The following is a 57,671-nucleotide window of genomic DNA, read 5'->3' on the forward strand; positions in this document are numbered from 1 at the left end:
TACCGCCTGGCTTCCGTGTCGAGGTGCTGACCGACGCGATGCCGGCCGCACGTGAAATGGCGCTTTCTCCGGCCGGAATTCTTTATGTTGGAAGCCGCGCCGGCAAAGTCTACGCAATGCCATGGCAAACGCCGAATGCGCCCATCCGTGTGGTGGCGTCCGGGCTGCAACTCCCTGTTGGCGTGGCATGGCGTGACGGCAACCTGTATGTGTCTGCGGTTTCGCGTGTGGTACGGCTCGATGGCATCGACAAGCAACTCAGCAATCCACCCGAGCCAGTGGTTATCAACGACAAGCTGCCGACGGAAGCCCATCACGGTTGGAAATTCATCGCATTCGGGCCGGATGGAAAACTGTATGTGCCCGTTGGCGCACCCTGCAACATCTGCCGCCCAGATGAAAACCGGTACGCCAACATCATGCGCATGAACGCCGACGGCAGCGGCCTGGAACTGGTGGCGCGCGGCATTCGCAACACGGTCGGCTTCGACTGGCACCCGACCACGCACGAATTGTGGTTCACCGACAACGGCCGTGACCTGATGGGTGACGACGTGCCCGACGACGAGTTGAACCGCATCACCAAACCCACCCCGCACTTCGGCTACCCGTTCTGCCACGCGGGCAACATTCCCGACCCGGAATTCGGCGCCGGACACCCGTGCAGCAACTACGTGCCGCCTGTGGCCAAGCTCGGAGCGCATGTGGCGGCGTTGGGCATGCGGTTCTATTCAGGGGGCAGCTTTCCGGCGGAGTACCGGAACAACATCTTCATTGCCGAGCACGGCTCTTGGAACCGATCGTCAAAGGTGGGCTACCGTGTCATGCGCGTCGCACTGGACGCTGCCGGCAATGTGACGAAGCAGGAACCGTTCGCGCACGGCTGGCTGCAGGGCGAACAGGCGTGGGGACGCCCCGCCGATGTGCTCGTGGCGCCCGATGGCAGCTTGCTGGTGTCCGACGACTTGGCCGGCGCTGTGTATCGCATCCGCTACACGGGGAAATGACCTCGGCGTCGCCCCTCGCCATGGCAAAGCGTGCACGAAACATCTCGTTACACGGGTAACGTTCGGACAGTGGATGCCTACTGAGTGAAGCCTTACATTGACAAGCATGAACACGCGCAGCCGATCTCTGTTGCACACATCAGAAGCACGCGGCGCGTGGCGCTTTCGAATCCTTGCCCGACAGGAGATAGCCATGCCGATTCGCGCATTGCTTCGCCCCTTGGCGGCAGGCGTTCTGATCGTCGCCTCTGCGGGCGCTGTGGCTGCCAACGCATCGGCGCGTCAAGCCGCCGTCGCCTTTGCAAAATCCGCCCTGCCCGTCTGGACGCAAACGGCACAGACAGCGCCGCAGACGCGTCCGCTGGTGGCGCAATTCTTTGCCGACACGCGTAGCGAGCAGGCGGCCCGCATCCGCGCCCAAATGGAGCGCATGGAAGCGCGTGCCCGTGCGGATGACCGCCTTAATGGTCGCGTTCAACCTCGGGACGGCGGCGGCCGCGGTGACTGGCAACAGCAGGAGCGCATGCGCCAGGAACGAGGCAACGGCGACCAAGGCAACTGGCGCGGTTCGCGCCGGGGCTGAGGCGCACACGCCGCCGCATTTCACATCCCGGAACTTGCCGGGGCACACCTGAGTCGTATTGGATGCTGCGTGCACACGTTTGGCGCCCACGCAGCATCACACCAATCACAACGACAACAGGTGCTCCAATGGCATTCCTCCTCCACCGCCATGTGCGGCTTATCCTTGGTCTCGTCTGGACCACGGCCTTTATGCTGATGCTCGCTCACCTGCTCTACGGTGAAGTCGGTTCGCGCCATCAGGCACCTCAGCTACAGCAGGACTCGACGGTTTCGACGAGCGTGCCGTCGCTCCGTCCGATTCCGATTTAGTGATCCTGCCTCTCCTGCCGCAAGCGCTCCGCAGCGTTGCGCGCATCCGGCCGAACTGACGGCCTCTTCTTTCAGTTACTGATACGTCTTTAGGACGCGCTTCCGGCGTCGTCATCTGGCTGCGCCGCGGTTGATGTTGGGCGTAGAATGCGCGGCGCTGTGTCTTGCCGTGTGTTCATCGCCCGCTATGTCTACGACCGCTCTCCAGAAAAAATCCAAGCTGTTGACCGTGCTGCTCGCCTTCCTGTTCGGGAGCGTGGGCGCACATCGCTTCTACCTCAAGGGCGGACGCGACTTCTGGGCGTGGTCGCAAGTGCTTGCCATGGTGCTCGGCGTGGTTGGCGTGGCGCTGCTGTGGTCGACGCAGCGTGCGAGCGTCCCAGGCTGGGTCTGCGCGATGATCGGTGGATCTTCAGTGCTGGCGGGCTATCTGTCTGCGCTGGTCTACGGCCTGCGCCCCGACGAAAAATGGGATGCGCAGTTCAATGCCGACGGCACGCCCACGCATTCGGGCTGGCCTGTCGTCCTGCTGAGCATTCTCACGCTGATGATTGGCACCGGCCTGCTGATGGCCGGCCTCGCCATTACTTTCCAGACGTATTTCGAAACGCAGGTGCAGGCAGCGAAAGAACTGTCGCAGTAGTCAAAACAAGCTGCCCTGGCGCTCATCGACCGGCTTTCGCGGCTTGACGGCGCGCGCCGGAGGTTTGAACTGCGAGGTATCAAGCACCAGTTCGTTGTAGCGGTGGTAACTGAAGCCGAGCCTGTCGGCGCTCTTGTAGAAACGCTGCCGCAATAAGTCCGCCCAAATGCCGGTTCCGCGCATGCGCGTGGCGAAATCCGCCTTGTAATCCTGCCCGCCGTGCAGGTCGCGGATGCGATTCATCACGCGTTGCGCGCGGTCGGGGAAATGCGCCATCAGCCAGTCCTGAAACACCGTGTTCAGCTCGTTTGGCAAGCGCAGCACGATATAGCTCGCGTACGTGGCGCCCGCTTCGCGCGCGGCTTCCAGAATCTGCTCCATGTGGTCGTCCGTGATGAAGGGAATCATCGGCGCGACGCTGACTCCCACCGGAATGCCCGCCTCGGCCAGCGTACGAATCGTGCGCAGGCGGCGCGATGGCGTGGCGGCACGGGGCTCCAGCTTGCGCGCCAGATCGGCGTCGAGCGTGGTGATTGTGACGGCGGCGACGACAAGATTCTTCGCCGCCATCGGGGCAAGCAGATCGACGTCGCGCTCGATCAATGTCGACTTGGTGATGAGCCCGACGGGGTGATCGCAATCGTGCAGCACCTGCAGCACATCGCGCGTGATGCGCAGCTCGCGCTCAATTGGCTGATACGCATCGGTGTTCACGCCCAGCGCAATTGCCTCGCAACGGTAGCTGGGCTTGGCCAGCGTTTCACGCAGCACCTCGGCAGCATTGGTCTTGGCGAACAGCTTGGTCTCGAAGTCCAGCCCGGGCGACAACTCCAGATACGCATGCGTTGGCCGCGCAAAGCAATACACGCAACCATGCTCACAGCCGCGATACGGGTTCAGCGACACCCCAAACGGAATATCCGGCGACTGGTTATGGCTCAGGATCGAGCGCGCACGTTCGATGGAGACGGAGGTCTCGATGCGCGGCGGTGCGTCATCCGGAACGAGATGCCCGACGAGCGGTTGCCAGCCGTCGTCGACGCGCGCGCGTTCATCGCGTTCGAAGCGGCCTTGCAGATTGGAGGTGGCGCCGCGTCCCTTGCGGGGGACGTGGCGATGGGACATATCGGACACAGCAGAAAGAATGGATGCGGGGGCTGGGTGATCCTATCGCATCCGCCACCACTCCGCTGCGGGTGACGCTGGCTACACCTCGGGATCGAGCCTCACTTCCCAGAGCGATTTGCCGTCGAGGTCGTGCAGCGACACGTACATCGTGCGCGTGGCCGGGTCGATCTTGGCGCGGCCGTAATACTGCTGCAGCGCCGCGGGCGACTGGTTCTGCGGATTGTCCTTTGGAATGCTGACGTAGCGCACGTCCGGTCCAAACGTCTGGTCCACTTCATTCGGTCCGAACGTGCCCGCGTTGATCGGCCCACCGACGAACTCCCAGAACGGTTTGAACTCCGTGAACCTCGCGCGCGACGGATGGTAGTACGTAGCCTGCGCGTAGTGCACGTCAGCCGTCACCCACACCACGTTTTGGATGTTCTCCTGCTTGATGAAGCGCAGGATGTCGGCCAATTCAAGCTCGCGGCCCGACGGTGCACCATCGTCCGCATTTGCCCACGCTTCGTAGGTGCCCTTGGGCACATCGGGGTTCAGATCGGGCACCACCAGCGAGATCGGCATGTCGCTGGCAATCACCTTCCACGTCGCCTTTGACTGCTTGAGCGATTGCTTGAGCCATGCTGCTTGCGCCGGGCCGAGGAAGGCCGAATCGGCATCCAGCCTGGTCTGGCGGTTTGGCGAATTGCGCCCGCGGTAGCTACGCTCGTCCAGCATGAACACGTCGAGCAGCGGCCCGTATTGGAACGCGCGATAGATTTGCTCGGGGTCGATTGGGTTGAATCGGAACGGGTTGTACTCGAACATCGCCTGCTTCGCGCGGGCCGCCAATACCGACGCGCTGCGCTCCTGATAGCGCTTCTCTTCCGGGCCGATCTGCTGGCCGGGATACCAATTGTTGCGCACCTCGTGGTCGTCCCACTGCACGAGGAACGGCACTTCAGCAGAGAACGCGCGCTTGTTCTTGTCGAGCTGGTTGTAGGCGAAGGCGCCGCGGTAATCGTCGAGCGTTTGTGCAACGTGCGACTTCGCCTCGGTGACGAGGTTGGTCCACATCGAGCCGTCGGGCAGCTTCACCTCGGCCTGGATCGGGCCGTCGGCGTAGATCTGATCGCCGGAGTGGATGAAGAAGTCGGGCGATTCGCGACGCATCGCTTCGTACAGCCGGTAACCGCCGAAGCGCTCGTTGATGCCCCAGCCCTGGCCGGCTTCATCGCCAGAGAAGACGAAGCAGATCGGGCGATTGGCCGACACAGGTGCCGTACGAAACCGACCAGTGACGGGCTCGCTGAAGGCTTTGTCGTGCACGAGATCCCGGAAGCGGACGCGGTAGAACAGGTCAGCGCCAGCGGGCAGCCCATTGAGGTCAACGCGGGCTGTCAGGCCGCTGCTGTCGAGGGCCGCCGGCCCCACACGGCGCACGACATTCTTGAACGCGGCATCCGTGGAATATTCGACGATCATGCGTGCCGGACGATCGGAGCGGCTCCAGACGATGGCGCTTTCGGCCGTGACATCACCGCTCATCACACCGCCAGGCAGTTGCGGGCGCAGGCGTTCGGACGTCACTGCGGCCGGCGCGACGCCCTGGGCCAGCACGTCGCCAATACGCGAGCCGAGCAGCGCCGTGCCGCTGACGGAAACGAGGCCCTTGATAAGCGTGCGGCGGGTCGGTTTGAAGATCGGCTGGTCGGACATGCGGGCTCCGGTGTCGGTGATGAAGGTGCCGGCCAGCCTAAGGCGCTTCCGTGACAACGCTACGTCACCCGCCCTCTTCCGTCACATCGATGGCGAGCGTCTCCTTGATCTCCTCCATCACGATGTAACTCTTGGACTGCACCGCGCCGGGCAACTGCAGCAGGATGTCGCCCAGCAAGCGGCGATATTCGCTCATCTCGCGAATGCGCGCCTTGATGAGGTAATCGAAATCGCCCGACACCAGATGACACTCCAGCACCTCGGGAATGCGCAGCACCTCACGCCGGAACTGCTCGAACATGTTGCCCGACTTGCTGCCCAGGCTAATCTCCACAAACACCAGCAGCGACGCGCCCAGCATGGCCGGGTTGAGCCGCGCGTAATAGCCCAGGATGAAGCGTTCTCGCTCCAGCCGTTTGACACGCTCGATGCACGGCGTGATGGTCAGGCCGACCGCCTCGGAGAGCTCCTTCATCGACAACCGTCCGTCCTTTTGCAGCAGGTCGAGGATGCGCCGGTCAAGCTTATCGAGGGCCCGGACGGGCTTGCGCTGGGTTCGCATGGTGGAAAACGCCTGAAAATCGAAGTTGTTACTGTTTCGAGCAAATATACAGAAACATCTACTGGAGTTGTGCGAATACGATAGCGGCATCTATCGCAAATGCATCTCCGGGGAGTATCACCATGCGCGTGCTCGTTCTTGGCAGCGGCGTGATTGGCGTGACCAGCGCTTATTACCTGGCCCGCGCGGGCCATGAAGTCACCGTCGTCGACCGGGAAGCCGGTCCGGCGCTGGAGACGAGCTTTGCCAATGCTGGCCAGATCTCGCCGGGCTACGCGTCGCCGTGGGCCGCCCCGGGCGTGCCGCTCAAAGCCATCAAGTGGATGTTCCAGCAGCACGCGCCGCTCTCCATCCGCCCCGACGGCACGCTCTTCCAACTCAAATGGATGTGGCAGATGCTGCGCAACTGCGACGCCGCCAGCTATGCGCAAAACAAGGAGCGCATGGTCCGCCTGGCCGAATACAGCCGAGACTGCATCCGCGACCTGCGCGCCGACACCGGCATCGCCTACGAAGGCCGCCAGCAAGGCACGCTGCAAATCTTCCGCACCCAGCAACAGCTCGACGGCGCCGCGAACGACATCGCCGTGCTCGAGCGTGCTGGTGTGCCCTACGAACTGCTTTCGCGCGACGACCTCGTGCGCAGTGAACCAGGCCTGGCCTCGACCCGCCACAAGCTGGCCGGTGGCTTGCGCCTACCCAATGACGAAACGGGCGATTGCCAACTCTTCACCACGCGCCTCGCCGCGATGGCGGAAAAGCTCGGCGTGCGCTTCCGTTTCAACAGCACGATCAACAGCCTCATCTTCAAGAATGACGCCGTACGCGGCGCGCTGGTCGACGGCCAGCCGATCGACGCCGATCTCGTGGTCGTGGCACTGGGCAGCTACAGCACGCCGTTCCTGAAGAATCTGGTGAACGTGCCGGTCTACCCGCTCAAGGGTTTCTCGATCACCGTACCGATGACCGACGCGGCGAAGAGCCCTGCGTCCACCATCCTGGACGAGACCTACAAAGTGGCCGTGACGCGCTTTGACGACCGCATCCGCGTGGGCGGCATGGCGCAGATCGTCGGCTATGACAAGCGCCTGGACCCGGGCAAGCGCAAGACGCTGGAGTTCGTGGTCAACGACCTGTTCCCGGGTGCCGGGGATGTGTCGCGTGCCTCGTTCTGGACGGGCCTGCGCCCGATGACGCCGGACGGCACGCCCATCGTCGGCCAGACGCCCGTGCGCGGCCTGTGGCTCAACACTGGGCACGGCACGCTGGGTTGGACCATGGCATGCGGCTCGGGCAAGCTGCTGTCGGATCTGGTGTCCGGCCGCTCGCCTGCCATCCGCTCAGATGACCTGTCGGTGTATCGCTACCTGGGTGGGGCGCCGATGCCGGCAACCCAGCCTGCGCTGGCCTGATCGCCTACGCTGCACGCAATAAAAAGGGAGGCTTCGGCCTCCCTTTTTTTCCCGCTGATGCCGCTTAGAACTGCACTTCCGGCACCGCGCCGATCGTCTCGCCACCCGTCAGCACGCTCTGCGCAATACCAGGTGCCTGCGTGAGCAGCACGTCAGCGAACACGCGCGCCGTGGCGATCTTCGCGCCGTAGAAGTTCGGGTCTTCGCTCTCGCGGTCGAGGGCCACCAGCAGCGCACGCGCCATCTGCCAACCCGACAGCACGATGCCGCAGAGACGCAGATACGGCACGCTGCCCGCGAACACGGCGTTCGGCTGCGCCTTGGTCTGTGCGACCACAAAGCGCACCACCGATTCCAGTGCCTCGCGACCTGCTGCCAGACGCGCCCGCATCGCGTCGCAATGCGCACCGCCCTTCGCCGCCAAGGCCGCTTCCACCTTGGCGATTTCCGCGCAGATGCCCAACGCCACCGCGCCACCGTCACGCACGGTCTTGCGGCCGATCAGGTCGTTGGCCTGGATGGCCGTGGTGCCTTCGTAGATCGGCAGGATGCGCGCATCGCGATAGAACTGCGCGGCGCCCGTCTCTTCGATAAAGCCCATACCGCCGTGCACCTGCACGCCCAGGCTCGTCACATCGATCGACATCTCGGTGCTCCAGCCCTTCACGATGGGCACCAGGAATTCGTACAGCGCTGCGTTCTGCTTGCGTGCAGCGTCGTCGGCAGCGTGATGGCCGGCATCGCACGCGGCAGCAGCCACATAGGCCAGCGCACGCGCGCCTTCCGTCATGGCGCGCATCGTCAGCAGCATGCGCTTGACGTCCGGGTGGTGAATGATGGGCACGGCCTTGGCAGCAGAGCCATCCACGGGGCGGCTCTGGACACGCTCGCGCGCATAGGCCACGGCCTTTTGGTACGCCCGCTCCGACACGCCAATGCCCTGCATGCCCACCGCATAACGCGCCGCGTTCATCATGATGAACATGTATTCCAGGCCGCGATTTTCTTCGCCGACCAAGGTGCCGATCGCGCCGCCATTGTCGCCAAATTGCAGCACGGCCGTCGGGCTCGCCTTGATGCCGAGCTTGTGTTCGATCGACACGCAATGCGCATCGTTGCGCGCGCCCAGCGAGCCGTCTTCATTGACCATGAACTTCGGCACCACAAACAGCGAGATGCCCTTCACGCCTTCCGGCGCACCCGGCGTACGCGCCAGCACAAGGTGGACGATGTTCTCGGCCATATCGTGCTCGCCCCAGGTGATGAAGATCTTCGTGCCGAAAATCTTGAACGTACCGTCGCCTACCGGCTCGGCGCGCGTGCGTACGAGTGCCAGGTCGGAGCCAGCCTGCGGCTCAGTCAGGTTCATCGTGCCCGTCCATTCGCCCGAGATGAGCTTGGGAACAAAAAGCTGTTTCTGCTCTTCGGTGCCAGCCGTCAGCAACGCCTCGATGGCGCCATCCGTGAGCAACGGGCACAGCGCGAACGACAGGTTCGCCGCGTTCAGCATTTCGATGCACGCCGTGGCGATCAGCTTCGGCAGGCCCTGGCCGCCGTATTCCACCGGATGCTGCACGCCCTGCCAGCCGCCTTGGCCGAACTGCGCGAACGCCTCCTTGAAACCCGCGGTGGCCGTGACGACGCCGTCCTTCCAGCTGCTCGGGTTACGGTCGCCTTCCACATTCAGCGGCGCAACGACTTCACCGGTAAAGCGCGCGCTTTCTTCCAGCACGGCCTGTGCCGTGTCGGCGGTGGCGTCTTCAAAGCCGGGCAGCTTGGCGACGTTGTCCAGGCCGGCCAGCTCGTTCATCACGAACAGCATGTCCTTGACTGGGGCTTGATAGGTCATGTCTCTCTCCAACTCTTGTTAAGCGCGATCAGGACAGTGCCGCATCGAGTGCGTGACGCACTCTCCTGATGGCGCTCGCGTACAAAAAAAGCCGTTTCCAAACAGGTCGGAAACGGCTTTGCGTCGGGCATTGCTGCGCGCCTCTCTTGATGCGCGCAGCGCGTTGCAATCAGCCCAGTGCGGTCACCAGCTCCGGCACGACGGCGTTCAGATCGCCCACGAGGCCGTAGTCCGCCACCTGGAAGATCGGCGCTTCCGGATCCTTGTTGATCGCAACGATCACCTTGGAATCCTTCATGCCTGCCAAGTGCTGGATCGCGCCCGAGATACCGACGGCGATATACAGCTGCGGCGCGACGATCTTGCCGGTCTGGCCAACCTGGTAGTCGTTGGGCACAAAGCCGGCGTCCACTGCCGCGCGCGAGGCGCCCAGCGCTGCGCCCAGCTTGTCGGCCAGCGGCGTCAGCACCTTGGTGTAGTTCTCGCCCGAGCCTACGCCACGGCCGCCCGACACGATGATCTTCGCGGCGGTCAATTCCGGGCGGTCGCTCTTCGTCACTTCGCGCGAGACGAATTGCGAGATGCCGGCGTCAGCCACGGCGGTCAGGTTTTCGGTAGCAGCGGAGCCACCGGTGGCAGCGGCCGGGTCGAATGCCGTGCCGCGCACGGTGATTACCTTCACCTTGTCGGCCGATTGCACGGTGGCAATCGCGTTGCCGGCGTAGATCGGGCGCTCGAAGGTGTCCGGGCCGTCGACCTTGGTGATGTCGGACAATTGGGCCACGTCCAGCTTGGCGGCCACGCGCGGCAGGATGTTCTTGCCGTAGGCGGTGGCGGGCGCCAGGATGTGGCTGTAGTTACCGGCAACGGCCAGGGCCTGCTCGGCGACGTTCTCGGCCAGGCCATCGGCAAACTGAGGGGCGTCGGCCACCAGCACCTTGGTCACGCCGGCGATCTGCGCGGCGGCTTGTGCAGCGGCGCCACAGCCAGCGCCGGCCACCAGCACGTGGACGTCACCGCCGCATTGGGCGGCGGCCGTCACGGTGTTCAGTGTCGCGGCCTTGATGGATTGGTTGTCGTGTTCAGCAATAACGAGTGCGGTCATCTTGATCTGCCTGTTCGGTGTGCTTGAAGTTGCGTGCAGTAGCGGTTGACCGCCTTACAGCACCTTGGCTTCCGTCTTGAGCTTGGACACCAGCGTGGCCACATCGGGCACCATCACACCGGCGCTGCGCTTGGCGGGCTCGACCACCTTCAGCGTCTTCAGGCGCGGTGCAACGTCCACGCCCAGATCTTCCGGCTTGACCGTGTCGAGCTGCTTCTTCTTCGCCTTCATGATGTTCGGCAGCGTCACGTAGCGCGGCTCGTTCAGGCGCAGGTCGGTAGTGACCACGGCCGGCAGCTTGACCGACAGGGTTTCCAGGCCGCCGTCCACTTCACGCGTGACCGAGGCTTTGCCGTCAGCAATCTGCACCTTCGAAGCGAACGTGGCTTGCGGCAGCCCTGCCAGTGCAGCCAGCATCTGGCCGGTCTGGTTGGCGTCGTCGTCAATCGCCTGCTTGCCGAGGATGATCAGCTGCGGCTGTTCCTTGTCGACGAGTGCCTTGAGCAGCTTGGCCACTGCAAGCGGCTGCAGCTCTTCAGAGGTTTCGACCAGAATGCCGCGATCGGCGCCGATGGCCATGGCGGTGCGCAGGGTTTCCTGGCACTGCGTCACGCCGCACGAGACGGCGATCACTTCGGTAGCGACGCCCGCTTCCTTCAGGCGAACCGCCTCTTCCACGGCGATCTCGTCGAACGGGTTCATGCTCATCTTGACGTTGGCCAGATCGACACCGCTGCCGTCCGTCTTCACGCGAACCTTCACGTTGTAATCGATCACGCGCTTGACTGCGACCAGGACTTTCATGCGCTCACTCCACTAATTGATAAGACGATTTTGCAAAACGCCGGCCATTATAAGGGGGGCTGGTCGCTCGCGTAATTTTTCCGAACGGTCGTGCTATTTTAACCGCGAAAATTTGCCGGACGCCAGTCAAACGTCCGGCAATCTGTTCGGTAGAACCCTCTACCGGGTCACCGAGAAATCATAAAGTGATTACCAAGCCACAATCACCGCATCTTTGTACTTCGTCTTGACGAAAGACTTCACGGCGTCGGAATGATACGCCTTCACCAGCTTGGCGACCCAGGGTTGGTCCTTGTCGGCGGCGCGGATGGCGATCACGTTGGCATACGGGCCTTTCGGGCTTTCGATGGCGATGCCGTCCTTGGTCGGGTCCAGGTTGGCCTTCTCGGCATAGTTGCCATTGATGGCGGCGGCATCCAGGTCATCCAGCGAGCGCGGCAGTTGCGCGGCATCCAACTCGACGAACTTCAGCTTCTTGGGGTTCTCTGCCACGTCGCGCGGCGAGGCCTTGAAACCGGCGTTCGGCTTGAGCTTGATCACGCCTTGCGATTGCAGCAGCAGAAGCGCGCGGCCGCCATTGGTGGGATCGTTCGGCAGGCCGAAGCGCGCACCGTCCTTCAATTCCTTCAGCGACTTGATCTTCTTCGAGTAGATCCCCATCGGGAAGGTGATGGTCTGGCCGACGCTCACAAACTTGTAGCCGCGCGTGGCAATCTGGTCGTCCAGATACGGCTGGTGTTGATAGCTGTTGGCGTCCAGATCGCCGGCAGCGAGGGCCGCATTCGGCTGGATGTAATCGTTGAACTCGACGATCTGGAGCTTCAGGCCGTCCTTCTCGGCGACCTTCTTCACTTCTTCCATGATCTCGGCGTGCGGGCCGGCGGTCACGCCGATCTTGATCGGCTTGCTCTGCGCCAGGGCGCTGCCTGCGACCAACGCCAGTGCGGCACCAAGGCTCGCGGACCATTGAAGCAGTTGACGGCGATTCATTGTGTTTCCTCGTTTTGTCTGTCGATTGGGTGATTAACGGTGGCTCAGGCGGCGCACGAGCCAATCGCCCGTCGATTGCACCGCCTGCACAAAGACGATCAGGATGACGACCACCGCCAGCATGATGTCCGATTCGTAGCGCTGATAGCCGTAGCGAATGCCCAGATCGCCCAGGCCGCCGCCGCCGATGGTACCGGCCATGGCCGAGTAGCCTACAAGACTGACGAAGGTGATTGTCAGGCCGGCGAGGATGCCCGGCATCGCCTCTGGCAACAGCACCTTGTAGACGAGTTGGCCCGTCGTCGCCCCCATCGATTGAGCTGCCTCGATCAGGCCGCGGTCCACTTCGCGCAACGCGGTCTCGACCAGGCGGGCGACAAAGGGAATCGCCGCGATCGTCAGCGGCACGATGGCCGCGGCGGTGCCGATGGAGGAGCCCGCCAGCAGGCGCGTGAACGGAATCACCGCGACCAGCAGGATGATGAACGGCACGGAGCGCACGGCATTGACGACAAGGCCCGCCACGCGGTTGAACACCGGCGCCGACAGCACGCCGCCCGAAGTCGTCAGATACAGCAGTACGCCCAGCGGCACGCCAAACAGCGCACCAATGCCGCCGGACACGCCAACCATGGCGAGCGTTTCCCAGAAGGCCGGCAGGAACAGATCGGTCAGGTCAGACCACATGGTTGATCTCCTCGACCACCACGCCTTGCTCGCGCAGGAAGTTCATCGCGTTGTTGATGTCGGCGGTCTCCCCCGATGCCAGGATCGCCAGCGAACCAAAGGCCTGGCCCTGGATCTCGTCGATATGGCCGTGCAGGATGTTGAAGTCGAGCCCGTAGTTGCGGATCGCCTGCGCCAGCACCGGCTGATCCACACCCGCACCCGTGAAGGCTAGGCGGAACAGATGGTCCCGCCCGCCCTGCTCGCGCGCAACGAGCCGGCTTTCCACGCGGGCCAGTACCGAGGGCGGCAGTTCCTGCGAGATCACCTCGCCGATGAGCGCGCGCGTTACGTCATGCGCGGGCTTCAGGAACACGTCAATCACACGGCCCAGTTCCACCACCCGGCCGGCGTCGAGCACCGCCACACGGTCGCACACCTGCTTGATAACTTCCATCTGGTGCGTGATCAGCACGATGGTCAGGCCCAGTTCGCGGTTGATCTTGCGCAGCAGGTCAAGAATCGAGCGCGTCGTCTCCGGGTCCAGCGCGGAGGTCGCCTCGTCGGAGAGCAGCACATCTGGCTGGCTGGCCAGCGCGCGGGCGATGCCAACGCGCTGCTTCTGGCCACCGGAAATCTGCGCGGGGTAGCGGTCCTTGTGCGCAGACAGGCCCACCAGTTCCAGCAGCGGCAACACGATCTCGCGTATGCGTTCACGCGACGTGCCGGCCAACTCCAGCGGCAGCGCCACGTTGTCATATACGGTGCGCGAAGACAGCAAGTTGAAGTGCTGGAAGATCATGCCGATCTTGCGGCGCGCTTGCCGCAGGCCGTCGGCATTGAGTGCGGTGAGCTCCTGCCCTGCCACGGTAACGGTGCCGGAGGTCGGCCGATTCAGCAGATTGATGACGCGGACCAGCGTGCTCTTGCCCGCGCCGCTGCGGCCGATGATGCCGAAGATTTCTCCCCGGTCGATGGTGAGGTCCACGTCGCGCAGCGCGTGGACGTCATGGCCGCCCGCTCCCCGAAAGTGCTGCGATATCCCCTTGAGTTCGATCATGCGTACAGACAAAAACGGCAACCGCCCAGTGCCTAGGCCGTTGCCGTCTCTTTTTTGTTGGAATAAGACGCTAGTGTAAGGCAGACCCTACATGCGAGGAACGATTCTTTAACGATGTCTTTATTACTTTTTTGAATGTCATTGACGATTCGTCACCGTCCATCGCTTAAAGCTCGGCCAGCGCCTTAACGTGCGCCACCACACTGCGCCCGAGCGCGCTGAGGTTGTAGCCGCCCTCCAGACAACTGACGATCCGGCCCTTGGCGTGTGCGCGCGCCACCTGCATGAGCTGCTGCGTGATCCACGCGTAGTCCGCCTCGACCAGGCCCATCTGGCCCAGATCGTCTTCGCGGTGCGCATCGAAACCGGCGGAGATGAACAGCATTTCGGGCTGGAACGCATCTAAGCGAGGCACCCAAATGGTTTCCACCACTTCGCGCACGGTCAAACCGTTCGTATAGGCCGGCAGCGGGATGTTCACCATGTTGGCCGCTACCGCTTCGGTGCCGGAATACGGATAGAACGGGTGCTGGAAGATGCTGCACATCAGCACGCGCGGCTCGTTGATGAACGCCGCCTCGGTGCCGTTGCCGTGGTGCACGTCAAAGTCGACGATCGCCACGCGCTGCAAGCCGTGATGGTCCAGCGCATGACGCGCGGCCACGGCCACATTGTTGAAGAAGCAGAAGCCCATTGCGCGGCCCGGCTCCGCATGATGGCCAGGTGGGCGCACGCTGCAGAAGGCGTTCTCCAGCTCGCCGGCGATGACCTTGTCGGTGGCGTCCACCGCAGCCCCCGCCGCCAACACTGCAGCCATGTATGTGTGCGGGTTCATCGAGGTGTCGGGATCGATCGGCATATAACCGGCAATCGGCACGCTGGCCACCAGCTCGCGCACGTATTCAGCGCGATGGACGCGACATAGCTGCGCCTCGGTGGCGGGCGGCGCCTCGCAGGGAACGAGCAGGTCGTCGATGCGGCTGGCGATGAGCTGGTCTTCGATCGCGCGCAGGCGGTCCGGGCATTCGGGATGGTGCGGTCCCATCTCGTGCCGGAGGAATTCGGGATGCGTGTAGAGGCCGGTCGCCATGTTGTTGTGATCCGGTGTGCTTCAGTGTCTCCAGCCGCTACGTTAGCACGGCTGTGCGACAACGCCGCACGCCCCGGGCGATCCAACAGACGCATCCGCTACAATGCCCCGATCCCGTATGAAGCCTGCCCATGAGCCAATCGCCTTCTTCCCGTCGTCCCGTATTGCGCGCCCTGGTGGCTGGCGCAGCGCTTTCCGCGCTCTCTTTCCCGGCGCTCTCGCTGGCTGCCAAGAAAGCTGCCAAGTCGCCCAAGCGCCGCGTTGCGGTGCATGAAGAAGAGATCGACCCCGATCGTTATCGCAACAATCCGCAAACGCAGGCCTTCATCGGCATGCTGGTCGCGCAGTACAACTTTGACCGGACATCGCTCGATACGCTGTTTGCCGGAACGGCCTATTCCGCTACGGTGGCGCGCCTGATCCTGCCTCCGGCCACGCCCGCGCGTCGCAGCTGGACGGCCTATCGCGGACGCTTCATCGAGCCGATCCGCATTGGCGCCGGCGTACGCTTCTGGCAGCAATACGGCGACACACTGCGCCGTGCCGAGAACGAATTTGGCGTGCCGGCCGACGTGATCGTGGGCATCCTGGGCGTCGAGACCATCTACGGCCGAGACATGGGCAACTTCCGCGTGATGGACGCGTTGTCCACGCTGGCCTTCGACTACCCCGATACGCCCAACCGCGAAGACCGCAGCACGATGTTCCGCAACCAACTCAAGGACTTCTTGCTCTGGTGCCGCGACACGGGCACGGACACCTTCTCGGTCCTCGGCTCGTATGCGGGCGCAGTCGGCATTCCGCAATTCATGCCAACCAGCATCCGCGAATACGCCATCGATTACGACCGCGATGGTCATATCGACCTGCGCAACAGCGCGGCGGATGCCATCGGCAGCGTCGCACGCTTCCTGCAGATGCACGGCTGGGAACCGAACCGCCCTGTGATGTGGAACATTGCCCGTGATGCGGACAGCCAAGGCATCGCAGCAGCGGCAGCGGACGGCCAGCCGTATCCCGGCATGACGCTGTCGAGGCTCACGCGCGCTGGTCTGGCGCTGGCTCCGGGCGTCGATGCCACACGCGAGCAGGAAACCGAGGTGCTGATGATCGACCTGCCCACGCCGGGTCAGCCGACCGAGTACCGCGTCGGCCTGCGCAACTTCTACGTGCTCACGCGCTACAACCGCAGCTTCTTCTACGCAGCTGCGGTGTACGAGTTGGGCCAAGCCGTGCGGCAGGCGATGCAGGGTTGATCCACCGTCCACGCAAACAAAAAGCGCAGCTCCGGCTGCGCTTTTTTCTTGGCGATGCGGCGTGCCGTCAGGCGGGGAAAACGCCCGTCGACAAGTAACGGTCGCCTCGATCGCACACCACGAACACGATCGTCGCGTTTTCGACTTCCTCGGCCACACGCAGTGCCACGCACAACGCACCCGCCGCAGATATCCCGCAGAAGATACCTTCTTCGCGAGCCATGCGACGCGCCATGTGCTCGGCGTCGGACTGACTCACCGGCTCGGTGCGATCGATGTACTTCGGATCGTAGATCTTCGGCATGTACGCCTCGGGCCACTTGCGGATGCCCGGAATGCGCGAGCCTTCTTCCGGCTGTGCGCCCACGATCTGGATGTCGGCGTTCTTCTCTTTCAGGAAGCGCGAGACACCGGTAATCGTGCCCGTCGTCCCCATCGCCGAGACGAAATGCGTGATGCGGCCCTCGGTGTCGCGCCACAGTTCGGGGCCGGTGGTTTCGTAGTGCGAAAGCGGGTTGTCCGGATTGGCAAACTGATCGAGGATGACGCCCTTACCTTCCTTCTCCATCGCGTCGGCCAGGTCACGTGCGTATTCCATGCCGCCTTTGACGGGGGTGAGGATGATCTCCGCGCCGTAAGCGGCCATGCTTTGGCGGCGTTCCACCGACAGGTCTTCCGGCATGATCAGCACCATCTTGTAGCCACGCACGGCGGCGGCCATGGCCAGGGCAATGCCCGTGTTGCCCGACGTGGATTCGATCAGCGTGTCACCCGGCTTGATGCGGCCACGCGCTTCGGCGTGCTTGATCATGGACAGCGCAGGGCGATCCTTGACCGAGCCGGCTGGGTTATTGCCCTCGAGTTTGCCGAGGATGACATTGCCGCGGCGCGCGTTGCCTTCGCCGGGAATGCGCTGGAGCTGAACCAAGGGCGTGTTGCCGATGGTGTCTTCGATGGTGAGATAGGCCATGATGCGTGGGGGACGGGAATCAAGGCATTGTAATGCAGCCCAAATCCCTTGCCCCACACATGGCAAAACGCCCCGCTCGGGGCGGGGCGTTGGCGGCAGGTGACCGCAGACTTACTTCTTCTTTGCGTCCTTGCTGTCCTTCTTGGCTGCGGCCGGCGCCGCTGCCGCTGCCGGAGCGCCGAACGTCAGACCTTCGTTCTCCAGCTTGACGAGCGTCTTGTCGCCAATGCCGGACACGCGAGCCTTGAAGTCGGCGGCGTCTTTGTACGGACCGTTCTTGGTGCGCTCTTCAATGATCGACTTGGAACGCTTGGGACCAATGCCGGACAGCGTCTCAAGCGCAGCATGATCTGCAGTATTCACATCTACCGCGGCCCACGAGACCGACAGCATCGACAGCGACATCAACGCGGTAGCCAACAGCTTCTTCAACATGTGCTTCTCCTTGGTATTGGGAGGAAAAAAAACCGCCACATGAGGTGGCGGTTTCGACACATCTTAAAGAGCGTCCTGGCGATTCCGCAGCGAACGGACAAAAAGTCACACGCCGTCTGATTCTTGGCAGAACTGATCGATCAGGCCGGCTGCTTCAACAGCCACTGACAGTAACGCTCCACGCCTTCCTGGACCGTCAGGAACGGCGCCGTGTAACCCGCCGCGCGCAGGCGCGACTGGTCCGCCTGCGTGAAGCACTGATACTTGCCACGCAATGCGTCGGGGAATTTCACGTATTCGATCAGGCCTTCCTGTGCCAGCTCTTCGGTCGAAAGCGCCGGCTTGCCTTCCGCTGCGCGCAACGTGTTCACGACCGTCGTGGCGATATCGTTGAACGGCTGCGCGCGGCCCGTGCCGAGGTTGAAGATGCCCGACTTGTCCGGATTGTCGAAGAAAAACAGGTTGACCTTCACCACATCTTCCACCGACACGAAATCGCGCATTTGGCCACCTTGCGGGTAGCCGTTGTACTCGCCGAACAACTTGACCGTCCCTTCTGCGCGGAACTGGTTGAAGTTGTGGAACGCCACAGAAGCCATGCGACCCTTGTGCTGCTCACGCGGCCCGTAGACGTTGAAGTAGCGGAAGCCGACGATCTGCGACAGCGCGGTTGGCATGACACGCCGCACGATCTGGTCGAACAGCAGCTTGGAATAGCCGTACACGTTGAGCGGCCGCTCGAACTCGGGCGCTTCGCGGAACGTTTCCGACGCGCCGTATGTGGCTGCCGACGAGGCATAGAGAAACTGCACCCCTTGGTCCAGGCACGCACGCATCACCGCCAGCGAGTAGCGGTAATTGTTGTCCATCATGTAGCGGCCGTCGGTCTCCATGGTGTCGGAGCAGGCGCCTTCATGGAAGATCGCGCGGACTTTGCCGAACTCGCCGCGCGCAAAACGCTCAACAAAATCGGTCTTGTCCAGGTAGTCGCTGATCTGGCAGTCGACGATGTTTTTGAACTTGTCGGCCCGTGTGAGGTTGTCGACGGCGATGATGTCGGTCTCGCCGCGCTCGTTCAGACCTTTGACGATGTTGGCGCCGATAAAGCCGGCCGCGCCGGTGACGATGATGGTCATGATCCGTTGATCAGGTGATCAGTTGAAGAGTTCTGCGTGGGTGACGACCGCCGTGCCCAGCTTGCCGACCACGATGCCGCCTGCGCGATTCGCGTACTGCACGGCTTCCTTGATGTTGGCGCCCGCCCCCAGCAGCGTGGCCAGCGTGGCGATCACGGTATCGCCGGCGCCGGAGACGTCGAACACTTCGCGCGCCTGCGCCGACACGTGCAGCACCTCGTGCTCGGTATAAAGCGTCATGCCTTCTTCCGAGCGCGTGAGTAGCAGCGCCTCGAGTTGCAGATCGCGACGCAGGTTCTGTGCGCGGATGGTCAGGTCCTGCTCCGATTTCCACGAACCCACCACCTGGCGCATTTCAGCCCTGTTGGGCGTGATCATGGTTGCACCCTTGTAGCGCGAATAGTCATCGCCCTTCGGGTCGACAAGCACGCGCCGGCCCGCCCGGCGCGAGGTCTCGATCATCTTGCCGACGTGCGTGAGTCCGCCTTTGCCGTAGTCCGACAGCACCACCACGTCGTGCTGCGGCACCAGCGTACCGAAACGATCGAGCACTGACATCAGCACTTCGTGCGTGGGCGCGTTTTCAAAATCAACGCGAATCAATTGTTGCTGACGTGCCAGCACGCGCAGCTTGATCGTCGTGTTGACTGCCGGATCACGATGCAGGTGACCCGTAACATGGCTCTCGCCGAGCAGCGTTTCAATGCTGCGACCCGGCTCGTCGTCGCCAATCACACCAAGCATGGCTGCCTGCGCGCCGAGTGCCGCCACGTTGCGCGCCACGTTGGCGGCCCCACCAAGACGCTCATCCTGGCGCTTGATCTGCACGACCGGTACCGGCGCTTCCGGCGAAATCCGATCGACATCCCCAAACCAGTAGCGGTCGAGCATCATGTCGCCGACCACGAGAATGCGGGCGGCGTGGATCTGTTCGGAAGCAAGCGTGGTCATGGGTCTAAGCGTCGGCAGCGGCCGGAGGGTCTCTGTGATTACGATTGGGTGGAGCGCCCGATGGCCTGGTATTCAAAGCCTGCGTCGCGCATGGCTTGCGGCTCGAACAGGTTGCGGCCATCGAACACCATCGGTGTCTTCAGCAGGGCCTTCACGGCGTTGAAGTCCGGGCTGCGGAACGCCTTCCACTCGGTCACGATGACCAGCGCGTCGGCATTCTTGAGCGCGTCCATCTGACCGGCACAGAAGGTCACACGTTCCAGTTGTTCGGCAGAAAGATCGAGTGCCAACGCGTGGCGGGCTTCTTCCATCGCAACCGGGTCATACACTTGCACGCGAGCGCCACGCGCCAACAGCGCTGCAATCAGGATGCGGCTCGGTGCTTCGCGCATGTCGTCGGTGTTCGGCTTGAACGCCAGACCCCAGATGGCGAAGGCGCGGCCGGTAAGGTCGACGCCCATGCGGTCTTCGATCTTGTCGACCAGCACTTCCTTCTGCTTGTCGTTGACCGCTTCAACGGCTTCCAGCACGTGCAGCGTTTGACCGTACTCCTGCGCCGTGCGCACGAGCGCCTGCACATCCTTCGGGAAGCACGACCCGCCGTAGCCAGTGCCGGCGTAGAGGAAGCTATAGCCGATACGCGGGTCTGAGCCGATGCCCAGGCGAACGAGTTCGATATCCGCGCCCACCTTGTCGGCCAGATTGGCCATCTCGTTCATGAACGAGATGCGCGTGGCCAGCATTGAATTGGCGGCGTACTTGGTGAACTCGGCGGAGCGCACGTCCATGTAGAACGTGCGTTCATGGTTGCGGTTGAACGGCGCGTAGAGGGTGCGCATGATGGCCTTGGCGCGTAGGCCGTCGTTATCGCCATACGTGCCGAGCACGATGCGGTCCGGGCGCATGAAATCGTCCACCGCTGCGCCTTCTTTCAGGAACTCCGGGTTCGACACCACCGAGAAGCCGACGTCCGACTTGCCGCGCGTTGCCAGCACTTCGTCAACCGCGGCACGCACCTTGTCGCCCGTTCCCACCGGCACCGTCGATTTGTCGACGATCACCTTGAAGCTCGTCATGTGCTGGGCGATGTTGCGGGCGGCCGCCAGCACGTATTTCAGGTCAGCCGAACCGTCTTCATCGGGGGGCGTGCCCACGGCGATGAACTGCACGTCGCCGTGCGCCACGCTGGCAGCCACGTCGGTCGAGAACTGAATGCGGCCGGCCGCGCGGTTTCGCTCGATCAGCTCTTTCAGCCCCGGTTCGTAGATCGGCACGCCGCCGGCATTGAGCAGGTCGATCTTCTTCTGGTCGACATCGAGGCAAAACACATCGTTGCCCAGCTCCGCCAGACACGCGCCGGTGACCAGACCGACATAACCGCTACCGATGATGGTGATTTTCATACAAACACTTGAAGATTAAAAAAGCGCCAGCGCGGCCGCTACAAACGCGCCGCGCCGGACTGAATTACATGCTGGCGCCACCGCTGCCGCCGAGCGTCTCGGTACGGCGCGGAGCATACGTTTCCCAGCGGTTGCAGCCGGGGCATTGCCAATAAAACAGACGCGCGCGGAAACCGCACTCCTGGCAGGTATAGCGCGCCAGATTGCGCGTACGACTTTGCAGCAAATCGCGAATGGCGCCGAGATCCTGCGCGCGCTGGATGTCAGCATTGCCGCCCGCTTCAACCGGATCCGCTAGTGCACTCTCGGCAACGTCGGCCGTCGCGGGTGCCTCATGGCCAACCGCCTCGGACGCGCGCGTCGCCTCGGCTTCCACCAGCCGCGTCAACGCCATCAACGAGGGCTGACGACGGATCTGGTCGCGCATCAGCGCCACGGCATCGTCGATACCGTGTACGTCCAATTCGTATTTGTAGACCGTATCGAGCAGTTCGGGGCCCAGGCGTGCGTCCATCTTGGAGCGCAGCCAAGCGAGTCCCTCGGCGGCGCGGCCAAGCTGCGTGTACGCCTTCATCAGGCGTTCGGCCACCAGCGGCAAGAACGCTGTGTTTTGCTGTTCGATGCTGCGCCAACGCTTGATGGCACCTTCCACATCGCCCTGCCCTTGCGCCACATCGCCCAACTGCAAGGTGGCACGCACGTTCGTGGGATTTTCCTGCAGTGCACGTTCCAGCCATTCGACGGCAGTCGGCACGTCCTTGCGCTGCAGCGCTTCCTGCGCGACCTCGCAGCAGAACTGCGCAATCTGTACGGCGTAATCCTTGCCTTGCAGCTTTTGCAATTCGCGCGCTGCGTCAATGGCCTTGCGCCACTCCTTTTCGATTTCGTATAACTCAAGCAGCACGCGCTTAGCCGGCTCGGCGAATGTGCCTTCCATCAGCATGCGCAGAGATTCCTCTGCGCGATCCAGCAGGCCCGCTCGCAGAAAATCCTGCCCCAGTTCAAACAACGCGTGATCGCGTTCATTGGGCGGAAGATCCGGACGGTTGACGAGGTTCTGGTGAACGCGGATGGCGCGTTCGGTTTCGCCGCGCCGGCGGAACAGACTACCGAGCGCAAAGTGCAGCTCAGTGGTCTCCGGGTCGAGACGCGCAACTTCAATGAAAGCGTCGATGGCCTTGTCCGGCTGCTCGTTGAGCAGGAAATTCAGCCCCTTGAAATACGAGCGCGGCAGCGACGATTGTTCGGTGCGCAGCTGGCGGGCATCGAGCCGAGCGGCCACCCAGCCCAAGCCAAACACCAGGGGGATGGCCAACAGCCACCAGAGATCAAAATCCATGCGTCAGACCTTGGGGCCGGGAACGTGATACGGAGAATCGGCAACAACGGGCGTCGTCGGCGCCTCGGTCACCTCTTCGGCCTTCTTCATGCGACCGATCTGGCGACGCAGGCGGCTTGCCGCAAAGCGATGCCGCATCACACGCGGTGCCATCGCCAGCATGGCCAGCAAGATGCCAGCGACAAAGAACGCCAAGGCGATCAGGATCAACGGTGCATGCCAGACCACGCCAAACGGCAGCGCGAGCGAGACTTCCGCCGTGTTGTGCAGTGCCAGCACGAAAAGCAGCACAAACAACAGGATACGGATGACCCAGACGAGAAATTTCATGCGGATTCGGAAACGGGCGGCGGTGCAGCAGCCGGATGCGGCACGATTGCCGTGTTGTGCCGCATTGTAGCGGATTCATATGGCGGCCAGCGACGCCGCGCTGGGCGGGAGACAAGCATTGCCAGAATAAAAAACGCCCCGGCAAGCGGGGCGTTCCTGAAACTACCAGGTGCTACTTGGGCTCAGCGCGACATAGCCAACGGCACCGCCGTGTCTACCGGAAATCCGGCAGCCTGACGGGTGCTATCAGTCTTTCGCGCAGCCTTTACAGCCGCGAGCGACACGGCAGGCTCGCCCTCCGAAGGGGGGTCGCCTTGACGCTCTAGGCTGCGGTCAACCCGTTCGCGCAACTCCTTGCCCGCCTTGAAGTGCGGCACCCGCTTCTCGGGCACCAGCACCTTCTCGCCAGATTTGGGATTGCGACCGACACGCGGCGGACGCCGATTCAGACCAAAACTCCCGAATCCGCGGATCTCGATGCGGTGGCCGTCCGCCAAGGCGTCGGACATCGCATCCAGGATCGTCTTGACCGCGATGTCGGCATCCCGCAGCAGCAGCTGCGGGAAGCGGGCGGCCAGCTTTTCCACGAGTTCGGACTTGGTCATGGGCATCTTGCGCGCGTCCTTGTCGTTCTTTAGGGTCGACCCGGTTGATGCTTACTGATTGGTTTCGTTCAGCTTGGCCTTCAGCAGCGCGCCGAGGTTCGTGGTACCAGCTGCGCCGGTATCCGCCGAGAACTTCTGCATCGCTTCCTGTTGGTCGGCGCTGTCCTTCGCCTTGATGGAAACGTTGATGTTGCGCGACTTGCGATCGATGTTGACGATCATCGCGGTCATCGTTTCGCCTTCCTTCAGCACGTTGCGGGCGTCTTCAACACGGTCGCTCGAGATTTCCGAGGCGCGCAGGTAGCCTTCCACGTCGTCAGCCAGCTGCACCACGGCGCCCTTCGGATCAACGGCCTTGATCGTGACCTGCACGATCGAACCCTTGTCGTTGGTCGAGATGAAGTTGTTGAACGGGTCGCCCGACAGTTGCTTGATACCCAGCGAGATGCGTTCCTTGTCGACGTCGATGGCCAGAACCACGGCTTCGACTTCGTCGCCCTTCTTGTACTTGCGAACGGCTTCTTCGCCAGTCTCTTGCCACGACAGGTCCGACAGGTGCACCAAGCCATCGATGCCGCCCGGCAGACCGATGAACACGCCGAAGTCGGTGATCGACTTGATCTGGCCAGCCAGCTTGTCGCCCTTCTTCTGGTTGCGCGCGAAATCGTCCCACGGGTTGGCCTTGCACTGCTTCATGCCCAGGCTGATACGACGCTTGTCTTCGTCGATATCCAGAACCATGACTTCCACTTCGTCGCCCAGTTGGACAACCTTCGACGGAGCCACGTTCTTGTTGGTCCAGTCCATTTCCGACACGTGGACCAGGCCTTCGATACCAGCTTCGATCTCGACGAACGCGCCGTAGTCGGTCAGGTTGGTCACCTTGCCGAACAGGCGGGTGCCTTGCGGGTAGCGGCGCGAGATGCCGACCCACGGATCTTCGCCCAGCTGCTTGACGCCCAGCGAGACGCGGTTCTTCTCTTGGTCGAACTTGAGGATCTTGGCAGTGATTTCCTGGCCAACCGACAGCACTTCGCTCGGGTGACGCACACGACGCCATGCCAGGTCGGTGATGTGCAGCAGACCGTCGATGCCACCCAGATCCACGAACGCGCCGTAGTCGGTGATGTTCTTGACGATACCGTTGACGATCGCACCTTCCTTGAGCGTCTCCATCAGCTTCTGACGCTCTTCGCCCAGCGTGGCTTCAACCACGGCACGGCGCGACAGCACAACGTTGTTGCGCTTGCGGTCCAGCTTGATGACCTTGAATTCGAGGGTCTTGCCTTCGTACGGCGTGGTGTCCTTGATCGGACGCACGTCGACGAGCGAACCCGGCAGGAATGCACGAATACCGTTGACCATAACGGTCAGACCGCCCTTGACCTTGCCGGTCACGGTACCGGAGATGATCTCGCCGGATTCCAATGCCTTCTCAAGGTTCAGCCACGAAGCCAGACGCTTGGCCTTGTCGCGCGACAGAATGGTGTCGCCGTAGCCGTTTTCCAGCGCGTCGATTGCGACCGAAACGTAGTCGCCAACTTGCACTTCCAACTCGCCCTGATCGTTCAGGAATTCTTCGACCGGAACAAAAGCTTCAGACTTCAGGCCCGCGTTCACAACGACGAAGTTGTGGTCGATACGCACAACTTCCGCAGAGATCACTTCGCCAGCCTTCATATTGGACTTGGCGATCGACTCTTCGAACAGGGCGGCAAAAGATTCGTTAGTTTGGGACATAAAAAATAGGCATCCGCAGAACATGCCTCGCATTGCTTTCGCACAAAACGGGCGAAGACACGCATGCGGGGTTATGAGTTAAACAACCGCCGGCAGCGACATGCCACCGGCACCGATCGAACCAGTTCAGCCGGATCAGTTTGCCTTGTCAGCGCCCTGCACCTGCCGGTACCAGTCCAGTACCTGCGCGACCACTTCATCGACCGTCATGTCGGACGAATCCAGTTGCCGCGCATCCTGCGCCGGACGCAGCGGCGCGACACTGCGGGTGCGATCCCGCAAATCACGCGCCTCCAAGTCCTGCGAAAGACTTTCAACTGTAGCAGAAAAACCCTTTGCAATCAATTGTTTATAACGCCGCTCAGCGCGTGCCTGCACGCTTGCCGTCAGGAACACTTTGAGCACCGCTTCAGGAAAAACCACCGTGCCCATATCGCGGCCGTCGGCCACGAGACCGGGTGCTTCCAGGAACGCGCGCTGGCGTGCGTGCAACGCCTCCCGTACCGCCCCATGCACGGCAATAGCCGAAGCCTGATTGCCAACGGACTCATGCCGCAGCGCCAAGCTCACATCCTCACCCTTGAGCCAGATGTGATCTGCCTTGAAGCGCACATCGAGTTCTCGCCCGATGCGCACGAGGCTCTCAACGTCGTGGTCGTCGATGTTCTCTCGCATGCTGGCAAGCGCCACCAATCGGTACAGCGAGCCGCTATCCAGCAGGTGAAAACCAAGGAGATCCGCGATCTGGTGAGCGACCGTGCCCTTGCCAGATGCGGTCGGTCCGTCGATGGTAATGACCGGGTACGACATGGAAGCAGCAGTCTCGGGCATGATGAAATGCAGGCGGTTAATTGCGATTCAAGCGGTGATGCCACCGAACGCAGTGAAATATTCCGGGAACGTCTTGGCGACGCAACGCGGGTCGTTGATACGCACGGGCACTGGACCGAATGCCGCCAGCGAAAACGCCATCGCCATGCGGTGGTCATCATAGGTGTCGATGCCACCGGCCGGCGGGGTCCATTGCGATGGAGGGGTCACGCGAATGTAGTCGGGGCCTTCCTCCACCTCGGCGCCAAGCTTGCGCAGTTCGGTGGCCATGGCGCTCAGCCGGTCGGTTTCCTTGACGCGCCAGCTGGCGATGTTGGTCAGTGTGGTCGTGCCGTCGGCAAACAGTGCAGCCACCGCCAGCGTCATTGCCGCATCCGGAATGTGATTGCAATCCAACTCAACGGCGTTGAGCTTGCCGTCGTCGCGCTCGACGCCGCGCACCTCGATCCAGTTGCCGCCCGCCATGACGTTGGCGCCCATGCGGTTGAGCGCGTCGGCAAAGCGGACATCGCCCTGGATGCTGGACATGCCGACACCCTCCACGCGCACCGGCCCGCCGCCAAGCGCGCCTGCGGCCAGGAAGTACGAGGCAGACGATGCATCGCCCTCCACAAAGATCTCACCCGGCGCCTTGTACGCCACGCCGGTCGGTACGGTAAACGACGCCCAGCCATCGCGCGCGACGTGCACGCCGAAGCGCGCCATCAAGTTCAGCGTGATCTCGATGTAGGGCTTGGAAATCAACTCGCCAACCACTTCGATGGTGACATTGCCGGCAGACTCGACCAGCGGGAGTGCCATCAGCAATGCCGTCAGGAACTGGCTCGACACATCGCCGCGCACGCGGATCGGTGCATCGATCTTGACCGCCGCGGCATGGATCGCCAGCGGCGGATAGCCCTCATTGCCCGTGTAATCGATGCACGCGCCAACTTGGCGCAGCCCGTCAATCAAGTCTCCAATCGGCCGCTCGTGCATGCGCGGCACGCCGTGCAAGGTGTACTCGCCGCCTTGCAGCGCCAGCGCGGCCGTCAGCGGGCGGATGGCTGTGCCGGCGTTGCCCATGAACAGATCGGCCGATTTGTTCGTAAAGCGGCCGCCCGTGCCGGCGACACGGTATGCGTTGTCGCCAAGACCTTCGATCGAGACGCCCAGCTTATCGAGAGCCGCGAGCATGACGCGCGTGTCGTCGGAGTCGAGCAGGTCGCGCACCACAGTCTCGCCTTGGGCGAGCGCGGCCAGCAACAGCACACGATTGGAGATGCTCTTCGAGCCAGGCAGCTTGATGGTGCCGCGCGCCGTCTTCAGCGGACCAACGTCGAGATGTTCCATGAATCCATTCAGTTCAAAACAAACGTTATTCGGATTGCGGGCCGGTGGCATTAGCCGCTGCCACGCGTTGCGGCCACGCCAAACGTGCTTCGCTGGCACGGCGGAACATGCGCTCGAGCGCGGCGCCGTCACGCTCAGCGATCATCGTCTTCAGGCGTCCGATCACAGCCTCGTAGGTCGTAAGCTCACGCAGCAGTGCCTCGCGATTTGACAGACAGATGTCACGCCACATCTCGGGCGACGATGCAGCAATGCGGGTGAAATCGCGAAAGCCGCCGCCGGCGAAATCAAGCTTGAGCGCCCCGTCTTCGGCATTGATGATCTGCGCGACCAGCGCATATGACAGCACGTGCGGCAGGTGGCTGACGGCGGCGAACACGGCGTCGTGCTGCACGGCCGACATGATGTGGCAATACGCGCCCGCGGCTTCCCACATCGCCTGCACACGGGCAACATCGCTGCGCCGGTTTTCCTGCAGGGGGCAAAGCACGGTCTTTTTGCCGACATATAGATCGGCCAGCGCAGCCTCCACGCCGTTCAGCTCACGGCCGGCAATCGGGTGGGCCGGAACGAACTGGCTGACCTGATCGCCCAACGCCGTCTTGGCGGCCATGATGACGTCTGACTTGGTGCTGCCGGCATCCGTCACGATGGTGTCCGGACCCAGATGCGGCTGCATGGCGAGCAGCAACGGCAACGTCTGTGCGACGGGCGCGCATAGCACGACCATGTCGGCGCCGCGCACGGCCTCTTCCATCGGCAGGGCTTCGTCGATCACGCCCAGACGGATCGCCGCCTCAAGCGACGCGGCCGATCGCCCGACGCCCACGACATGCCCGACCACACCCGCACGACGCAAGCCCAGCGCCAGCGAACCGCCGATCAGACCGACGCCGACAATCACCAACCGGGAACTGGAAAAAGAAGAGGCCACAACACCGCCCTGCCAGAAAAAAGCAAAGCGGCATTGTAGCCCGATGTGCGCGACGCCCGATGCCTGATACAGGGCGCTACGACGGTCGCTGCAGAAGTTAAGCGGCGGCTTTTTCCTGCGCCAGGGCCGCCTCAAGTGCACCGATGAACGTGGCGTTCTCTTCCGGCAAGCCGATACTGATGCGCAGCCATTGCGGCAAGCCGTAGTTGCCGACCGGACGCACGATCACACCTTGCTTGAGCAATGTAACGTTCACGCGCGCACCGGCGCCCGTGTCATCGCCCACGCGCACCAGGACGAAATTGCCCGAAGACGGCACGTACTTCAGGCCCAGCCGATCAAACGCGTCCGTCAACTGCACGTAACCGGCAGCGTTCAGTTCAGCTGATCGACCCAGGAATTCCGCATCGTTGAGCGCTGCTACCGCTGCCGCCTGGGCCAAGCTGTTGACGTTGAACGGCTGGCGGATGCGGTTGAGCAGATCGGTCAACTGCGGCTGCGCAATGCCGTAGCCCACACGCAGGCCAGCCAGCCCGTACGCCTTGGAGAATGTGCGCGACACCAGCAGGTTCGGGTATTGGCGCACCCAGGCGGTGGAGTCGTACTGCTGCTCCGGTTTGAGGAACTCGTTGTATGCCTCGTCCAGCACGACGACGACCGTCGGCGGCACCTTGGCCAGGAACGCCGCGATCTCGCCGGACGACAGGAATGTGCCAGTCGGGTTGTTCGGGTTGGCGATGTAGATCAGACGCGTGTCCGGGGTAATCGCCGCGGCCATCGCATCGAGGTCATGGCCGTAATCCAGGGCCGGCACCTCGATGGCGCGCGCACCCACCTCCTGCGCCGCGAGTGCGTACACGGCAAAGGAGTGCTGCGCATACATCACGGCCTGCCCCGGCGACACGAGCGCACGTGCCGCCAGTTCGAGGATGTCATTGCTGCCATTGCCGAGCGTGATCCATGTTTCCGGCACGCCAAATTTGGCATGCAGCGCCGCTTTCAGGCTGAAACCATTGGCATCTGGATAGCGCGCCAGTTCGTCAATGGCCGCGGCCATCGCGTTCTTGGCTGACTGCGGCATGCCCAGCGGATTTTCGTTGGACGCCAGCTTGACGATGCGCGCGGCATCCAGACCGAACTCGCGTGCCACTTCGGAAATCGGCTTGCCGGCCACATAAGGCGCGATGGCGCGGACGTACTCGGGGCCGAACTGCAAAGACATGGGGTGCTCCTCTGTTATCGACGCTCTGCCCGTGCAGAGCGCCTTGAATCCCTCAATGTGCCGAGGGATAGGACCCCAACACTTTGAAATACGCCGCGTCGTGACGCAGCTTTTCCAGCGCACGCGCGACCTGCGGGTCTCGCTGATGGCCCTCCACATCGACGTAGAAGTAGTATTCCCACGCACCGCTGCGCGCCGGGCGCGACTCGAAGCGGCACATCGACACGCCGTTCTCTGCCAACGGCGCCAGCAACTTGTAGACAGCACCAGCCTCGTTCGGGACCGACAGGATCAACGACGTCTGATCGCGTCCGCTCGGCTCCGTTTCGTAGTTGCCGATCACGACAAAGCGCGTGCGGTTGTGCGGATCGTCTTCCACATTGGCACGCACCACGTGCAGGCCGTAGCGGTTGGCCGCCTGCACGCTTGCCAGCGCAGCGATGGTTTCGTCCTCGCCTGCCATGCGCGCTGCCTCGGCGTTGCTCGACACAGCCTCGCGCGGCAGATTCGGATAGTTCGTGTTCAGCCACCGTTGGCACTGCGCCAGCGCCTGCGCATGCGCGCGCACCACCTTCACCTGCGACATGTCGCCCGTCTTGTGCAGCAAGTTATGGTGCACGCGCAGCGCGATCTCGCCGCTGATCTTCAGCGACGTCTGCAAGAACAGATCGAGCGTGCGCGACACCACGCCCTCCGTCGAATTTTCCACCGGCACCACGCCACAATCGACCGTGCCGGACTCCGCCGCACGAAACACCTCGTCGATGCTCGGGCACGGCATCGGCTGGATCTCGTGGCCGAAATGCGCGATCACCGCCTGCTCCGAGAACGTGCCCGCCGGGCCGAGGTAGCCGATGCGCAGGGCCTGTTCCAGACCGCGGCAGGCGGACATCACCTCGCGCCAGATGGCGGCGATACTCTCGTCGTGCAGGGGCCCTTGGTTGCCGGACTGCATCTTGCGGATGACCTGCAACTCGCGGTCCGGCCGGAACGCCGGTGACGAATAGCGCTTCTTCACCTCGCCCACTTCCTGCGCTACCTTGGCGCGGCCGGAGAGCAGCGTAAGCAGCTGGTTGTCAATTGCGTCGATCTGCGTGCGCAACGGCGCAAGCTCCGCCGCCAATGCGGCATCCTTGTTTTGCTTCGTATCGTCTGACTGACTGGTCATTGTAGGAATCTGGTTCGGCAACGGATTGCAAATTGCCGCGCGAAGCGGGCGCTTCGCGCAATGTTCTGCCGTGATTGAGTATCAGCCTTACGCAGACACTCTTTCAAACTCACGCATGAAGTCGACCAGCGCCTCTACGCCTTCCAGCGGCATCGCGTTGTATATGCTTGCCCGCATGCCGCCCACGGACTTGTGGCCCTTGAGCTGCACCAACCCGCGCTCGCGCGCTTGCGTGAGGAACGCCTCGTTGCGGGATTCGTCGTTGAGGAAGAACGGCACGTTCATACGCGACCGGCACGTCGGATGAATTTCGTTGCGGTAGAAGCTGCTGGCGTCGATAAAGTCGTACAGCATCTTCGACTTGATGATGTTGCGCGTCTCCAGCGCCTCGACCCCGCCCTGGCGCTTGATCCACTGGAACACGAGCCCCGCGATGTAGATGGCGTAAGTGGGCGGCGTGTTGTACATCGAGCCGTTCTCAGCCACGAGGCGCCAATTGAATGCCGACGGGCACAGCGGGTGCGCGTGGCCCAGGAGGTCCTTGCGGACGATGGCAATCGTCAGGCCGGCGGGGCCGATGTTTTTCTGCGCGCCACCGTACAGGACCTGATAACCGTTCCAGTCGATCGGCCGAGAGAGGATGTGGCTCGACACGTCGGACACCACCACACGCCCGTGCGCCTGACCGATGTCAGGCGTCTCCTGATACTCGACACCGACAATGGTTTCGTTCGTGCACAGGTGCACGTAGGCGGCATCCGACGACAGCTTCCAGCTCGAGACATCCGGAATCTTGTGGAAGCGCTCGGCCTCGCTGGTGGCAGCGATGTTCACCTCGCCGTACTTGCGCGCTTCCTGTTGCGACTTGACTGACCACGTGCCGGTAACGACGTAGTCAGCCTTCGGTGCATCCGCCGACAGCCGACGCATGAGGTTCAACGGCACGATCGCGTTTTCGGCGATGGCGCCGCCTTGCAGGAAGAGGATTTCGTAGTTGTCTGGCACCGTCAGCAATTGCCGCAAATCGCCAAACGCGGCTGCCAGGATGCTTTCGAATTCGCGGCCGCGATGGCTCATTTCCATCACACTCATGCCGCTGCCGTGCCAGGAGACCATCTCCTCCTTCGCCTGTTCCAGCACCTCGAGCGGCAACACCGCCGGACCTGCCGAAAAGTTGTACACGCGCGTTTGGCTGGCTTGAAGGGCTCGATCCGCTTGGTTCATAGGGCGAAGGGCAAAAGAAAAATGGCTGTCTGGGCGCAAACCCAAACAGCCATTATCTACCAACTAGCAGCGCGCCGGGGATTGCGCCCCCCGATCGTCCGCCTATGCCGGTTAATTACTTCGCGGCAGCGGCAACTTCCTTGTCAGCCATGTCGCGCATCTTCTTGCCGACTTGCGGACCGTACTTCTGCATCACGTTGCCCCACACTTCCTGCATCGCCTTACCTTGGTTGGCCATGAACTTCTGGCCGCTCGGCGTCTTCAGGAACGTGGTCAGGTCCTTGATTTCCTGGGTCGAATAGTACTTGCCCAGGGAGTCATAGTGGGCTTGCAGAGCGTCCTTGCGGAACGCTTCCGTGTCAAAGTCCTTGCCGGCGCCGTCGGTCATGCGCTGCACAGCGCCGTTCTTCTTCAGCTTGTCGACAGCGGCTTGCTTCTGCTTGTCGTTCAGAGTCTTGTTCTCGACCAGTGCTTGCTCCAGCACCAGCGGGGCTTCCTGCTTAGCGCCGTTGGCCAACACTTCACCTTGACCCTTGATAGCTGCATCGACGTTCATCGTCGTCAGCAGGTCCTTGATGGCAGCCGTCTTGTCAGCGTCGCCAGCCTGCGCGAACGCAAACAGCGGAGCGAAACCGGCCACCACAATCAGATGTTTGAGTTTGAGACTCTTGTGCATTGTTGCTCCCTTGAGATAAGCGTTGCGTTTAGGCCGGGCGTGTGATGCAAAAGTTCCAAGCCCTTGCCGCGCACAGGTCCGGCATCATGACAGAACTGCGCCTAACGGCAAGCAAAAGATGTTTCTAATTATGTCTCGCTGCTGTCATCCGCCTGTGCATCGGCAGCCGGGGCGGCATCCTCCGCATCGCTCCCTTCGAGACCTCCTTCTGCACCTTCAGCATCGGACTCCATCACACGTTGGAGCCCAGACAGCTTGTTACCCTCGCCCACCGAGATGAGGGTGACACCCTGCGTGGCGCGACCCATTTCACGAATCTCGTCCACACGCGTGCGGATCAGCACGCCGCCCGTCGTGATCAGCATGATCTCGTCTTCAGGCGCCACCAGCGCCGCGGCCACCACCTTGCCGTTACGCTCAGAAGTCTGGATGGCGATCATGCCCTTCGTGCCGCGGCCATGTCGGGTGTATTCCGAGATCGGCGTGCGCTTCCCATAGCCGTTCTCGGTAGCGGTCAGCACGCTGCCGGCGCCCGACTGGGCACCTTCGCCTTCGGTTTCCGCCGGCGCAACCAGCATGGCAATCACTTGCTGGCTTTCCTCCAGGTTCATACCGCGAACGCCACGCGCCTGACGACCCATCGGGCGCACGTCGTTTTCATCGAAGCGCACCGCCTTGCCGGCGTCGGAGAACAGCATCACATCATGCTGGCCATCGGTGATGTCCGCACCAATCAGGAAATCGCCCTCGTCCAGGTCCACCGCAATGATGCCGGCCTTGCGCGGGTTCGAGAATTCCGTCAACGCCGTCTTCTTGACCGTCCCCTTGGAGGTAGCCATGAACACAAAGTGCTGCTCGTCGAACTGCTTCACGGGCAGAATCACGTTGATCTTCTCGCCCGGCGACAGCGGGAACATATTGACGATCGGGCGACCGCGCGAGTTACGGCTGCCTTGCGGCACTTCCCAAACCTTCAACCAGTAAAGGCGACCGCGATTGGAGAAGCAGAGGATGTAATCGTGGGTATTGGCAACAAACAGCGTGTCGATCCAGTCGTCTTCCTTCGTCGCGGCAGCCTGCTTGCCACGCCCGCCACGCTTTTGCGCACGATATTCGGAAATCGGCTGACTCTTCATATAGCCGCTATGGGACAGCGTCACCACCAGATCTTGCGGCGTAATGAGGTCTTCTGTATCCAATTCGGTCGCATTGTGCTCGATCTGCGAGCGACGCTCATCACCGAATTCCGCGCGGATGGCGGTAAGTTCCTCGACGATGATGGCGGTAATGCGCTCAGGACGTGCCAGGATATCCAGCAAGTCGGCGATCTGCGCCATCACCTCACGGTATTCCTGAACGATCTTGTCCTGTTCCAGCCCGGTGAGGCGCTGCAGGCGCATCTGCAGGATTTCTTGCGCCTGCGTGTCCGACAGCTTGTACAGCCCATCGCCTTGCATACCGAATGCAGGCAGTAAACCTTCTGGCCGATACGCGGCACCGCCGCCGGAGGTTTCGCTCTCTGCGCGAACAAGCATGTCGCGCACGAGGCCCGAATCCCAACTGCGGTTCATCAGCTCACCTTTCGCAACCGGCGGGGTCGGAGCGGCCTTGATGATTGCGATGAACTCATCGATGTTGGCAAGCGCAACAGCCAGACCTTCGAGGATGTGGCCACGCTCTCGCGCCTTACGCAGATCAAACACGGTGCGGCGCGTTACCACCTCGCGGCGGTGCAGCAGGAAGCACTCCAGCATCTGGCGCAGGTTCAGCAGACGCGGCTGGCCGTCGACCAGCGCCACCATGTTCATACCGAACGTGTCCTGCAGCTGCGTATTCTTATAGAGGTTGTTGAGAACAACCTCCGGCACTTCGCCACGCTTGAGCTCGATCACCACGCGCATGCCGGACTTGTCCGACTCGTCGCGAATGTCAGAAATGCCTTCGATGCGCTTTTCGGTGACCAGCTCGGCGATACGCTCGAGCAGCGTGCGCTTGTTAACTTGATACGGCAGCTCGTCGACGATGATCGCTTGGCGCTGGCCCCGATCAATATCCTCGAAATGCGTCTTGGCGCGCATCACGACGCGGCCGCGGCCGGTGCGATAGCCTTCACGTACACCCGAAATGCCGTAGATGATGCCGGCCGTCGGGAAGTCCGGCGCCGGGATCAGTTCGATCAGCTCGTCAACCGTCGCTTCGGGGTTGCGCAACAAATGCAGGCAGCCATCAACCACTTCATTCAGGTTGTGCGGCGGAATGTTCGTCGCCATACCCACCGCAATCCCAGACGAACCGTTGATCAGCAAGTTGGGAATGCGAGCCGGCAAAACGGAAGGTTCAGTTTCGGAACCGTCGTAGTTCGGCTCGAAATTGACCGTTTCCTTGTCGAGGTCGGCCAGCAGTTCGTGAGCGATCTTCGACAAGCGGATTTCGGTGTAACGCATCGCCGCGGCGTTATCGCCGTCGACCGAGCCAAAGTTGCCTTGGCCGTCGACCAGCATGTAGCGCAGAGAGAAGTTCTGCGCCATCCGCACGATGGTGTCGTATACAGCAGTGTCGCCGTGGGGGTGATACTTACCAATCACATCCCCGACGATACGGGCGGACTTCTTATAGGGGCGATTCCAGTCGTTGTTCAGCTCGTGCATCGAGTACAACGCACGACGATGCACCGGCTTGAGACCATCCCGCACATCTGGAAGGGCGCGGCCCACGATCACGCTCATCGCGTAAGCGAGGTACGAGCTGCGCATTTCTTCTTCGAGCGATACCGGGAGTGTCTCTTTGGCGAATTGATCCATTGGGCGAACGGTGAGAGGTCCCCTAGTGAGCACAGTGGTGCCCACTGCAGGACGCTGCGGTTGCGCGAATAACAGAACATTTTACCATGCCGCAAGCCCCCTCCCCTCATACGCGCGAGCGACGCATCGTCAACCCCGGGCACGTTCCGTGCGAGCGAGGGCAAAACCGGGGAGCCAGTCCCCATAAGGGTTTGCGAGCCATTTCCTGCCTTGTTGCGTACACACCACAAGGCCGTGGCGCCCCGTTCGAATCGCTTATATTTGCTTTTTAGGAGTGCGTGCTTGTGGCACAATCCCCCAGCGAAGAGGCAGACATTGTTCGAAGTGGAGCCTTCACCACACCGAGAATGTTATACTCCGAAGAATGTATGACTTGTTTTCGTCCCATCTGCTCGCAGTCTTCTGCGGTGATCTCATCCTGAGAGGAGAAATATGAAAAAATTTGCCAAGCTCGCGTTCGCTGCAGCTGCGGTAGCCATGGCTGCGTCCGCTTACGCTCAGTCGGTGCCCTACGAAAAGAAGGCCGTCAACGACAACTGGGGTAACGGCACGAGCGAGTGGGTCTGGAAGAACGGCACGAACGAACTGTGCTGGCGCAATGGCTTCTGGACGCCGGCAACCGCCAACGCTCAGTGCGACGGCGCTCTGGCTCCGGCTGCTGCTCCGACGGCCACCCCGGCTGCTCCGGCTGCTCCGGTTGTGTCGAGCGAAAAGGTTACGTTCGCTGCTGACACCCTGTTCGATTTCGACAAGGCTGTGCTGAAGCCGGAAGGCAAGGCTAAGCTGGACGACCTGGTCTCGAAGCTGAACGGCATCAACCTGGAAGTCGTGATCGCCGTTGGCCACACCGACTCGTTCGGTTCGGACAAGTACAACGACCGTCTGTCGGTCCGTCGTGCTGAAGCCGTCAAGGGCTACCTGGTCAGCAAGGGCATCGAAGCCAACCGTGTTTACACGGAAGGCAAGGGCAAGCGCCAGCTGAAGGTTGATCCGAAGTCGTGCAAGGGCGCTCGCAAGGCGCAAATCGCCTGCCAGCAACCGAACCGCCGCGTGGACGTCGAAGTGGTCGGCACCCGCAAGGCTCAGTAATTCGGTTCACACCGGGAAAAAGCCCAGCGAAAGCTGGGCTTTTTTTCGCCTATACATCGGCAGATGCCCCCTGGTCTGCTGCGGAAATAGGCAATAAAAAAGCGATGACGCCAAATGCGCCATCGCTTTTTCTATTTGGGGCACCGATGCCCCTTCCTCATGACCGCCCTTCTTATTGATAGGAAGGTGTCGCCTGGTCGTTAGCAACCATGGCGCGATCACCAACGCGCAGATTGTTCGGGTTTCGCTGCGTGACGGTCGCGACGCGGCCATCATCCAGGCGCACGGTGATGCGGTACACCGTTTGACCGCCCGCCCCGGCGCGCTGTTCGACTTGGTTGCCCGCATAAGCACCGAGTGCTGCGCCACCAATGGTCGCGACCGTGTTGCCCGTACCGCCACCAACTTGGTGACCCAGAATGCCGCCGGCCACGCCGCCGATGATCGTGCCCAAAATGCCCGGGCTATTTGCCGGGGCCTGCATCGGCTGGATCGATTCGACCCGGCCATAAAGGGCGCCCGTTTGCTGGGGCTGTCCGCTATAAGCCGGTTGCTGACCATAGGCAGGCTGCTGAGCATACCCACCGTTATAACCACCGCCGTAACCGGGCGCGGCGCAGCCTGCCAGCACCGTCAGGCCCACAACACCCAGTCCTATCAGAATTTGTTTGGATTTCATTGATCTCTCCTTGAGCGAAGGTGACAGTTGGAGGAAATGCATGCGCGTTTGTTCACCTCTGTTTCAATGTGAAACCTTTTTCCAGACCCCGTGATTTGGTCGGGGCCACGCTTTTTGGTACATTTCCTCACCTAGCCGATATGCCCTGGCGCAGCGCAACATGACGACCACTCACGCGAACGCCGATCCCGGCGAACTCGAAAAATTTAGCGAACTCGCCCACCGCTGGTGGGATCCGAACAGCGAGTTCAAACCCCTGCACGAAATCAACCCGCTACGCCTTGACTGGATCCAGTCAATCGCACCGCTAGCCGGCAAACGCGTCGTCGACGTCGGCTGCGGCGGCGGCATCCTTTCAGAGAGCATGGCGCGTGCCGGAGCCAACGTCAAAGGCATCGATCTGTCCCGCAAAGCATTGCGTGTCGCCGACCTGCATAGCCTCGAGGCGGGCATTACCGTCGATTACGAGGAGATCGCAGCAGAAGCGCTGGCCGCGCGTGAGTCTGGCAGCTTCGATGTCGTTACTTGCATGGAGATGCTCGAACATGTGCCCGATCCGGCATCCATTGTTCGCGCATGCGCGACATTGGTGAAGCCGGGCGGTTACGTATTTTTCTCCACGATCCACCGAAACGCCAAAGCGTACCTGCTGGCGGTGATAGGTGCGGAATACATCCTGAACATGCTGCCGCGCGGCACGCATGACTACGCCAAGTTCATTCGCCCCTCTGAGCTAAGCGCATTCGTACGCGGGGCTGGCCTCCAAGCGCAAGAGATGCGCGGGCTGGAATACAACCCGATTACCGGCCGCTACGCCCTTACGCAGGACACCAGCGTCAACTACTTGATGGCGACGCGCCGTCCGGCCGAGGCATGAGGGTGCGCCAATTTCCCGATCCGCTGGGCGCGGTGCTGTTCGACCTAGATGGCACGCTTGCGGACACGGCCCCCGATCTTGCTGCGGCGGCCAACAAGGTGCGCACCGACCGCGGTCTCGAACCGGTGGACTACGAAGCGCTGCGCCCGGTCGCCTCGCATGGTGCCCGTGGGCTGATTGGCGTGGCGTTCGGCATTGGGCCGGGAGATGCTGAATTCGAATCGCTGCGGCTGGCATTTCTCGCCAACTACGAAGCAGAAATCTGTGTGCGCACGCAGCTGTTTCCGGGCATGGCTGACGTGCTGGCGGAACTGGGCCGCGCCGGCATCCCCTGGGGAATCGTCACCAACAAATCGGGCCGACTGACGGTACCGCTGGTTGCACAGCTGTCGTTCCCCGTGCCGCCTGCCTGCGTCGTTGCAGGCGACACCACGCCGCACGCTAAACCTCACCCAGCCCCGCTGCTGCATGCAGCCGAATCCATCGGCGTCGATGCACGGCAGATCGTCTACGTGGGCGATGACCTTCGCGATATTGAAGCCGGCCGCGCCGCCGGCATGCCTACCATTGCGGCCAGTTACGGCTATTGTGGTAATGGACCATCGCCCGTGGAATGGCGCGCCGATGCGCTGATTGCCAGCGCGGCCGAGCTGATTCCGCTGCTGCTCGAATCGCAACGCGCTTGACCACGATGCCCCGGTGAATGCCTGGGCGCCGCATCTTTCAGGACCGCCGCCTCCCCCCGGGGACGTGGCGGTCGACCGACTGACGAAGTAGGCCACGCCATGGCCGGACCGACACCAGCATGAGCACCTCCCGCGATTCGCGCCCCGATCTGCAATCGAATACCAACGGCTGGCGCGCACGGCTTGATCGCGTGCGCGGCACGGCCGGCTGGCAACGCGCGGCTCAGGTCGGCACATCGCGACGTACCAAACGCACCGGGATCGGCGTGCTGATCTTCCTGGTGGTGTTCGGCCTGCTGGGCGCATTCGGTGGCCCGCCGCTACTGCGCCACCTGGCGCAAACGCAACTCAGCAAGGTGCTGGAACGGCCAGTTTCGGTCGGCAAGATCAGCATCAACCCATACACACTGCGGCTTGATGTTGACCAGCTCCACATTGCCGAGCGCGACGGCAAGACACCGTTCGTCGACGTCGGCCATCTGCATGTCAATGCCTCGTGGAGTTCGATCTTCCGCCGCGCGCCCGTCATCGAAGAGCTCGGCATAGACGCGCCACACGTGCGTATCGTGCGCACCGCCGAACAGCGCTTCAACTTCTCCGACATCGTCGACAGGCTAAGCCAGCCGGAGAACCCACCCAAGCCCAAGTCGAACGAGCCGGCGCGTTTCGTCTTCGCGAATCTGCAATTGGCCAACGGCGCGATTGATTTTGTCGACCAGCCGCTCGGCACGCAGCACAAAGTGGATGGCTTGCAGATCGGCGTGCCTTTCCTGGCGAGCCTGCCGGCCGACGTGGATATCTTCGTGCAGCCGCTGCTGGCCGCGCGCATCGACGGCGCACCGCTGCATTTCGCGGGCAAAACAAAGCCGTTCGCCGATTCGCTCGAATCCAACCTCAACGTCAAGATCGATGGCCTGGATCTGCCCCGCTACCTCGGCTACGTGCCCGGCCCGCTGCCGGTGGCAGTGCCGCAAGGCAAGCTGACGACGGACCTAGCGATCGACTTTCAGAAGCCGAAGAGCGGCGCGCCGGTGCTGCGCGTACACGGCACGACCGGCCTCGACAACCTGGAAGTGGTCGACGCCAAGAAAGCACCGCTGTTGGCCGCCAAACAAGTGCGTGCAACGCTGAGCGACGTGCGCCCGCTCGACAACGTGTTCCACCTCGATGCGCTGACGCTCGATGGCGTGCGCGTCGATGCCACGCGTGGTGTAGATGGAGTGATCAATTTCGCTCAGCTCGGGGGCAAGCCTGCATCTGCTGAAGCGAAAGCTGTCAAACCTGAGCCCGCGTCGACCGCCAAACCGAAACCGCTGGATGTGGTGGTCAGCAAGCTGCAACTGACCAACAGCACAGTCCATTGGCGTGACGCGACCACGCAGCCGGCGGCTGACCTGACGCTGGAAGACCTCCACGGCGACATTGGCGTACGCACGCTGGGTGGTCCAACCACTCTCGATGTGGGCGCCAAGCTGGCGCAAGGCGGCACGCTCAATGTCAAAGGCAACACGTCACTGGAGAAGAACACCGGCGAGTTGGAACTCAAGCTGGACAGCGTGAAGCTGGCTGGCATCAGCCCGTATCTGCGCCAGGCGGGCGCCCCGCAATTGCAGAATGGCGCGCTGTCGGCCGACGGCAAGGTGGCGCTCGACTTCGGGCCGGACAAATTCAACGTACGCGCGGAACCGCTGACCGCAAGCCTGGCCGACCTGTCGCTGGCGCCCGCCACGGGCAAGGACACCGCGCTGCGCGCCAAGCTGCTGCGCGCGGACGTCAAGAGCTTCGACCTGATCGCCCGCACCATCACGCTCAATGAAGTGCGCGCCGACGGTCTGCAGATCGACGCGCTGCGCAGGAAGGATGGTACGACCACGCTGACGCTGCTCGATGGGCCGCAGCCCGCCGCGGGCAAGTCGGAGGCGCCCGCCAAGTCCAACGCAAAGTCGAATGCCCCAGCCGAAAAGCCGTGGGCAGTGACGGTGCAGACACTGAAGCTGGACAACAGCGCTGTCGGCTTTGAAGACCAATCGAACTCGCGTCCGGTCAAGATCCGTGTCGAGCCGCTGAACGTGGTCGTGCAAAACGCCTCCACCGATCTCGGCAAACCTGTCAACGTGCAGATCGGTGCGGGGCTGGGCACGAAGGGCAAGCTCGATGTGCGTGGCGAAGTGGTGCCGCAGCCACTGAAGGCCGATCTGCGAGTGAACTCGCAGAACCTGTCGCTGGCGGGTTTTGATCCGTATCTGGACAAGACGCTGAATGCGGCGATTACGAGCGCGCTGCTATCGATGGACGGGCACCTCGTGCTCACCCAGGGCAAGGCCCTAACGGTCAACTACCAGGGCAACGCGACGCTGGGCAACGTTCGCCTGCAAGACCGCGTGAGTTCGGACGACTTCCTGCGCTGGCGTTCGCTCGCGCTCAACCGCATCCAGGCCAACTACGACGGCACCACGCCGCGTGTGCGGGTGGGCGCGGTGGCGCTATCGACGTTCTACGCGCGGATCATCATCAATCCGAATGGACGCCTGAACCTGCAGGACATCCGCGTGCAGCCGACCGAGGAGCGACGCTCGCTGACGCAAAGCGAACCTGCATCGGCGTCGGCCGCGGCTGCGTCCGCCCCGGCAGCTGCACCCGTGGTGGCTTCGGCCCCGACTGCGGCACCTGCATCGGCCGTCACCGTCACAGCCACCGGCCCCACGCCCAAAGCCGGCGGCGCCGACCTGCGCGTTGACGCCATCACACTGCAGGACGGCAACATCCGCTTCACCGACAACTTCGTCAAGCCGAATTACACCGCCAACCTTACGGCCATCGGTGGCTCGATCGGCACGATCAGCACCGCCGCCAATCAGACACCCGCTGACGTGACGCTGCGAGGCAGTGTCGACGGCACCGCGCCCGTCGACATCCACGGCAAAGTCAATCCGCTCGCGCCCACGGCCTTTGTGGATCTCACAGCCAAGGCAGACGGCGTGGAACTGACCAACCTCACGCCCTACTCCGCCAAATACGCCGGCTACCCGATCACCAAGGGCAAGCTCACGATGGATCTGCACTACTTGCTCGACCAGGGCAAGCTGACCGCGGATAACCACATCTTCATCGACCAGCTCACCTTCGGCGATCGCGTGGAAAGCAAAGACGCCACAAATCTGCCGGTGCGGCTGGCGGTGGCGCTACTGAAGAATTCACGTGGGGAGATCGACGTGCGCGTGCCAGTGTCGGGCTCACTCGATGACCCGCAGTTCAGCATCGGCAGCGTCATTCTGCGCGCGTTCGTCAACCTGATTGCACGCGCCGTAACGGCACCGTTCTCCTTGCTCGCCAGCGCATTTGGCGGCAGCGGCGGCGAAGAACTCGGCTACATCGAGTTCGATCCGGGCACGTCGAACATCAGTCAGGCGTCATTGGCCAAGCTCGACAAGCTGGCCACTGCACTCAAGGACCGCCCGGCGCTGAAGGTCGACATCGTCGGCCGCGTCGACCCGGAATTTGACCGCGACGGCTTGCGCCGCGAAGTGGTGAACCGTCAGATTCGTGAACAGAAGCTCAAGGATGCCGGCGACGCTGCTGAGGCAGACACCACCGTCAAGCCGGAAGAGGAGAACAAGTACCTTGAACGCGCGTACAAGGCCGCCAAATTCCCGAAACCGCGCAACGTGATCGGCCTAGCCAAATCCTTGCCGCCCGACGAGATGCGCAAGCTGATGGAAACCAATGTGCAAGTGACGGATGCGGATCTGCGGGAGCTTGCCCAGCGTCGGGCGAATGCGGTGCATGTGGCGCTGGCAGAACGTGTGGATCCGGGGCGCCTCTTCGTCGTGGCTCCGAAGCTGACCGCCGAAGGCATCAAGGACAAGGGCAAGACGACGCGGGTTGATTTCTCGCTGAAGTAGCCCATCTATGGGATAATCGACCCTTCCTTACTGGGGCCGACCTGGTTTCGACGTGGGTTGCGAAGCAGTGGAGGGCATACCGAGGACCCGTCACCTCGTTAATCAATGGGAATGCAATAACTGCTAACGACGAACGTTACGCACTGGCAGCCTAAGGGCCGCCGTCCTCGCACTGGCTCGCTGACGGGCTAGGGTCGAAAGACTAGCGAGGTCATCTACGTCAGATAAGCTCTAGGTGAGTCACGGGCCTAGAGACGAAAACTTAGTGAATCGCCGTCGTAGAGCGTGTTCGTCCGCGATGCGGCGGTTAAATCAAATGACAGAACTAAGTATGTAGAACTCTCTGTGGAGGGCTTGCGGACGCGGGTTCGATTCCCGCCGGCTCCACCAATACACCGCAGTACCAAAGATTACGAAAGACAATCTAAGCTGTTAATTTGACGGGCCTTCGGGCCCGTTTTCCATTGGTGCGCCGTTGTCGCGAGATCGTCGCTCGCCGTATCTGAAGGTCCTCGTAAAGCAAGGTGTCTGACTGCCCGGCATGCGGGCATTGCGCGGGCACCGCCTTGACCTCACGCCGACTTGCGAACGGCACTGGCACCAAGACATGTGAACACCAAGATGTTGCCTCCCTTGATGCATCGTGGAGATGCACGGCGGTCCTCTCCGTGGTGGTTCGGTCTACAAGATGTGATCTTGCGGGATGGACGCTACTATCCGACGCGTCTTGGGCAGACTCGCCAGGGTTCACTGACTGCAACCCCTCATTCTCAAGGGTCTACGGTCTGCCCCGGGTCAACTACTTGTAATACAGATCAATCACGACAGCGGCATTGAACGGCCCAGGGACGGATTTCTTGCGCCACACAAGCTGCGTGTCGAGACTGATGGAAGCAGGCGTTGAGCCGCTCATATCGGTCAGTTTGAACCAATCGTTGAAGGCCAGTTTTTCCTGAGTCGCTGAACGCAGGATCGATATCCCAACGGAGTCGTTTTTCTCCGGGACCAGCAAGCCGTCCACGACGGTGCCGGCCGTAGGCGTGAAGCGCGCGTTGACCGTGTACGGCGTCGTGCATGCACGTTGCAGGTTCAGGTTGACGCGCTTGCTCGCGGCGACCGAACCCACCGTTGCATTCAATCCAAATACCTCGCCAAAGTCGACTGTCCCTGGCGTGACCGTAAGTTGGGGCGCGCACGGCACAAAACGAATGTTGCTCAGGCCTGTCAGCACATAGTTAAGGTTGTTGGTTGCCGGGTAATTCATCCCTCCGGCGCCATCCAACTGGAACACGTTATATGTCGCCAGGTTCGAGGCTTGTCCCGAAGTCGGTGTCGCGCCGTACTTTTCCACGAACACTGAAAAGGTCAGTGTGAATTGCGCTTTGCGCCACCCGGTGCAGTTTGCCCAAGTACATCCCTCATGGGAGCTATGCCAGGTATTGACCTTGCCGCTCGACTGCGTAATTTTGACGCCTTGATAGCGGATACCCACACGAATGCCTGTTCCGACACTTATGCTCCAAGGATTGAGATAGAAATAGATCCACTCCGACCCAATCTCCCGGTCGTCAGCGCAAAGAACGTAGATGGTTCTGGGCTTCGATTCCCAAATGATCGTTCCGTCGGGCGCATCTGCCGGCACGGCAAGGTCAGTGCCGAGCGCCTCGGTAATGATGGCGGTGTTCTTACCATCGTCGGCCCAGCAGCTCACTGCAAAGCTCTTGGCCGGCAGCCATGCGAGCAACATCATTAGGAGCGAGAGCACTCTCGAAATATTCATCTTGGTATGCATGATTCGCGCTGGAATTTATTGAAGATCGACTTCGTGCGGAAACTGCAGCCCGACGTCGTTGATCTCGACGAATCGCATACGCAGCGGTCTGAGGGCATGCGGCACCGTCGCATCGAATGTTTGGGTCGCTCCGGGTTCAAGCAGCAGGTAGTCGGAAATGGGACGATGCCCGTCCTTCCATTGCAGATCCAGATCGATCAATGAGACATGAAACAGGCTGGCGTTGACCACTTCAATCTGGTCACCGTTGATCCGCCAGCGGAGCGTGGCGACGGCATCTGACACGCTGCCGCTCAGGGTTTTGGGACGATAGAACAGCTTCAGCCTTTGCTTGATAGCGAACTGAACCGTGTTTTGTTGCATCGGCTTGACCGGAATACCCATGATGTTCAGAAACAGCATCGATTCGCGGTCCGACGGCATCCCATGGCCCGCATAGAAAATGCGTATATCGCGGCTTCGATTCGGCTCGACCTTCAGCAACGGCTCTGCGATCGCAAACGGAATGGTCGGGTCATCCTCGTTATGGGCATCCGTGATCCAGCTCTGCACAAGAACGGGCAGATCGTCCAGATTGGTCACCGGCACAGTGACGCTCTTGCTCGCTTCTTCATAGATCACACGGGTTCCGGTAATAGTCAGTGCAGCATTAGACGGCGCGATCAGCAGCAGTTGCATTGCTGCTGCAAGGAATGCCGGGGAACACGCAATCGCATGTCGCACTCGCTGGAAAGCGTTTGACGAGACATGCGAGAGCCGGATGGCAAAGGCATGCAGCGAAACTGGCCCGCTGGCCATGGGGCCGCTGGCCCTAAGTTTGGCCCGTCGCGCATCGCCATCGCGCCGAGCTTGGATTTCATTTGACTCGTTCAATTTGTCCTTTGACTCCTATTCAGACGATGCACGCGCACCGGCCACGTCAGCTGGACGCGCTAGGACGAAGGGGCCAAGCTCAAAGTGTCCGTGACAGATTTCGCTTTCGCTTTTGCACAGACAACCCGGACAAGCGATTTATGATCACCACGTAGAATCGGCATCGCGCATTTGCTTCCGGGTCGCACGCTATTGCTCTTACAAGGCCCATCGATGGCCGTGCAGTGGAAAGACTGAACTTGCGGAAAGCTATCGGCACCGCAAGGTCTGTCGCTGGTAGTTGAGCGCGCCTTGCGCTTTAGGCAGCGCATAGGGCGCTTGACACTGCCCCTCCTTCCATTTCACCGCCAACGTGCCCTGATCCTGCGGGAGCAGCACAAATGCCTTGCCGCTCGGGTCCGCGATACCCAACTGTTTGCCGGTTTGCGAGTCCTTCACGCTGGCCCCGAAAGGCACCGGCTTGCCGTCAGCCTGTTCAAGCATGAACTGCGCGCGGCGACCGCTGTAGCCCTTGAAGGTCGCCTGCACGATGGCGCCGCGGCGCGGCACCACCTGCTTGACGGTATCTTCGAGTTCTACGTCCGCGCCCAGGTTATGCGTGTCAGGACGCAAAGCGTTCAAGCGGTACGGCTGTGCATAGGTCACCACCGCGTAACCGTTACGCCCAACCGCGGCACCGCGATCGGTACGCACATCTGTGCCCTTGAGGCCGTCCATCTTCATCAGCGCAAAGGTGTCGCCCACCGTGCGGCTCATGTTGACGCCGCCGCCATGCACCACGACCGCGCCCATGGCACTCACGCTGGCGGATTGGTAATCCCGTGCGACATTGACGTTGGCCGAAAGCTGGCCCGCATCGGCGTCGTGCGTGATGCTGGCGCCCCCCGTGGCGCCCCGCCCGCGGCTGGTATAGCCGGCCTGCATCGCATACGACGTCCGCTCGCTGAGGAACCCATTCAGCCCGCTTTGGATGTTGGTGCCGCCGTTGCTGTCTTTGCTTACGTTGGTATAGGCACGCGGCGAATGCAGCTTGCCGCCCAACGGAATCGACATCGTCAACATGACCTGAGTGTTGTTGCCATAGCCGCCAAAGCGCGTATCTTTGGTCTGGCTCAGGCTCAGGTTGTAGCTAAGCTGGCGCCAATTGTTGCCGTAGCCGACGCTGACGCTGCGGCTGGCCCCCTCCTGATTCCAATAGGTCTGCTGGCTGACGTTCAGGTAGACGCTGCCATACCTGCGCTCGGGGCCTCCGAGGTCCTGGCTCGTCGTCAGGTCGATGCGCGAGCGGCTACGGCCAGATGGGATGCCCGTCGCATTGCTCAGATCGTTGACGTGATCGTTGAACGTACGATAGCCCGACGTCGAGTAACGATAAGCCGCCAGGGTGAAGTTGGTGTTGGTCCGCGTAAAGGTCTTGGCGTACAGGATTCGCACGCTCTGACCAATATCGCGCTTGCCCTGTGCGCGGCTGCTCGATTGCGTGATGTCAACTGATAGCGCGCCGATTGGCGTGTTTGTACCGGCGCCCACGTTGACGGCCTGGAAGTCGCGCGAAGCCTGGAAACCTCCTGCCACCGTGCTGTTGTCGGTCAAGCCGTAGACCAGCGACCCACTGACTAGGTTTGGCGATGTGTCTTGGTCACCGTTGTACTTGCCCGCCGCGAAGTTGTACTTCAATCGGCCCTTGCGAAGCATCAGCGGCAAGCTGGAGAACGCTTGATGAGTCACTCGCTTGGTGCCATCGGCCTCGATGATCGTAATTTCGAGGTCACCATTGGAGCCGGAGGGAAAGATATCGGTCAGTTGGAACGGACCGGGCGGCACGTTCGCGCGGTAGAGCACGTAGCCGCTCTGACGGACTTCCACAACCGCATTGGTGGCCGCCTGCCCTCGGATGACGGGCGCATACCCGCGTTCGCTATCGGGCAGCATGGCGTCGTCCGAGCCCACTTGCACGCCGCGAAAACGCACGCTGTCAAACAGTGTTGCGTCGGAATATTGCTCGCCCAGCGTCAGCTGGCCCTTGATCGCATCAAGATCGCGCTGCACTAATGTCCGGTTGCTCTTGAAGCGCGTCTGACCATCGTTGCTACCGCTCAGCGACGACTCGTTACGCAGTCGCCAGCGGCCGATGTTCACGCCGTTCTGCAGGCCAAAGTAATAGCTGCTGCTGTCGGGACCGATACGGCCATGGCCGTAGTTACCACTGAACTGATAATTGACATACCCAGCGGTGACACCTTCATCCCATAAGGCGGGATCCACGTAGCCACGCGCAGCACGCGACAGAAATGCCTGCGGAATGCTCAGGTTGAGCCGGAGCCGGCCAGCGTCGAAGTCGACCGCGGCCTGCTCCATCAACTGCGGCAAGTCCAGGCACGCCGGGCTGTAGCGATCCAGCGGCGGCGTGATGGCACTCAGGTTGACGCCAAAATCCAGCAACAGTTGAGCGGTCAGGCACGGACGCAATTTGCCTTCGGCGCCATTCTGATGGAAGTCAATGTCGCGACGTCCGACCAGATCGCCATTGACTTGCACCTCGACGCGGTATGTGCCGGGCGGCACGCTGCTGCCCGAAGACAGAACGGCACTCAGGTCTGTAGGTCGGCCCTGTCCGTGAAGAAAGTTCGTATTGAACGCGAGCAGTGTTGGGGCAGCCTGCGCAACAAGCACATCACCCTCTGCGGCGCGCGCGCTGTTGAACATCGCCACACACAAAGCCAGATACATTGGGGTCGCGCTCGGACGAGCGGCAAGCGCTTTTCCATCGATCTTTCTGGGAAACCGTTTGGTAGTCGGGCGTTTAGACATCGCAATGCTCGCTTCTGGCTTTGAGAATCGGGGGTGTCACATAGGCAAGCTCCGCTACGGAGGGGTGCGGGCTGCTCCAACCCATGAGGGTGGAGAGATCGAATCCATCAGCTCGATCAGTTGCCGGCGGGAACCGGTGTGCTCAGTTGGTTGCCGCGGAGGACGACGCGATAGCTCTCGCGGCCGCCGTAGTCATTGATGACTTCGTAGCGCACCTCCGGTGCAGCGGCGGAGCCAGTCGGCAGCTTCACGGGCAGTACCAGCGTGGCACCGGGAGCAATCATGTTGGCATCGACAACCGGTTCGTCCGTGCCGCCTGCGTGCAGCTTGGCATCCACCACGGTGACGTGATACAGACTCGGGTTGCTCAGACGCAGCATGGCTTTCCCCGCGTCCTGGTTGAGCTGCCATTGCAGGCCCGCTGTGGCCTTCTGAGGATCGCCACCGAGACCAGCGGGTCGATAGAACACTTTGATGCGCTGGCGCACGGCCAGCTGCAGTACATTTTCGCTGCTGGCTGCCTGAGGAATCTCTTGCACGTTCAGCCAGAACGCTGACTCGCGATCGGCAGGCATGCCCACACCCTCATACAGCACGCGCAGCAGTTGCTGCTGTTTAGAACCCACCTTGGCCAAAGGCGGCGTGATGGCGAACGGAAGCTGTGTATCGGCCGCATCATCGAGTGGATCCAGCCACGACTGGATCAGCACATCAGCGCCCTCATTGCTGACCACCACGGAGCTTTCTTTGTTTTTGCCCTCAAAGATCACCCGCGTGGTACTCAAGGAAATACTGGCGTGACTTGCGGACGCAGCCAACGCGCACGCCAACGCCGCGCCAGCGGCGATTCGTTTTGCTTTCATATCCGGAAGTGCCTGTGAAGAGAAAGAGACGGCAGCAGATGAAGTTCCGCTGCCGATTGAAGCCAGCCGGACTGGCTGGCACTTGGCTTATTGGTAGCTCAGCGTGAACGGCAGGCTTGCGTTGGCAATACCGGGCTTGATCTTGGTCGGATCGGCAGCCACGTAAGCAGCGGCAAAGCGGACGTTGAGCGTACCGCCGCTTGCCGGCACATCGGTTTGTGCCAGGAGGTCACCGCTGCTCAGGTCGAACGCACTTGCGCTCGCGCCAGTACCTTCGTACACGGCAATGCTCACGCCCTGGGCGAAGCCGGCAGCGGTGTTGCCATTGTTGACGCGCAGCGTTTTCTTGTCAGCGCTGAGTTCTGCGGTCTTGCCTGCAAACTTCATGCTGACCTTGGCGCCCGTCTTGCAGACCACGTCAAAGTTGGCCGCGCCAGCGCCGTTCGTCAGGCGCTTCGGTGCGGCAAGCGTGCCTACGTCGTCGGCGGCAATGGTGCCCATGTTGACGTTGATGGTGCCTGCATCACCCGTGGCCGACGAAACCTTGCAGGTGTCATTGACAATCGAGCCTTGGAAGTTGATGACGCCATCCACCGTGGTCGGCGTCGTCTGCGCCATTGCGACGGAAGACAGCACAGACATGGCGGCGCCCGCCACGAACAATTTCGCTTTCATTGACTTACCCTTTTGATTGAGACCGCAGCGTTCAGTGCTGGGACTTGGTCGAGAACAAATGCCTATCGAAGAAGGCAGGCGCAAGTATTCCAACCCAGGGTGCCACGCAATATCAGACTGCTCTGAAAAGCGTGCGAGATTGGTGCATTTCTTGGAATAACGCCTCTGAGTGGGAAGCGTGGGAGGCGCTCGATATCGCCTAGGACGCAGCAACCGGGGCAACGCTCACCACCCGTTACATGAGCGGTTCGGCGGGATTCAAAGGGAGCACGATTGGATTGCCGTGCTGAATACAAGATCTCTGCCCCAACAGAAGCGCTGCCGTGAGCGCCGAACCCGCGACGACGAAACGACGCGCAGGCTTTACCGCTGGGCGTCGCTCACGCTGGCACCGTTTTCACCAGCGGCCGCGTTGGGCGGGTTCAAAGACAGCAACTCTGCAAACAGTTCGTCAGTGCCCGGTTGCGCACCGCCCGCTGTGGACGAAAGCCGGCGCTCGATCTCGGCGGCCACGTCGCGCGTGCGAGAATGTCCGACCACCGCTGCGGCACCCCTGATCCGGTGTGCGGCGTGGCGTGCCAATCCGACGTCATGATCACGCAGTGCAAGCCGGAGCGTCTCCATATCTGCCTGCAGGGTGTCGCGGTAGATGGCCTCCAACCCCGCCGAGGGTGGGTCGTGCTCCGCAGGCATGGCACCCGACGCATCGTCGCCGTGCGCGCACCATAGCTCGATCATCTCGCGCAAGGCGGCAAGGCGCAGCGGCTTTGACAGAACGCCGTCCATGCCGCTGTCAAAGCACTGGGCGCGGTGCGCGTCGTCTGTCGCAGCGGAAATGGCGATGATCGGCGTGCGTGTCGCCGCGCGCTGCTGCTCGATCTCGCGCATGCGCCGGGCGACGGCGTATCCGTCGATGCCCGGCAGGTTGCAGTCGAGCAGCACCATGTCGAACGCCGTCGCCCCGAACATATCGAGCGCCACCTCCCCTGTTCCGGCGACGGTCGACCTGCACGCCAGTGCGTCCAACTGATGCTGGATCGCGTGCTGCACCGCCTCGTGATCATCGACGACGAGCACGAGCGGTCCTTCCTGTGCCTGCGGCAACGGCATATCGGCTCTCGGCTTGTGGCCGCGCCTTGGCGCCGCAGCGCTCTCCAGCGGCGTCTGCTGCGAGGCCGCACGTGTCTGCGGCGCTCCAGTGGGCAGCATGACGGTGAACACGGTGCCGACCTCCGGGCTGCTGCTGACTGTGATCGCGCCCTTCATCAGGTCGACCAGTTCGCGGCAAATGGCCAGGCCGAGTCCGCTGCCGCTCGCCCCGCGATTGCCCGGGCTTTCCACACGCGCGTACGGGTCAAAGATGTTGCGTTGGCGCTCGGGAGGAATGCCCATGCCCGTGTCCCGGACTTCGAGCACCAGCGTACCGGCACCAGGATGCTTTCCTCCCAGGTAGTCGATGCGCAAGACCACCTTGCCGACGTCCGTAAACTTGATCGCATTCACCAACAGATTCAGAACGATCTGCCGCACGCGCGTGGCGTCGATGTCCGCGCTGAAGCCCGGCGGGCATGCCACGTCAAGGGACAAGGCCAGATGCTTTTCGTCCGCACGCCAACGGACCATGTCGAGCGTCTGTTGGGCCCATGATCCGATCACGGTTGGCCTGGGCGCAAGTTGGACACTGCGGGATTCGAGGCGCGAGTATTCAAGAACATCATCGAGCAGCGCCAACAGGGTCTCGGACGCTGAGATCGCTGCATCGGCGCGACTGGCCTGTTGCCCCGTCAACTGCGAGCGCTGCAGCAGTTCCAGCGACGAGAGGATCGTGTGCATGGGCGTGCGGATCTCGTGGCTGATGAATGCCAAGAACATCGCCTTGTCGCGCTCGCTGCGGACGGCGGCTATGCGCGCGCGCCAAAGCACGTACGCCAGCATCGCGAAGGCCAGCATCACACCTGCGACCAAAGCGACCTGTCGCCACCGGTAATGCAGGATCGAGGCGAGTGAAGGCGCACCATAGTCGGTCGTTTCCTGCCACCGATGGCGGATGGCATCAGCGTCCGACGCCGAAATGGAAGTCAGCGATTTGCCCAGAATCGAGGCGAGCACGGCGTTGTCCTCGCGCGTCACCATGGCAAGGGCATAAGGCCGGTCCCAGATGCTGCCAGAGAGAAAGAGCCGGCCCTTGAATCGGCGCTGCAGTTGCGGGAGGATCGACGCATCCGTGCCGAGCGCTGCATCGGCTTGCCCGTCGGCGACAGCCTCCAGCGCGTCGGACTCCTCCTGGAACGTCAGCACGGTCAACGGCACGCCGCCGTGGCGGATGGCCAGTTCAAGACCGCCGCCGCCTTTGACTGCCACGCGCTTGCCACCCAACTGTGCGAAACCGGCAAAGAGGTTTTCACGCTCGGCCGTGATGATTACGATGGTCCCGACGTAGTACGGCGGCGTCGCAAGAAAGCCTTCGCGGCCCGGTGCCGCTTCTTCGTCCTTGCTCCAATCGGGCAACATGTCGACCGTGCCGGACTTCAATGCCGCGACCGACCCTTTCCAGCATGCGCCGTCGACGTATTCGAAGCGCAGGCCGCTGAGTTCGGAAACTGCGTCGAGAAACGACGGGACAATCCCGACCACCTTGCCTGCATCGACAAACTCGAACGGACGCCAGTGCTCGTCGACGCAGGTGCGAACAACCGGATGCGCGGCGATCCACGCGTGCTCCTCGGGCGTGAACAGCGAGGTCGCGGCCGCGTGGCTGCCGGCGGACATCAAGCCCAGCCATACGCCCAGGATCAGCGCGCGTACCGCCGCCGCTACATTGTTCACATCATCCCCAGTCGCCATATCGGAATCGATTGCATCGGCGCGTCGCACTCGCGATGTTACCGATCTTGCCAATTCAGAAGCTTAATTCAGTCCAAAGCCTGGAGCACTGGAAAGTTCAACTGCCGGGCGCGTGGACGGGCGAGTGAAAGCCTGACACGACCGTCTTCTGATGGGTGAGCGTACCGTCTTCAGGCACCCGATTTGGCGATGGGCGCGTTGCTCGTTAGGCCGGTTTGCGGATCGGCTTCTCGCTACTCGCATCCCCGGGAACGTCGACGGTCGGGGTGCTCAAACGGATGTCTGGCGCTCGATGCAAAGCAGTAGCGCGCCCGCCGCCAACCCGGCCAGATGCGCAGCCGCAAGCGGCGGCGCGCCCAACCATGCCATCACATCGGCGTTGCCCGTGTCCAGCCACTGCCAGAGCGCCCGTGCCACGAACGCAAGCAGTACGAGGGCTGCAATCGGCTCGCCACGCGCACGTGGCAGCAAGGCGACCACGGCCAGACCGCATGCGATGCCCGAGAACCCGGCATAGTGCTGCAGCCCGGGCAACGCGAAAAAAAGCACGAAACCGATCGACGCCGCAAGCCACAGGCAGCAGCGCCACACGCATAGCGACGCGGGAAGAATGACCGCCAGCACGACGAGACCACCGACATTGAGCAGGCAATGCGCCCAGGTGAAATGGACGAAGTGCCCGGAGACCAGCCGCCAGACTTCACCAGACGCGATGGAGGCGCGTTCGTAGCGCAGCGCATCCGCGACGGTGGCGCCGCCGGCCTGCAAGGCGAGCATCAGCAGCGCGACCGCAAGAAACCCAGGATGCACTCGGCCGCGCGACCACCACGCTGGATGGCGAAGAGCCGGGATGCTCAGGCGTGCCACGCGCGACGCCGCACCAGGGCCACCACACCGACCCCTAGCACAAGCCCCACAAGGGGATCCACCGCACCCGCACCCGATGCCCCGGCACTGCCAGCGCCGCTCCCCGTAGCAACATCGCTTTCAGGAGCCGTGCCCCCACCGGCCGCCTGCGTGTTGAGTGCGAGGTCGACGAGCACCGGATCGTGATCCGAGGAGCGATATGCATCCGGAGCGTAGAACGTCTGTTGCTGCTCGGCGCTCTTGTAGGCGAACGAGTATTCCAGCGCAATCGGTTCGTCGGCATTGATATGCCACTCGTGCACGGCGCGTACACGCTCAGCCAAGCCGGAGGTGGCAAGCGCATGGTCGATGTAGCCGGATTCGCCGCCGTAGACGTAGCTGTAGGCATCCTTGCCGACGAACTTCTCCACCATGTCGGCATATCCCTTGTCGGCAAGCAGCAAGACGGGGTCTTCCTTGGCATAGCTGTTGAGGTCACCGATGAGCAGCTTGCCTACGTCGGACACGCCGGTCGGAGCGGTTGCCAGCCAATCGGCGATCAGCGCGGCAGCGCGCACGCGCGTTGGGTTCCAGCAGCTCTGGCCGTCGCCCTGGTCGGCATCCTTGCCGGTGGCACCTGTGCAGCCCTTGGACTTGAGGTGATTCACCACCACGGTGAAGTTCTGCGCGCCACCCACGCGGCGGAAGCTGCGCGCCAGCGGCTGGCGGTTCTTGTCGTCGATAGCCAGCGTCGCCGGCACGCCGACGGGCTGCACGGTGCGGCTGTTGTAGACCATCGCCACCGTGATCGCATCGCTGCCCAGCTTCGGTACACCGGGATCCACAAAACGCCAGTCCGGACCCAGTTGGCTTGTCAGGCGGCGGACGGCACTGAGGTCTCCGTAACCGTCGTTCTCGATTTCCATCAGGCCAACCACATCGGCATCGAGCGCGCGGATCGCCGCAACAATCTTGGCTTCCTGCCGCTCGAACTCGGCCTGCGTCTTTGCCCCTCGGTTGTTCGGATCGTCGAAGCCGGCGCCCTTTCCGTCGCCGTTGAAGTAATTCAGCACGTTGAAGGAAGCTACCCGCACGTCCGCCTGAGCGTGGCGTGCGGGCGCCCCTGCGCGTGAATTGGCGGCGGCATTGAATGCCGGCGCGGCGGCCCCCGGCACCGGCTGCAGACGCCACGCGTTGTAGCGCTTTTCCAGCACGCCCCGCACACCGCTGACCGTATAGCCGGCGCGCAGGGGGTTGGTCGCCGACAAGCCCGGCGTCGGGTACCGCACGCTGCCGGGATTCTGCTGGTTGGAACCATCGTCGAGCACGAGGCGGTTCAGCGCATTGGCCGCCGCCTGCGCCGCTGCGCCATTGGACGGCGCGACGACATTGGTCGGCAACGGCAGGCGCCCGTTGCTCAGCAGGATGCTGCCGTAGCGCCCCAACTCGTACGTTTCGCTCACCGTCAGCGTCTGCGGCAGGCGCACGAGCATCCCCTCGTACGCCGACAGCGTGCGGGCTTCGGCCACGGGAAGCGTCACGTCGACCGGTGTCACGTTGTAGCCGCTGCCGCAACTGGCCATGCCGTTGGTAGCGAGCGTCAGTTGGGTCTGGCCGTACTTTTCCTCAACCTTGCCGACCAGGTGAACCAAGTCGCCCGCGCGTGCCATCACCCCGGGGGCGTAGATGAAGAGTCCTTCGGACACGCCGGGCAGCTTGCGGCGCTGGGTGTCCGGCTGCTGCACGAAGAAGCCGCTGAAGCCGTTGGCACCGCTGTAGTCGGCGGTCACGACCGCTTCGATCTCGACGTTCTGCCCAGCCAGCGGCGACGTCGTCGCCCCGCCCTGAACATCTGCCAGATGCGTGGCAGGCGCGCCGCACGTCGCCATGGCAGGCGGTGATGTGACCGTGCCCTGCCCGTTGTAGAGGCCCAGGTCGGAAAAGTCGTCGACGTTGAATGCATCCCACTGCACGGACGGATCAAACGCAGCGGAGATGTCCGCGTCGCCCTGCTTTACCGTGCCCTTGCGGCGCAGGGTGTGGTCCTTGGTGCCGGCGCTGGCGGTACCCCAGAAGCCGGACGGGGGTTGATAGCCGACCTGGCCGATGCGATCCACAACGACGCCGGAACGCGTCAGCGCCAGCGCGTCGTCGCCGTTGAAGGAGAACGCCGCAGTCTGGTTGACGCGGGTGCCGAGCACGCTGGCCAGCGTGCTGTGAGCCATCACATGCACGGAACCCGGCGCCAACCTGCCTGAGAGTGAGAACGAGGCGGTAGGCGTACTGCCGCCGTTGTTGTACTGCTCGATCTTGTAGACCGACAGATCGGCCTCTGCGGCGTCCGGGTTGTAGATTTCAATGGCCTTGTTGTTCGAGCTGCCTTCTACGTATTCGCTGATGAGGAGCTCGGCATGAGCAGGCAGCGCCATGAACAGCACGGCGGGAAGGAGGAAATGCAGGTGCATGGGGGATCAGGGGGTGGGGGATGGAATGGTTTAGGCATACCTTTAACAATGCCGATGACGTATGCATGGCGCGCGGCCGCCGATCGTTCAGCATTCTGTAAGGCACCCTCTCCCAGAAGCCCGCTCTCACCAAAAAATGAAAAACCCGCGACGCTTTCGCAGTCGCGGGTTTTTCACGCAGCGGAGGGATGTCCTAACCGCCGATCGTCACATTGAAGACGAGACCATCCGGCCTCACCAGGTAGTAGCCGCCGTCCACGCCGACCCAGTGATAGCCACGCGGGGGTGGCGAAAGACGATGCTCGCGCCAGTCGTCGATGATGTATTGGCGATCGCGGTATTCAGGCGGAATGCGCTCACCCCGATTCCACCGGTGGGCCATTTCGCGATCGGCGCGGCGATCCATGTCGACACGTTCGTCGTGGCGGTCGCGGTCCCAGCGGTGATCGCGGTCTTGCGCATGGCCGGCCAGCGGAGCGAGTGCCGATACAGCCAGCATCAATGACATCAGGAACTTAGTTTTTTGCATGGAGTGCTCCCTTAAAGCGTCCGGACATGCCGAACCTTGTTTCCACTCTATGCCTCACTTGGCTGCAGGCTGTGACAATCCGCGTTAAGGATGTAACAGACAATTTTTCTGTGCGCTGTACGCCGCGTACGTCATCCAGTCGTCGCGCAGTCCGTATGAGGACCAATACAGAATCGCTGAAATTTGTGATTTTCTGTACCTGTTGGGCGATTGGCGACGGGTGCTAGCCTGCAAGCTCTTCGTCCTTGCCGCTGACATCGAGCCCGCTATGCCTACCCTCATCAACCTGCTCACCTTTGCCCTGGTTGCTCTCGGCATGGTGCTGACGCCCGGCCCGAACATGATCTACCTGATCTCGCGTTCGATCTGTCAGGGGCGTAACGCCGGGTTGGTGTCGCTGGCGGGCATCGCCACGGGCTTTGTCTTCTACATGCTGTGCGCGGCATTCGGCATCACAGCCTTGCTGATGGCCGTGCCGTTTGCCTACGATGCGCTGCGCTTTGGCGGCGCGATCTACCTGCTGTATCTGGCCTGGCAAGCCGTGCGCCCGGGTGGCCGCGCGCCATTCCAGGTGCGGGAGCTGCCTGTGGACAGCCCGCGCAAGCTGTACACGATGGGCTTGCTGACCAGCATGCTCAACCCCAAGGTGGCAGTGCTCTATCTGTCGCTGCTGCCGCAGTTCATCGAGCCGGCGCATGGCAGCGTGCTGGTGCAGTCGGTCTGCCTGGGCGTCACGCAGATCTGCGTGAGCGTGACCGTCAATTCGATGATCGCCGCGACGGCGGGCAGCATCGCCGCGTTCCTCTCGCGCAAGCCGAGCTGGCTGTCGGTTCAGCGCTACCTGATGGGCACCGTGCTGACCAGTCTGGCGCTGCGCATGGCGATGGAAGCCCGCAAGTAAGGCACAGGCATTCGCGAAACGATCCGCCGCCAAAAGATAACGGGGCGATCCGGCCAAACCGGATCGCCCCGTTTTCATTGAAAACGCTGCCGGATCAGCGGCGACGCATGTAGAACGTGAACACCTTGTCGTGCTCGCTATGCTCCAGCAGCTCGTTGCCCGTTTGCTTGGCGAATGCCTGGAAGTCCCGCGTGGCGCCGGGGTCAGTGGCAAGAATCTTGAGCACGTCGCCGCTTTGCATGTCGGCAAGCGCCTTCTTCGTGCGCAGGATGGGCAGCGGGCAATTCAGGCCGCGCGCGTCGATTTCCTTTTGAAACTCCATGTCTTCCTCAGTGGTACGGGCAAGCGGCGCAGTGCCGCTCGCATCAGTCATTCCGGGATTGTAACGAGCCGCATGGGCTGCCACTGGCGCGGCGGCGGCTCGGCCGGTTCGCCGGTCCGGATGTCGATGTAGCTGACAGGCAGGCCGCGCGCGGTCAGGAAATCGGCCACGGCATAGCCAGTGCCGGCCGTCCAAGGGCGGACTTTCTCAAACGGCTTCAGACGGTACTCGACGAGTTCTTCCGACAGCGCGATTT

The 57,671-nt window shown here is 62.2% G+C and carries 49 protein-coding genes and 1 other RNA gene (2 of these 50 only partly in view); 11 read left to right on the forward strand and 39 right to left on the reverse strand.

Going from position 1 to position 57,671, the window contains the following annotated elements:
• From BM136_RS09860 to BM136_RS09875, 3 genes are all read left to right on the forward strand, one after another.
• Positions 1-1,007, forward strand: the 3' portion of a protein-coding gene (locus BM136_RS09860) for a PQQ-dependent sugar dehydrogenase (protein ID WP_254775660.1). Its footprint begins 67 nt before the window's first position; 1,007 of the gene's 1,074 nt are visible here — the last part of the coding sequence; its start codon lies off the left edge, out of view; the stop codon is at positions 1,005-1,007.
• Between the two features lie 193 nt (positions 1,008-1,200).
• Complete coding sequence (locus BM136_RS09865) at positions 1,201-1,590, forward strand: hypothetical protein (RefSeq protein WP_092971663.1); 390 nt, start codon at positions 1,201-1,203, stop codon at positions 1,588-1,590.
• Positions 1,591-2,088: 498 nt separating this feature from the next.
• Positions 2,089-2,544, forward strand: coding sequence for an NINE protein (locus BM136_RS09875; protein ID WP_092971665.1), 456 nt, complete (start codon positions 2,089-2,091; stop codon positions 2,542-2,544).
• On the opposite strand, the gene BM136_RS09880 is transcribed toward BM136_RS09875, so the two are convergent.
• The 3 genes from BM136_RS09880 to BM136_RS09890 all read right to left on the reverse strand — a co-directional run bounded on the left by BM136_RS09880 (position 2,545) and on the right by BM136_RS09890 (position 5,932).
• Positions 2,545-3,669, reverse strand: coding sequence for a PA0069 family radical SAM protein (locus tag BM136_RS09880; RefSeq protein WP_092971666.1), 1,125 nt, complete (start codon positions 3,667-3,669; stop codon positions 2,545-2,547).
• Positions 3,670-3,750: 81 nt separating this feature from the next.
• Positions 3,751-5,370 carry an alkaline phosphatase D family protein gene (locus BM136_RS09885; RefSeq protein ID WP_092971667.1) on the reverse strand — a complete coding sequence of 540 codons (1,620 nt, stop codon included), beginning with the start codon at positions 5,368-5,370 and terminating at the stop codon, positions 3,751-3,753.
• 64 nt (positions 5,371-5,434) lie between these two features.
• Positions 5,435-5,932, reverse strand: coding sequence for an Lrp/AsnC ligand binding domain-containing protein (locus BM136_RS09890; RefSeq protein ID WP_092971668.1), 498 nt, complete (start codon positions 5,930-5,932; stop codon positions 5,435-5,437).
• 122 nt (positions 5,933-6,054) lie between these two features.
• Here BM136_RS09890 and BM136_RS09895 point away from each other — a divergent pair, with 122 nt between their 5' ends.
• A complete protein-coding gene (locus BM136_RS09895) occupies positions 6,055-7,344 on the forward strand; it encodes a D-amino acid dehydrogenase (protein ID WP_092971669.1) in 1,290 nt (429 codons plus the stop codon).
• A gap of 64 nt (positions 7,345-7,408) precedes the next feature.
• Here the strand turns inward: BM136_RS09895 and BM136_RS09900 are convergent, their stop codons facing one another.
• The 7 genes from BM136_RS09900 to BM136_RS09930 form a co-directional block, all read right to left on the reverse strand.
• Positions 7,409-9,193: an acyl-CoA dehydrogenase gene (locus BM136_RS09900; RefSeq protein ID WP_092971670.1), complete on the reverse strand. Its 1,785-nt coding sequence runs from the start codon at positions 9,191-9,193 to the stop codon at positions 7,409-7,411.
• Positions 9,194-9,362: 169 nt separating this feature from the next.
• Positions 9,363-10,298, reverse strand: a complete 936-nt coding sequence (locus tag BM136_RS09905) for an electron transfer flavoprotein subunit alpha/FixB family protein (RefSeq protein ID WP_027677863.1) — start codon at positions 10,296-10,298, stop codon at positions 9,363-9,365.
• A gap of 54 nt (positions 10,299-10,352) precedes the next feature.
• A complete protein-coding gene (locus BM136_RS09910) occupies positions 10,353-11,102 on the reverse strand; it encodes an electron transfer flavoprotein subunit beta/FixA family protein (RefSeq protein WP_092971671.1) in 750 nt (249 codons plus the stop codon).
• A gap of 189 nt (positions 11,103-11,291) precedes the next feature.
• Entirely contained in the window at positions 11,292-12,092 is an 801-nt protein-coding gene (locus BM136_RS09915; RefSeq protein WP_045204497.1) for a MetQ/NlpA family ABC transporter substrate-binding protein, read from the reverse strand.
• A 33-nt stretch (positions 12,093-12,125) separates the two neighbouring features.
• Entirely contained in the window at positions 12,126-12,779 is a 654-nt protein-coding gene (locus BM136_RS09920; protein WP_012761567.1) for a methionine ABC transporter permease, read from the reverse strand.
• Positions 12,769-13,818 carry a methionine ABC transporter ATP-binding protein gene (locus BM136_RS09925; protein WP_092971672.1) on the reverse strand — a complete coding sequence of 350 codons (1,050 nt, stop codon included), beginning with the start codon at positions 13,816-13,818 and terminating at the stop codon, positions 12,769-12,771. The genes BM136_RS09920 and BM136_RS09925 overlap by 11 nt, the downstream gene beginning before the upstream one ends.
• A gap of 166 nt (positions 13,819-13,984) precedes the next feature.
• A complete protein-coding gene (locus BM136_RS09930) occupies positions 13,985-14,908 on the reverse strand; it encodes a histone deacetylase family protein (RefSeq protein WP_092971673.1) in 924 nt (307 codons plus the stop codon).
• A gap of 131 nt (positions 14,909-15,039) precedes the next feature.
• On the opposite strand from BM136_RS09930, the gene mltB reads away from it, so the two are divergent.
• A complete protein-coding gene (gene mltB, locus BM136_RS09935; RefSeq protein ID WP_092971674.1) occupies positions 15,040-16,164 on the forward strand; it encodes a lytic murein transglycosylase B in 1,125 nt (374 codons plus the stop codon).
• 67 nt (positions 16,165-16,231) lie between these two features.
• On the opposite strand, the gene cysM is transcribed toward mltB, so the two are convergent.
• From cysM to gyrA, 17 genes are all read right to left on the reverse strand, one after another.
• Positions 16,232-17,134, reverse strand: a complete 903-nt coding sequence (gene cysM, locus BM136_RS09940) for a cysteine synthase CysM (protein WP_092971675.1) — start codon at positions 17,132-17,134, stop codon at positions 16,232-16,234.
• A 111-nt stretch (positions 17,135-17,245) separates the two neighbouring features.
• Entirely contained in the window at positions 17,246-17,569 is a 324-nt protein-coding gene (locus tag BM136_RS09945; protein ID WP_092971676.1) for a ComEA family DNA-binding protein, read from the reverse strand.
• Between the two features lie 140 nt (positions 17,570-17,709).
• Positions 17,710-18,705, reverse strand: coding sequence for an ADP-glyceromanno-heptose 6-epimerase (gene rfaD / locus BM136_RS09950; RefSeq protein WP_092971677.1), 996 nt, complete (start codon positions 18,703-18,705; stop codon positions 17,710-17,712).
• Positions 18,706-18,723: 18 nt separating this feature from the next.
• A complete protein-coding gene (gene rfaE1 / locus BM136_RS09955) occupies positions 18,724-19,656 on the reverse strand; it encodes a D-glycero-beta-D-manno-heptose-7-phosphate kinase (protein WP_092971678.1) in 933 nt (310 codons plus the stop codon).
• 38 nt (positions 19,657-19,694) lie between these two features.
• Positions 19,695-21,059 carry a UDP-glucose dehydrogenase family protein gene (locus tag BM136_RS09960; RefSeq protein ID WP_092971679.1) on the reverse strand — a complete coding sequence of 455 codons (1,365 nt, stop codon included), beginning with the start codon at positions 21,057-21,059 and terminating at the stop codon, positions 19,695-19,697.
• 64 nt (positions 21,060-21,123) lie between these two features.
• Positions 21,124-22,398: a lipopolysaccharide assembly protein LapB gene (lapB, locus tag BM136_RS09965; RefSeq protein ID WP_092971680.1), complete on the reverse strand. Its 1,275-nt coding sequence runs from the start codon at positions 22,396-22,398 to the stop codon at positions 21,124-21,126.
• Between the two features lie 3 nt (positions 22,399-22,401).
• Positions 22,402-22,728, reverse strand: a complete 327-nt coding sequence (locus BM136_RS09970; RefSeq protein WP_092971681.1) for a LapA family protein — start codon at positions 22,726-22,728, stop codon at positions 22,402-22,404.
• Between the two features lie 182 nt (positions 22,729-22,910).
• Positions 22,911-23,339: an integration host factor subunit beta gene (locus BM136_RS09975; protein ID WP_092971682.1), complete on the reverse strand. Its 429-nt coding sequence runs from the start codon at positions 23,337-23,339 to the stop codon at positions 22,911-22,913.
• 45 nt (positions 23,340-23,384) lie between these two features.
• Complete coding sequence (rpsA, locus tag BM136_RS09980) at positions 23,385-25,073, reverse strand: 30S ribosomal protein S1 (RefSeq protein ID WP_004629196.1); 1,689 nt, start codon at positions 25,071-25,073, stop codon at positions 23,385-23,387.
• 135 nt (positions 25,074-25,208) lie between these two features.
• Positions 25,209-25,904: a (d)CMP kinase gene (cmk, locus tag BM136_RS09985; protein ID WP_092971683.1), complete on the reverse strand. Its 696-nt coding sequence runs from the start codon at positions 25,902-25,904 to the stop codon at positions 25,209-25,211.
• A 27-nt stretch (positions 25,905-25,931) separates the two neighbouring features.
• A complete protein-coding gene (gene aroA / locus BM136_RS09990; protein ID WP_092971684.1) occupies positions 25,932-27,236 on the reverse strand; it encodes a 3-phosphoshikimate 1-carboxyvinyltransferase in 1,305 nt (434 codons plus the stop codon).
• Positions 27,237-27,261: 25 nt separating this feature from the next.
• Positions 27,262-28,170, reverse strand: a complete 909-nt coding sequence (locus BM136_RS09995) for a prephenate dehydrogenase (protein WP_092971685.1) — start codon at positions 28,168-28,170, stop codon at positions 27,262-27,264.
• Between the two features lie 97 nt (positions 28,171-28,267).
• A complete protein-coding gene (gene hisC / locus BM136_RS10000) occupies positions 28,268-29,392 on the reverse strand; it encodes a histidinol-phosphate transaminase (RefSeq protein ID WP_092971686.1) in 1,125 nt (374 codons plus the stop codon).
• Between the two features lie 52 nt (positions 29,393-29,444).
• Complete coding sequence (gene pheA / locus BM136_RS10005) at positions 29,445-30,560, reverse strand: prephenate dehydratase (protein ID WP_092971687.1); 1,116 nt, start codon at positions 30,558-30,560, stop codon at positions 29,445-29,447.
• A gap of 87 nt (positions 30,561-30,647) precedes the next feature.
• Positions 30,648-31,784: a 3-phosphoserine/phosphohydroxythreonine transaminase gene (gene serC / locus BM136_RS10010; protein WP_092971688.1), complete on the reverse strand. Its 1,137-nt coding sequence runs from the start codon at positions 31,782-31,784 to the stop codon at positions 30,648-30,650.
• Positions 31,785-31,899: 115 nt separating this feature from the next.
• Positions 31,900-32,460 (reverse strand): DUF2059 domain-containing protein, encoded by a 561-nt coding sequence (locus BM136_RS10015; protein ID WP_012761551.1) that lies wholly within the window; start codon positions 32,458-32,460, stop codon positions 31,900-31,902.
• A gap of 128 nt (positions 32,461-32,588) precedes the next feature.
• Positions 32,589-35,261 (reverse strand): DNA gyrase subunit A, encoded by a 2,673-nt coding sequence (gene gyrA, locus BM136_RS10020; RefSeq protein ID WP_092971689.1) that lies wholly within the window; start codon positions 35,259-35,261, stop codon positions 32,589-32,591.
• Between the two features lie 432 nt (positions 35,262-35,693).
• On the opposite strand from gyrA, the gene ompA reads away from it, so the two are divergent.
• Entirely contained in the window at positions 35,694-36,350 is a 657-nt protein-coding gene (gene ompA / locus BM136_RS10025) for an outer membrane protein OmpA (protein WP_027677885.1), read from the forward strand.
• A gap of 172 nt (positions 36,351-36,522) precedes the next feature.
• Here the strand turns inward: ompA and BM136_RS10030 are convergent, their stop codons facing one another.
• Complete coding sequence (locus BM136_RS10030) at positions 36,523-37,029, reverse strand: outer membrane lipoprotein (RefSeq protein WP_092971690.1); 507 nt, start codon at positions 37,027-37,029, stop codon at positions 36,523-36,525.
• Between the two features lie 160 nt (positions 37,030-37,189).
• Between BM136_RS10030 and ubiG the strand changes: the two genes are divergently transcribed.
• The 4 genes from ubiG (at position 37,190) to ssrA (ending at position 42,884) form a co-directional block, all read left to right on the forward strand.
• Positions 37,190-37,906, forward strand: coding sequence for a bifunctional 2-polyprenyl-6-hydroxyphenol methylase/3-demethylubiquinol 3-O-methyltransferase UbiG (gene ubiG / locus BM136_RS10035; RefSeq protein ID WP_092971691.1), 717 nt, complete (start codon positions 37,190-37,192; stop codon positions 37,904-37,906).
• Entirely contained in the window at positions 37,903-38,592 is a 690-nt protein-coding gene (locus tag BM136_RS10040; RefSeq protein ID WP_092971692.1) for an HAD-IA family hydrolase, read from the forward strand. Before ubiG ends, BM136_RS10040 begins: the two co-directional genes overlap by 4 nt.
• 119 nt (positions 38,593-38,711) lie before the next feature.
• Complete coding sequence (locus tag BM136_RS10045; RefSeq protein WP_092971693.1) at positions 38,712-42,494, forward strand: DUF748 domain-containing protein; 3,783 nt, start codon at positions 38,712-38,714, stop codon at positions 42,492-42,494.
• Between the two features lie 32 nt (positions 42,495-42,526).
• Positions 42,527-42,884: a transfer-messenger RNA gene (gene ssrA / locus BM136_RS10050) on the forward strand.
• A gap of 409 nt (positions 42,885-43,293) precedes the next feature.
• On the opposite strand, the gene BM136_RS10055 is transcribed toward ssrA, so the two are convergent.
• From BM136_RS10055 to BM136_RS10095, 9 genes are all read right to left on the reverse strand, one after another.
• The gene (locus BM136_RS10055) at positions 43,294-44,286 is read right to left on the reverse strand and encodes a fimbrial protein (protein WP_217649354.1); all 993 of its coding nucleotides are present in this window, start codon (positions 44,284-44,286) and stop codon (positions 43,294-43,296) included.
• A gap of 15 nt (positions 44,287-44,301) precedes the next feature.
• A complete protein-coding gene (locus tag BM136_RS10060) occupies positions 44,302-44,964 on the reverse strand; it encodes a fimbrial biogenesis chaperone (RefSeq protein ID WP_175537111.1) in 663 nt (220 codons plus the stop codon).
• 444 nt (positions 44,965-45,408) lie between these two features.
• Entirely contained in the window at positions 45,409-47,889 is a 2,481-nt protein-coding gene (locus BM136_RS10065; protein WP_254775646.1) for a fimbria/pilus outer membrane usher protein, read from the reverse strand.
• A gap of 197 nt (positions 47,890-48,086) precedes the next feature.
• On the reverse strand, positions 48,087-48,788 hold the full coding sequence (locus BM136_RS10070) for a fimbrial biogenesis chaperone (RefSeq protein ID WP_254775647.1): 702 nt from the start codon (positions 48,786-48,788) through the stop codon (positions 48,087-48,089).
• 132 nt (positions 48,789-48,920) lie between these two features.
• Positions 48,921-49,508, reverse strand: a complete 588-nt coding sequence (locus BM136_RS10075; RefSeq protein ID WP_092971697.1) for a fimbrial protein — start codon at positions 49,506-49,508, stop codon at positions 48,921-48,923.
• A gap of 363 nt (positions 49,509-49,871) precedes the next feature.
• Positions 49,872-52,352 carry an ATP-binding protein gene (locus BM136_RS10080; RefSeq protein WP_217649355.1) on the reverse strand — a complete coding sequence of 827 codons (2,481 nt, stop codon included), beginning with the start codon at positions 52,350-52,352 and terminating at the stop codon, positions 49,872-49,874.
• A 270-nt stretch (positions 52,353-52,622) separates the two neighbouring features.
• Positions 52,623-53,129 carry a rhombosortase gene (rrtA, locus tag BM136_RS10085; protein ID WP_092971889.1) on the reverse strand — a complete coding sequence of 169 codons (507 nt, stop codon included), beginning with the start codon at positions 53,127-53,129 and terminating at the stop codon, positions 52,623-52,625.
• A gap of 77 nt (positions 53,130-53,206) precedes the next feature.
• Positions 53,207-55,663, reverse strand: coding sequence for an ExeM/NucH family extracellular endonuclease (locus BM136_RS10090; protein ID WP_092971698.1), 2,457 nt, complete (start codon positions 55,661-55,663; stop codon positions 53,207-53,209).
• A 193-nt stretch (positions 55,664-55,856) separates the two neighbouring features.
• Positions 55,857-56,192 carry an RcnB family protein gene (locus tag BM136_RS10095; protein ID WP_092971699.1) on the reverse strand — a complete coding sequence of 112 codons (336 nt, stop codon included), beginning with the start codon at positions 56,190-56,192 and terminating at the stop codon, positions 55,857-55,859.
• A 268-nt stretch (positions 56,193-56,460) separates the two neighbouring features.
• On the opposite strand from BM136_RS10095, the gene BM136_RS10100 reads away from it, so the two are divergent.
• Positions 56,461-57,093: a LysE family translocator gene (locus BM136_RS10100; protein ID WP_092971700.1), complete on the forward strand. Its 633-nt coding sequence runs from the start codon at positions 56,461-56,463 to the stop codon at positions 57,091-57,093.
• Between the two features lie 94 nt (positions 57,094-57,187).
• On the opposite strand, the gene BM136_RS10105 is transcribed toward BM136_RS10100, so the two are convergent.
• Together BM136_RS10105 and BM136_RS10110 are read right to left on the reverse strand one after the other, a co-directional pair.
• On the reverse strand, positions 57,188-57,415 hold the full coding sequence (locus BM136_RS10105; RefSeq protein ID WP_004629370.1) for a sulfurtransferase TusA family protein: 228 nt from the start codon (positions 57,413-57,415) through the stop codon (positions 57,188-57,190).
• Between the two features lie 47 nt (positions 57,416-57,462).
• Positions 57,463-57,671 carry the final stretch of an NUDIX hydrolase gene (locus tag BM136_RS10110; RefSeq protein WP_092971701.1) on the reverse strand. The gene runs 373 nt beyond the window's last position, so 209 of the gene's 582 nt are visible here — the last part of the coding sequence; its start codon lies off the right edge, out of view; its stop codon occupies positions 57,463-57,465.

Origin of the sequence: Ralstonia sp. NFACC01, from assembly GCF_900115545.1 — a bacterium.
In the GTDB taxonomy this organism is placed as follows: domain Bacteria; phylum Pseudomonadota; class Gammaproteobacteria; order Burkholderiales; family Burkholderiaceae; genus Ralstonia; species Ralstonia mojiangensis.

Excerpts from the sequence above, each read along its gene's own strand:
- BM136_RS09890 (WP_092971668.1), bottom strand. The coding sequence starts at position 5,932 with ATGCGAACCCAGCGCAAGCCCGTCCGGGCCCTCGATAAGCTTGACCGG.
- hisC (WP_092971686.1), bottom strand. The coding sequence starts at position 29,392 with ATGTCTTTGCAGTTCGGCCCCGAGTACGTCCGCGCCATCGCGCCTTAT.
- BM136_RS09895 (WP_092971669.1), top strand. The coding sequence starts at position 6,055 with ATGCGCGTGCTCGTTCTTGGCAGCGGCGTGATTGGCGTGACCAGCGCT.
- BM136_RS09865 (WP_092971663.1), top strand. The coding sequence starts at position 1,201 with ATGCCGATTCGCGCATTGCTTCGCCCCTTGGCGGCAGGCGTTCTGATC.
- BM136_RS09915 (WP_045204497.1), bottom strand. The coding sequence starts at position 12,092 with ATGAATCGCCGTCAACTGCTTCAATGGTCCGCGAGCCTTGGTGCCGCA.
- BM136_RS10095 (WP_092971699.1), bottom strand. The coding sequence starts at position 56,192 with ATGCAAAAAACTAAGTTCCTGATGTCATTGATGCTGGCTGTATCGGCA.
- rfaD (WP_092971677.1), bottom strand. The coding sequence starts at position 18,705 with ATGACCATCATCGTCACCGGCGCGGCCGGCTTTATCGGCGCCAACATC.
- BM136_RS09905 (WP_027677863.1), bottom strand. The coding sequence starts at position 10,298 with ATGACCGCACTCGTTATTGCTGAACACGACAACCAATCCATCAAGGCC.
- BM136_RS10080 (WP_217649355.1), bottom strand. The coding sequence starts at position 52,352 with ATGGCGACTGGGGATGATGTGAACAATGTAGCGGCGGCGGTACGCGCG.
- BM136_RS10105 (WP_004629370.1), bottom strand. The coding sequence starts at position 57,415 with ATGGAGTTTCAAAAGGAAATCGACGCGCGCGGCCTGAATTGCCCGCTG.
- BM136_RS09975 (WP_092971682.1), bottom strand. The coding sequence starts at position 23,339 with ATGCCCATGACCAAGTCCGAACTCGTGGAAAAGCTGGCCGCCCGCTTC.
- BM136_RS10090 (WP_092971698.1), bottom strand. The coding sequence starts at position 55,663 with ATGCACCTGCATTTCCTCCTTCCCGCCGTGCTGTTCATGGCGCTGCCT.
- serC (WP_092971688.1), bottom strand. The coding sequence starts at position 31,784 with ATGAACCAAGCGGATCGAGCCCTTCAAGCCAGCCAAACGCGCGTGTAC.
- gyrA (WP_092971689.1), bottom strand. The coding sequence starts at position 35,261 with ATGGATCAATTCGCCAAAGAGACACTCCCGGTATCGCTCGAAGAAGAA.
- BM136_RS10075 (WP_092971697.1), bottom strand. The coding sequence starts at position 49,508 with ATGAAAGCGAAATTGTTCGTGGCGGGCGCCGCCATGTCTGTGCTGTCT.
- rpsA (WP_004629196.1), bottom strand. The coding sequence starts at position 25,073 with ATGTCCCAAACTAACGAATCTTTTGCCGCCCTGTTCGAAGAGTCGATC.
- BM136_RS10060 (WP_175537111.1), bottom strand. The coding sequence starts at position 44,964 with ATGCAACTGCTGCTGATCGCGCCGTCTAATGCTGCACTGACTATTACC.
- BM136_RS09945 (WP_092971676.1), bottom strand. The coding sequence starts at position 17,569 with ATGTTGAAGAAGCTGTTGGCTACCGCGTTGATGTCGCTGTCGATGCTG.
- BM136_RS10040 (WP_092971692.1), top strand. The coding sequence starts at position 37,903 with ATGAGGGTGCGCCAATTTCCCGATCCGCTGGGCGCGGTGCTGTTCGAC.
- ompA (WP_027677885.1), top strand. The coding sequence starts at position 35,694 with ATGAAAAAATTTGCCAAGCTCGCGTTCGCTGCAGCTGCGGTAGCCATG.
- lapB (WP_092971680.1), bottom strand. The coding sequence starts at position 22,398 with ATGGATTTTGATCTCTGGTGGCTGTTGGCCATCCCCCTGGTGTTTGGC.
- mltB (WP_092971674.1), top strand. The coding sequence starts at position 15,040 with ATGAGCCAATCGCCTTCTTCCCGTCGTCCCGTATTGCGCGCCCTGGTG.
- BM136_RS09875 (WP_092971665.1), top strand. The coding sequence starts at position 2,089 with ATGTCTACGACCGCTCTCCAGAAAAAATCCAAGCTGTTGACCGTGCTG.
- BM136_RS10015 (WP_012761551.1), bottom strand. The coding sequence starts at position 32,460 with ATGCACAAGAGTCTCAAACTCAAACATCTGATTGTGGTGGCCGGTTTC.
- BM136_RS10045 (WP_092971693.1), top strand. The coding sequence starts at position 38,712 with ATGAGCACCTCCCGCGATTCGCGCCCCGATCTGCAATCGAATACCAAC.
- BM136_RS10055 (WP_217649354.1), bottom strand. The coding sequence starts at position 44,286 with ATGCATACCAAGATGAATATTTCGAGAGTGCTCTCGCTCCTAATGATG.
- BM136_RS09910 (WP_092971671.1), bottom strand. The coding sequence starts at position 11,102 with ATGAAAGTCCTGGTCGCAGTCAAGCGCGTGATCGATTACAACGTGAAG.
- cmk (WP_092971683.1), bottom strand. The coding sequence starts at position 25,904 with ATGCCCGAGACTGCTGCTTCCATGTCGTACCCGGTCATTACCATCGAC.
- rrtA (WP_092971889.1), bottom strand. The coding sequence starts at position 53,129 with ATGCTCGCCTTGCAGGCCGGCGGCGCCACCGTCGCGGATGCGCTGCGC.
- rfaE1 (WP_092971678.1), bottom strand. The coding sequence starts at position 19,656 with ATGACCACGCTTGCTTCCGAACAGATCCACGCCGCCCGCATTCTCGTG.
- BM136_RS09925 (WP_092971672.1), bottom strand. The coding sequence starts at position 13,818 with ATGATCGAACTCAAGGGGATATCGCAGCACTTTCGGGGAGCGGGCGGC.
- BM136_RS09960 (WP_092971679.1), bottom strand. The coding sequence starts at position 21,059 with ATGAAAATCACCATCATCGGTAGCGGTTATGTCGGTCTGGTCACCGGC.
- BM136_RS09970 (WP_092971681.1), bottom strand. The coding sequence starts at position 22,728 with ATGAAATTTCTCGTCTGGGTCATCCGTATCCTGTTGTTTGTGCTGCTT.
- cysM (WP_092971675.1), bottom strand. The coding sequence starts at position 17,134 with ATGGCCTATCTCACCATCGAAGACACCATCGGCAACACGCCCTTGGTT.
- BM136_RS09920 (WP_012761567.1), bottom strand. The coding sequence starts at position 12,779 with ATGTGGTCTGACCTGACCGATCTGTTCCTGCCGGCCTTCTGGGAAACG.
- aroA (WP_092971684.1), bottom strand. The coding sequence starts at position 27,236 with ATGGAACATCTCGACGTTGGTCCGCTGAAGACGGCGCGCGGCACCATC.
- BM136_RS09900 (WP_092971670.1), bottom strand. The coding sequence starts at position 9,193 with ATGACCTATCAAGCCCCAGTCAAGGACATGCTGTTCGTGATGAACGAG.
- BM136_RS09880 (WP_092971666.1), bottom strand. The coding sequence starts at position 3,669 with ATGTCCCATCGCCACGTCCCCCGCAAGGGACGCGGCGCCACCTCCAAT.
- ubiG (WP_092971691.1), top strand. The coding sequence starts at position 37,190 with ATGACGACCACTCACGCGAACGCCGATCCCGGCGAACTCGAAAAATTT.
- BM136_RS10030 (WP_092971690.1), bottom strand. The coding sequence starts at position 37,029 with ATGAAATCCAAACAAATTCTGATAGGACTGGGTGTTGTGGGCCTGACG.
- BM136_RS10100 (WP_092971700.1), top strand. The coding sequence starts at position 56,461 with ATGCCTACCCTCATCAACCTGCTCACCTTTGCCCTGGTTGCTCTCGGC.
- pheA (WP_092971687.1), bottom strand. The coding sequence starts at position 30,560 with ATGACCAGTCAGTCAGACGATACGAAGCAAAACAAGGATGCCGCATTG.
- BM136_RS09885 (WP_092971667.1), bottom strand. The coding sequence starts at position 5,370 with ATGTCCGACCAGCCGATCTTCAAACCGACCCGCCGCACGCTTATCAAG.
- BM136_RS10065 (WP_254775646.1), bottom strand. The coding sequence starts at position 47,889 with ATGTATCTGGCTTTGTGTGTGGCGATGTTCAACAGCGCGCGCGCCGCA.
- BM136_RS09930 (WP_092971673.1), bottom strand. The coding sequence starts at position 14,908 with ATGGCGACCGGCCTCTACACGCATCCCGAATTCCTCCGGCACGAGATG.